Source organism: Arthrobacter ginsengisoli, assembly GCF_031456935.1.
GTDB classification, from domain to species: Bacteria; Actinomycetota; Actinomycetes; order Actinomycetales; family Micrococcaceae; genus Arthrobacter; species Arthrobacter ginsengisoli.
In genome coordinates, this window is record NZ_JAVDVQ010000008.1 from 57,293 (window position 1) to 113,749 (window position 56,457).

A 56,457-nucleotide genomic window follows, 5' to 3' on the forward strand; every position below is an offset into this window, starting at 1 on the left:
GCGTGCTGCTCCACCTGCTCCTTGCTGCCGTGCGCCACGATGGACCGCCCTTTTTTGTGGACCTCCAGCATGAGCTTGTTGGCTTTGGCCTCGGAATAGCCGAAGTAGCTGCGGAACACGTAGCTCACATAGCTCATCAGGTTCACCGGATCATTCCAGATCACGAGGTTCCACGGGATGTCCGGGGCGGTCAGGACATCGGTCGACGTCACTGTTCCGGTCTGGGTGCTCTCCTGGGTGTCAGGGCCGAGCGCAACGCTGAGGGTCATCTGTCCATTCTATGGGGATGCGCACTAGAGTGAATTTGTGAGTACCTCAGCCGGCTGGGACCGTCCGCGCACCTCCCTGTACACCGACCACTACGAACTGACCATGCTGCAGGCCGCGTTGCATTCCGGCGCAGCCCACCGCGAGTCAGTGTTCGAGGCCTTCGCCCGGCGCCTGCCGGACGGGCGCCGCTACGGCATTGTGGGTGGCACCGGCCGGCTGCTGGAGGGCATCGCTGACTTCCGCTTCGGCGACACCGAAATCGACTTCCTGCGCCGCACCAAGGTGGTCAACGAGGAGACCCTCGACTACCTGGCCGGGTTCTCCTTCTCCGGCGACATCTGGGGCTACGCGGAGGGTGAAGCCTACTTCCCCAATTCCCCCATCCTGATCGTCGAATCCACCTTCGCGGAGGCGTGCATCCTCGAGACCTACATCCTCTCGATCCTCAACCACGACAGCGCCATCGCCTCGGCGGCCTCGCGCATGATCACCGCGGCCGGCAACCGCCCGTGCGTGGAGATGGGCTCGCGCCGCACCCAGGAAGAATCCGCCGTCTCGGCCGCCCGGGCCGCCATCATCGCCGGATTCGACAGCACCTCCAACCTGGAGGCGGGGCTCCGCTACGGGCTGAAAACGGTCGGCACGGCAGCGCATTCGTTCACCCTGGTGCATGACACCGAGCAGGAGGCCTTCGAGGCCCAGATCGCCTCGATGGGCGCCGGAACCGCGCTGCTGGTGGACACCTACGACGTCGAGGCAGGGGTGCGTACCGCCGTCGAACTGGCCGGCGACAAACTCGGTGCGGTGCGCCTGGACTCCGGCGACCTCGTGGCCCAGGCGCAATGGGTCAGGCAGCTCCTGGACGATCTGGGCAACGAACGGACCCGCATCATCGTCACCTCCGACCTGGACGAGTTCGCCATCGCTGCCCTGCAGTCCGCCCCGGTGGACTCGTACGGCGTCGGCACGTCCCTGGTGACCGGTTCCGGTGCGCCGACGGCCAGCCTGGTCTACAAGCTGGTCAGCCGCACGGACGACGACGGCGACTTCGTTTCCGTCGCCAAGGCGGCCAAGAACAAGGCCAGCATGGGCGGACGCAAGTATGCACTGCGCAAGCTCAACGAGCGTGGCACGGCCACCCAGGAAATCGTGGGGATCGGGCACCGTCCCGACGACGACGGCAATGACCGGCCGCTGCTGCAGCAGTTTGTCAAGAACGGCGAACTGCTGCCCGGTTGGACCGGCGCGGAGGGTGTGCTGCGGGCACGCAAACGGCACGCGGAGACCATGAAGGAGCTTCCCGCTGTCGTGAACCGGCTGCAGCGCGGCGAAGCAGCCATCCCCACCATCTACGAGGAGAACTGATGTCCCGCGTCCTGATCATCGTCGACGTCCAGAACGATTTCTGTGAAGGGGGCTCGCTGCCCGTCGCAGGCGGGGCGGCACTCGCCGGCGCCATCAGCGAATACGTCGATGCCCACCACGGACAGTTTGACCACGTCGTGGCGACCCAGGACTGGCACATCGATCCGGGCGCGCACTTCTCGGAGGATCCGGACTTCGTCGAAAGCTGGCCGAAGCACTGCGTGGCCGGAACCCGCGGTGCCGAACTCCACCCGGACCTGGACACGGAATATATCCAGGCCTACTTCCGCAAGGGCCAGTTCTCGGCGGCCTACTCGGGCTTTGAAGGGCTCCTCGCCCCGGACGACGCCGTGCCCACCGGGGACCGGAAGCCCGGCGCCATGCCGGTATCCGGCAGCGCCACCGGCGCCGGGGCCGACGACGGCGGGTCCGGCGACTTCGCCGCTGTCGAGGATGCGATCGGACTCGATGACTGGCTGCAGAGCCACGACGTCGAAGACGTTGTGGTCGTCGGCATCGCCACCGATCATTGCGTCAAGGCGACGGCACTGGACGGGGTGCAGGCCGGATACTCCGTGACCGTCCTGCGTGAGCTGACCGTGGGGGTTGCCGAGGACCTCGACGATGCCGTTGCCGAGATGGAACTCGGCGGGGTCGACATCGCCTGAGCCCCCGCCGGCACCGGGTCCGTCTCAATGTGGCGGGCTCCGGCCGGACCGCTGACCGTAAAACCGTGCCCTCCCAGTAGACTCAAATCCCCGCCACGATCGTCTGGCCCGTAAGAACCCCGGAGTACATCATGAAAAAGACCCTGACCGTCCTGATCGCTGCCGGGGCCCTGCTCGGCGCCGCCGGCTGCTCGGCCCCGCAAGACACCACCGCGGAAACCTGCGCCCGGGTCCAGACTGTCGGCGCGGGACCCACCTCCAACGCGGACCAGGCCGGGATGATCCGTCTCGCCAACCGGCTCCGGCCCATCCAGGCCGCCGCGTCCGAGGAACTGAAGGCCCCGCTGCACTCCATCATCGATTTCCTGGACGAGTCGGCGAAGGAAACCCCGGATTCCGCCAAGCTGCAGGAGCTGCAGGGCTCGTACACCGAAGCAGGACAGGCTCTCAGCGCGGCCTGCAGCGGCGGCCAGTAGCGGCATAGCCTGCGGCTGCTATAGCCGCAACAGTTGCGAAAAGCTGCAGAAAGGGGACCGGATGACTCCGGTCCCTTTTTTGTCCCGGTGTTGTGCCGGTGGCGGCTACTTCCGGCCGATGAACCAGTCCTGGAGCTTCCGCAGCCGGGTCTGCAACTGCTGCTCGTTGGCCTGGGCCACGGCCGGGCCGCCGCAGACCGTCCTGAGCTTGGTGTGGACGACGCCGTGTGGTGTGCCCGTCCGGGCGGACCAGGCCGCGACGTTCTTGGCCAGTTCGGTGCGCAGGTCCATCAGCATGCGGTGGTCCGGCACGGCGGGTGCTGCCGAAGCAGGAACAGCGCCACCCTGGGGGGCGCGTGCGTTCTTGCGGTTGAGCTGCTCGTGCTGGCGCTGGCGCAGCAGCGTGCCGACCTGCTCGGCGTCGAGCAGTCCGGGAATCCCGAGGAAGTCGAGTTCGTCCTCCGAGCCCACCTCGCCGCCGGTGCCGAACTCGCCGCCGTCGAACAGCACGCGGTCGAAGGAGGCCTGCGAATCCAGCGCCTCAAACTTGCCCTTGGTGAGCGAATCGGAGGCCTTCTCCTCGCGGTTCGCCTCGTCCATCAGCGAGTCCTCCGGGTTGAAGAGGCCGTCGCCGTCCTCCTTCTCGGGGCGGTCCAGGGCGTGGTCCCGCTCGGCCTCCATGGAGTTGGCCAGTGCCATCAGCGGTGGCACGGAAGGCAGGAAGACCGACGCCGTCTCGCCGCGTTTCCGGGCGCGCACGAAACGCCCCACGGCCTGCGCGAAGAACAGCGGGGTGGAGGTTGAGGTCGCGTACACGCCGACCGAAAGCCGCGGGACGTCGACGCCTTCGGAGACCATCCGCACGGCCACCATCCAGCGCTTCTCGCTGGCGGTGAACTCCTCGATCTTGCTGGACGCCTTCGTGTCGTCGGATAGGATCACCGTCGGTGACTCCCCGGTGATCCTCTTCAACTGCCCGGCGTAGGCGCGCGCGTCCTCGTGGTCGGTCGCGATGACCAGCCCGCCGGCGTCGGGGACGGTCCGGCGCACCTCACTGAGGCGCTTGTCCGCCCCGGCAAGCACCGCCGGGATCCATTCCCCGGTGGGGTTCAGCGCGGTCCGCCAGGCATGGGCGGTGATGTCCTTGGTGACCGCCGCTTCGCCGAGCGAGGCCGCCATTTCCTCGCCGCCGCTGGTGCGCCAGCGCATCTGGCCGGAGTAGGCCATGAACATCACGGGACGGACCACGTGGTCCCGGAGCGCCTTGCCGTAGCCGTAGGTGTAGTCCGCTTTGGAACGCCGGATTCCGTCCCGGTCCTCGGCGTATTCCACAAACGGGATCGGCGAGGTGTCGGACCGGAACGGTGTGCCGGTCAGCGAGAGCCTGCGGGCCGCGGGCTCGAAGGCTTCGCGGAGCCCGTCGCCCCACGACAGCGCCTCGCCGCCGTGGTGGATTTCGTCAAGGATGACGAGCGTGCGGGCGGCCTCGGTCTTGGCCCGGTGCAGCATCGGCTTGCTGGCCACCTGCGCGTAGGTGACCGCGACGCCGATGAAGCCGCGGCCGTGCTGGCCGTCGGCGTTCTTGAAGTTCGGGTCGATGGCGATCCCCACCCGGGCGGCGGCGTCGGCCCACTGCCGCTTCAGGTGGTCTGTGGGCGCCACAATGGTGACGCGGTTGATGACGTTGGCCTCGATCAGCATCGAGGCCACCCGCAGCGCGAAGGTGGTTTTGCCGGCGCCGGGCGTGGCGACCGCGAGGAAATCCCTGGGATGCGTGCTGAAGTAGCTGTCGAGGGCTTCCTGCTGCCAGGCCCGGAGTTTCGGCGCGGTGCCCCAGGCGGCCCGCTCGGGATACGCGGGCGGCAGGACGGGTCCGCCAAAGAGTGTCTCTGTCACCTGGCTGCCCTCCATGCCGCGCACTGCTGCCCCTGCCGGAGAACCCACTTAAGCACAAAAACACCAATCTGTTTTGGATGAACCGGAAGCAATCACGGCCGGTCTGCGGCCGGGCATCATTCAGGGGGCGAAGAGTCCGCCCGTGCGCGGGAGGCGCGCCTAAGGACGGGACGCCGGGAGCTCCCGCGTCCCCTGCGGCGTGGCCGCGCTACTTGTCGCCGGAACCCTTGCCGCCGTCGCTGCCCGGGCGGAGGCCGTCGTAGACCTCTTTGCATTCCGGGCACACGGGGAACTTCTTCGGGTCGCGGCCCGGGGTCCAGACCTTGCCGCACAGGGCGATGACCGGTTCGCCGGACAGCGCGGATTCCATGATCTTTTCCTTGCGCACATAGTGCGAGAAGCGTTCCCGGTCACCGGGTTCCACTTCCTGGCGCAGTTCCTCGCGCTCGATCGTGGCCGTCGACGTCCCGGCTCCGGAGAGCTCGCGCATCGGGTCGTTTTCGAGGGGATCGGTCATGCTGTTCATGAGACCCATCTTAGCGGCTGGATCGGACGGGGTTGCGACCGGTCCGCCGGAACGGCCGCTACAGCCCCTGCCAGGAAGGCTTGTTCTCATAGCTGTGGCGGTAGTAGTCGGCGAGCCGCAGCGACGACGCCGCCGCCTCGTCGACCAGGATCGTGGCGTGCGGATGCAGCTGCAGGACGGATGCGGCGCAGATCGCGGCAACGGGTCCTTCCACGAGGTCGCGGACGACCTGGGCCTTCTGCGCCCCGGTGGCGATGAGAATCACGTGCCGGGCCTCCAGGATGGTTCCCAGCCCCTGGGTCACGACGTGGTGCGGGACCTCGGAAAGGCTGCCGAAAAACCGGGCATTGTCCCGGCGCGTCTGCTCTATCAGCGTCTTGACCCTGGTCCGCGAGGCCAGCGATGAACCGGGCTCGTTGAACCCGAGGTGGCCGTCGGTGCCGACCCCCAGCAGTTGCAGGTCCACTCCCCCGGCCGCCCGGATGGCGTCCTCGAAGGCCCGGCAGGATGCCGGGATGTCCGCGGCCAGGCCGTCGGGCCCGTGCACGTTCGCCGGGTCGAGGTTCACCCGTTCGGTGAATTCGCGCCGGATCACCGCACGGTAGGACTGCGGGTGGCCGGCCGGCAGACCCACATACTCGTCAAGGGCGAAGGCGCGCACCCGGCTGAAGTCCAGGCCGTCCCGTTCGTGCCGCAGCGCCAGTTCGGTGTAGACCGGCAGCGGTGACGAACCGGTGGCCAGTCCCAGGACGGCGTCGGGCTTGCGCCGGAGCAGCGCCTCAATCGCGTCCGCGGCGAGCGCCGCGATCGGCTTGTTGCCGGAGAGGATAACGACTTCCATGGCCTGCCTTTGCGCTTGCCGTGCCCTGGGCTGTGGTGCCCTAGTGGCAGGCTATCGCAGTCCCGGGCGCGGCGCGCGGGTCAGCGGTTGACGGCGAGCTGGGCCAGCAGTTCCGGCCCCCGGGCGTCGAGCCATTTCCCGCCCAGCCGGACCCCGGCGGCAAACAGCACGAGCCCCAGGACCGGGCCCACCACGAGGTTAATCCAGCCGGGCACGGCACTGCCGGTGACGAACTGTGCCACCATCAGCGCCATTTCAGGGACGAGCAGCAGCAGGAGCGCCCCCATGCCGCCGAACTGCACCGCCATGGTCTGCGCCACGTGGCCCGGCGGCTTCTTGAACGGGCTGTCGCCCGGGAGCGGCACCGCGACCGTGTAGCGTGCCGACACCACCGAGGACAGGCCCATCCCGCTGAACAGCACACCGAGGGAGAGTCCGAGCACGCCGGGCAGGAGCTGCCAGTCCGCGCCGAACAGGAACGGCAGGACGCTCAGCGCCAGCACCACCGGCAGGGCGAAGACCAGGCAGGCCACGGCACGACCGAGCCGGTCATGGACCCCCCGCACGCCGGTGGACAGGTGCAGCGCGAAGGCGGTGCTGTCGTAGGAGACGTCCGTTGAAATGGACCAGGCCAGCAGGAACGCGGTCAGCGGACCGATGAAGACGAGCAGCCCGTAGGATCCCGTCTGGGCGGCCTGGAAGAGGAACAGCACCGGCAGCAGCGGAATGACGACGAGGGCGCCCGCGTACCGGGGGTCCCGGAGCCAGTAGCTCAGCGACCGTGCCGCGACCGCGCCCGTTGGCGTCGCCGGGAACAGCCGGAAGAAGCCCAGTCCGCCGGCTGCTTTTTTGGAGCTGCCGGCGAACGGCGGCGTCACGAGGGCCCGCTGCAGCAGGAGTTTCCAGCACAGCGCCAGTCCGGCGAGGGTGGCGACCGCGATCAGGAACTTCAGCGCCGCGGCGCCGTAGTTCCCCGCGGCAAGCTCGCCGCCGAGGGACCAGGCGGCCCCCGCCGGAGTCCAGGACAGCGTTCGGGCCAGCCCGGCCAGGAAATCCCCGGACGCGGCAATCCCCGCGGTGACGCTCGCCACGATCGGCCCCATCAGGATGAGCGGAATCAGGAAGATCACCGCGCTGGCGTCCTTGAACCGGCGGGAACTCGCCAGCCCTGCGGTGGCGGTGGTGACCGACTTGGACAGCACAATGCAGCTCAGCACACCGAGGACCGCGCCGAGCAGGGCGCCGGCAGCGCCGGGAACGTTCCGGGACCAGGTCCCCACGGTGCCCAGGGCGAGCAGCAGGGTCGCCGTGCCCGGGATTCCGATCAGTCCGCCGAGGGCCAGTCCGGTCAGCAGCTGCGGCATCGGCACGGCGACCGTGGTGAACCGTGCCGGGTCCAGGGTCAGGTCCGCGGCCGAGGCAGCGACCGGGACCACCGCCCATCCCAGCAGCGCCGCGGCGCCGCCCAGCACAACGACCGTCTGCGCGAGGCCGGCGTCCGCGCCGCGGAGGACCAGCAGCCCTGCGACGCCGAGCCCGACGAGCCCCAGCGCGTACAGGGTGCCGATGCCAAGGCCCACCAGCTGCCATGGGCTGCGCCGGAGGCCGTTGCGCAGCAGGGTCAGCTTGAGCCTTAGAAGGTGCGCAACCATTCCAGTCCTTCCGTGTGGTTGCGGCCGCCGACCAGCTGGACGAAGCGGTCTTCCAGTGACTCGCCCGCACGCACCTCGTCCACCGTCCCGGCCGCGAGCAGCCGCCCGGCGGCGACGACGGCGACGTGGTCGCACATGCGCTGGACCAGATCCATAACGTGGCTGGAGACTATGACGGTGCCGCCGGAAGCCACATAACGGTCCAGGATGTCGCGGATGTTGGCGGCGGACACCGGATCGACGGATTCGAACGGCTCGTCCAGTACCAGCAGCCGCGGCGCGTGGATCAGGGCCGAGGCGAGGGCGATCTTCTTGGTCATGCCGGCGGAGTAATCCACCACCAGCGTTCCGGCGTCGGGGCCCAGGTCCAGGGCGGCGAGCAGTTCCTTGACCCGCCGGGCCACGACATCCTTGTCCATGCCGCGCAGCAGGCCTGCGTAGCTCACCAGCTGCTCGCCGGTCAGCCGGTCGAAGAGCCGGACGCCGTCCGGGAGGATGCCCATCAGCCTCTTGGCCTCCAGTGGGTGCTTCCAGACATCCACGCCGTGCACGAAGGCCGTGCCGAACTCGGGCCGCAGCAGCCCGGTGGCCATCGACAGGGTGGTGGTCTTGCCGGCGCCGTTCGGGCCGACGATCCCGTAGAAGGAACCGGCCGGAACGTCGAGGCTGAGACCGTCGACCGCGATTTTGTCACCAAAGCGCTTGGCGAGTCCCCGCAGGGACAGTGCGGGAACGGCCAGTCCCGGCCGGTCGTCAGGGGCAGGCGGACGCGGCTGCTGGAAAGTCATGTCGTTAGACTAACCGTCCCGGTGCGCCCACGGGATCATCCGCAAGGCGTAGCCGTGCCGCGACGGACCGGCAGGCGGACCGGTTGCGGCACGCATCCCGGCTAAAACGAGTGCCGCGGACGGGCGCGGTCATACTGCGGCGGCCACGCCAGCTCATGGCCCAGCTCGAAGGCGGCCCGCAGCCACCAGTGCGGATCGCGGAGGGCGGCACGGGCGATGAAGACCCCGTCGGCCTGCCCGGTTGCAACAGCGTGCTCGGCCTGGCCGGCCGAGGTCAGCAGCCCGACGGTGCCGGTCCGGACCCCGGTTTCACGCCGGATCCGGGCGGCAAAGCCGGTCTGGTAGCCCGGCCCGACCGGGATCTGCTGGTGTGCCACGGCGCCGCCGCTGGACACGTCCACGAGGTCCACACCATGGTCCGCTGCCGCCCTGGCCATCCGCACCGATGCCTCAACGTCAAGGCCGCCCTCGGCCCAGTCCGAGGCGGAGATCCGCAGCAGCAACGGCATGGAGTCGGGGATGACGCGCCGCACGGCATCGACGACGGCGAGGGTGAGCCGGTTCCGGCCTTCCTCGTCGCCGCCCCAGCGGTCTGTGCGGTCGTTGACGAGCGGACTCTGGAACTGGTGCAGGAGGTAGCCGTGGGCGCCGTGGATCTCGATCGTGTCGAAGCCGGCTCCCACGGCCCGGACCGCGCCGGCGGCGAAATCGGCGATTACACCGTCGATCTCCTCCTCCGTCATCGCGGAGGGGGCCTCGTAGCCGTCAAAGGCCGAGGTGCCGGGAGCCACGGTGGGCCAGCCGCCGTCGGCGGCTGCCACCGTGCCTTTCCGGCCGGAAAACGGCCAGTAGGAGGATGCCTTCCGCCCGGCGTGCGCCAGCTGGGTCCCGATCTTGGCCCCGGCAGTCCCGTGCCGGTGCACGAAGGATGTGATCCGTTCCCATGCCGCCGCCTGGTCGTCATTGTAGAGCCCGGCGTCCCGGGGGCTGATCCGGCCGGCGGCGTTCACGGCGGCCGCCTCGGTGAGGATCAGGGCCGCCCCGCCGGTGGCAAAGGAACCCAGATGCATCAGATGCCAGTCGTTCGGAACGCCCTCCCCGGTTTCCGGCTCGCAGCTGTACTGGCACATCGGCGATACCCAGCCGCGGTGTTGCAGGTGCAGGGAGCGCAGTTCCAGCGGCGTGAAAAGCGCCGACCCCATCAGAAGAGGACCCGGGCCAGGTTCTGGCGCGCTTTCGCGACGCGGTCATCGGTGGTGCCGACGACATCGAACAGTTCCAGCAGCCTGACGCGGGCCGTTTCCCGCTCCGGGCCGAAGTTCCTGCCGATGAACGCGACGATCCGGCCCAGTCCGTCCTCGACGTGTCCGCCGGCGACGTCCAGGTCGGCCACGCCGAGCTGGGCCTCGAGGTTGTCCGGCTCGTCGGCAGCGAGCTGGCGCAACGCGTCGGTGTCCGCGGCGGACAGCGGCTGGAGCCGGCCCATCAGCTCCACCTGTGCGAGCCCCGCCTTGGCTTCGGCATCGGCGGGCATCTCCAGCAGGGCCTGGCGGTAGGCGTCAGCGGCAGCGGCGTAGTCACCGGCTTCGATCGCATCAAACGCTTTCTGGTGCAGGGGCGGCAGCGGGGGCGGCTCGGCCTCGGCGGCGCCGGGTCCGCCCGCGCCGATCCGTCCGGTCACGCCGTTGGCGGCGGCGACCTTAAGCAGTTCATCCAGCAGGCTGCGGACCTGCGGTTCCTCGGCGCCGCCCTGGAAGAGGGGCACGGGCTGGCCCTTGACGAGGGCCACGGCGGTGGGAACGGCCTGCACCTGGAACGCCTGGGCCAGCTGCGGGAACACCTCGACGTCGGCGGCACCGAGGACCAGCCGGCCCTCGTAGCCGTCCACGATCCGTTCGAGGACGTCGACGACTTCGGCGGAGCCGGGAGAGTAGGCCGCCCAGAGCGCAACGACGACCGGAACCTGGGCCGACAGCTCCACGAGTTCCTGGAAATTCGCTTCGGTGATGTCCACCCGCAGCGGACGGCCGGAGGGCGCCGCCCCGCCGTCGTCCGCGGCAGGCGACCCGGGCGCGCCCGGCGTGCCGGCGCCCGGGGCGGGCCCGGCCGGCGGCGCAGCGGGACGCTGTTTCAGGGCGGACAGGTCGACGGCGCCCCGCAGGTTGAGCGGGTTGGCGGCAGCCGGCGGGACGGGGCGGGAAGCTGGCGAAGTCATGGCTCCACTCTAGCCACATCGGCCCCGTCCGGACCTACTTGAAGCTGGCTCCGACGAGGCCGCGGGTGGCGGCCACGAGTTTCATCGGGTCCGGCGACCCTGCCGGCGGGATGTAGACGGCCACGGACTCGGCGAAGTTCAGCAGCATGCCGGTGCTGGTTTCCTTGCCGCCGGCCAGGGCCGCGGCGTCGTCACCAATCGTCAGCTTGTCGCCGGCGGCCTTGGGGGTGCCATCGAACGCGAAGTCCAGGCGGCCGAGGGCGAGTGCCCCGCCGTCTGCGGTCCGGAACACCACGACGCTCTCCGGCACCATCTTGTGGGTGAACGAGAAGGTGCCGTTGACGCCCGAGTTCACCACATCGGTCTGGTAGGCCAGCGTGTCGGCAATGTACGGGGAGGACTCGCCTTCGGCGAGCTTGTCCTTGTACGCGGAATCGGCCGAGTTGAGCCGGTCGCCGAGCGCGCCCAGCGCTTCCTCGCCGCTGTTGGCGAGTCCCGATTTGTCCGCGGGGGCAAGTGTCTCGTTGCCGCCGCGTGCGATCCCCGGGAAAGTTGTTCCCGGCTGCAGCGGCGTGGTGAGGACCAGCTTGTAGTTCTCCCGCGGGCCGGCCTGGGTCAGAGTGAGCAGCTGCGGAACAACGTTGCCCTCGCCCTGGGTGACCGCCATGACCGTGCGCGGCCAGCTGCGCTTGTCGGTGACGACGGTCGTGAGGAGCTTGGTGGCGCGGACGGGCATCCGCGCCTCGTAGGAGCCGACCTGGGAGCGGATCTTGTAGTTCTGCGTGCGGACCTCAAGTTCGGGTCCGGCCACGCGCGGCTCCAGCGTGGCCGCGTCCTTGGCCGCATCACCGGCATCGACGGCACTGGCAACCTGCTCAAGAATGCGGCGGAACTGGGCGTCGACCAGCACCGGTGCGGCCGGGGCCTGCCCGGCGGCGGCGGAAGCGCTCGGCGACGGGGCAGGCGTCTGGCTTGCCTGCGCCGCCACACCGCTGCCGGCGACGGCAGTGGCTGTCAGCACTGCCACGACAACGCCGGAGCGGCGCGGGCGCCACGACACGGCGGCGCGTTCGACGGAGAGCTTTTCGGAGCCGGCCTGCTCGCGTGCCGCCGGCTTGGCCTGCGCCCGGCGGGCAAACATGCTGCCGCCGGCTGAGCCGTCGGCGCCGGAGCCGGGCTTGGGCTTGAGCAGCAACAGGGCGGCGCCGGCCAGAATCAGCAGGCCGCCGAGAACCATGAACGGAACGGCCCACGGCGTGGAGGTGTCATTCGGGAAGGTCATGGTGATCGATGTGGGGGCAGGCTTCGTGCCGTCCGTGGCAAGCAGCAGGGCCCAGTCACCGTCGGCCGGAGGGGTCCAGTTGTACTTCAACTCGCCGCTGGCGTTTTCCGTGGTCACCCACAGGTCCGAACCGGCCGGTGAGGGAGCGGTGGCTTCCCCGTCGGCATGCGTCAACTGCAGCGCCTTCCCGTCATCCGAGACACCGGAAACGGTGTTGTGCGCGGCTGTGCCGACCCAGGCCTCGACGTCGTCCGGGCGGCCGGCGGCCAGCATAAAGCTGCCTTCGCCCTTGACAGTGATTGTCACCGTGCCGTCGTGCAGCGTGCGGAGCTTCTCGTCAAAGACCGTCAGCGGCGCGGCAGTGGCACCGGCGGGTGCGGTGGCGGTCACGGTCTCGGGCGGAGCCCAAAATGTCTTCTGGCCGATTCCGGCCAGCAGTGTCAGGAGGCCCAGCAGCACTAATGCAACTGCAGTCTTGAAACGCAAAATATTACCCATCATCAGCGGACACTTAGCTTCAATAGTAACCGTTTTGTTACCACGGAGTCAGATCCGGCAGCGTGCGGGGCCCTTCCCCGGCGCCGCCGGGCGCTGCACAACCGCGCCAAAACAAGGCTGCTGATAGTGTTTGCGGTGATCATCACACTTGGGCAGCGGCAGCGGCTCCGCCGGGCATATTCAGAGGACAAAGGGCTTTCAACGCAGTGACTGGACACACGGATTCGTCCCCCTCAGGACCGGAAGAAAGCCAGGAATCCGGCAGCACGGTGGAGGGTCCGCAGCAGCACATTTCCCCCCGCCGGACGGCCCTGGCCGGGATGCTGAATACGATGGCCCACCGCCTGCGCCAGCCCCTCCCGGGAGCCCAGCCCCGGCTTCGGTTCGAGATGCCCCCGGTGCAGGAGGAAGACCAGACGGCACCGGAGAGCGAGACCAGCGCGCGCTTTGGCCACCCCGGCCCGCGGATGTCCTCCCAGCATCCCCTCTACGTCGGCTTCATGGGGACAGTCGGCGTCGGTGTGGCCCTGCTCGTCTACTGGATCGGCTCCAGCACGACGCAACTGCTGCTCTGGATCGTGGCGGCACTCTTCATCGCCCTGGGCCTGGACCCGGTGGTGCGCTGGCTCGAGTCGAAAAAGTTCCCCCGCGCGGCGGGCATTGTGGCTGCGGTTTCCACGCTGGGCCTGGCCATGGCCGCCTTTTTCGCCACGCTGATCCCCACGATTGTCCAGCAGGTCACCGAGATCGTCGAGGAGGCGCCGCGCTGGATCACCGACTTCATTAACTCCGACTTCTTCCGCAGCATCGACAACCAGTACGGGGTGCGCGAACGCATCACGCAGGAGCTGGAGAAATTCGTCAACAATCCCGAGGCGATTGGCGGCATCTTCGGCGGCGTCGTCGGTTTCGGCTCCACTGTGGCCAACGGCCTGTTCGGCGCCCTGATCGTGCTGGTGCTGAGCCTCTACTTCCTGGCGGCCCTGCCTGCCATGAAGAAATGGGGCTACCGCCTGGCCCCGCGGTCCCGCCGGGCCCGGGTCGAGGCCCTGTCCGAGGAAATCACCGGGTCGGTGGGAAACTACGTCATCGGCCAGGCCGTCGTCGCCCTTGTGAACGCAACCTATGCGTTCATCGTGATGTCGATCGTCGGTGTGCCGTTCGCCGTGCTGCTGGCCTTCGTGGTGGCCCTGCTGGCCTTCATCCCCCTGGTCGGCGGGGTCATTGCCGGCGTTATCGTGACCCTGATCGCACTCACGGCAGGCTGGCAGACCGCCGTGGTCTACGCCATCTGCTACTTCGCCTACCTGCAGTTCGAGGCCTACTTCATCTCCCCGCGCATCATGCAGAAGGCCGTGGCGGTGCCGGGCGCCGTCGCCGTCATCTCGGTGATCGCCGGCGGCAGCCTGCTCGGCGTCCTGGGCGCCCTGATCGCGATCCCCACCGCGGCCGCGATCATGCTGCTGGTCAAGGAAATCTTCATCGTGCGCCAGGACAAGCACTGACGGCTTTTCGCTGCGAAAAGGGACAGCCGCTGCGTGGATCCACGCAGCGGCTGTCCCTTTTCGTAGCCTTTTTTCGAGTTTCGGTCAGGCGTGCGCCGTGGCGACCGGACCGTTCCATTCCTGCGGCAGTTCCGTAGCCGTTCCGCCGGCGCCGAATCCGCCGGGCAACACCTCGTCGACAATCTCGTTGAGCACCCGGCCGGCGTACTTCTCCCCCACCCACAAGTGTTTGGCACCGTCCACGCCCACGAGGCGGGCCTGCGGCACGACGGCGAAGCGCTCCGCGGCCTCGGCCGGCTGAAGGTAGTCGTCGTGCTCGGGGACCAGCACCTTCAGCGGCTTGCCGGCAGCGGCCCATTCCTTCAGATGCACGTCCGTGGCCCGGTGCAGCGGCGGCGAGAGGAGGATGGCTCCCTCCACCTCGGAGGCCACCGGTTCCGCTGCCCCGTACATCAGCGCGAGCTCGGTGCCGAAGGACCAGCCCACCAGCCAGCGGTTCGGCAGGCCGCGGTCGACGGCGAACTGCACGGCCGCTTCGACGTCGAGGCGTTCGCCGATCCCCTCTTCGAACGCCCCTTCGCTGGTTCCCCTGGGCGATCCGGTGCCCCGGGTGTTGAACCTGAGCACGGCGATTCCGGCCAGGGCGGGCAGCCGGTAGGAGGCCTTCCGGTAGACGTGCGAGTCCATAAAACCGCCGTGGGTCGGCAGCGGATGGAGCGTGATCAGGGTGGCTTTTACCTCGCCGGACTCCGGCAGGGCCAGCTCGCCGACGAGCCGGTGGCCGTCGCTGGTGCGGAGCTCCACGTTTTCCCGGCGCGCCGGGAGAACAGTGGACGCGCGGATCGCGGTCGGTGCGGAAGGCTGGCTGAAGACGTACGACGCCGGGTCAAAACTCATGCGTCCAGCTTAGCGAAAGCAGCCGCGGAAGCAGTCCGTGCCGGCACTCAGCGGTACCGGTAGCTGCGGGAAGTCCAGCAGTTGGTGTGCCAGTGCCTGCGCTCCGCCAGCCCCGCGGCCGCCCCAAAGAGATGGTCCTCGGACCACACAACGAGATGTGCGACGCCGGGCAGCACCGCCGTCGAACAGCCCGGGCAGATGTAGGTCTTCTCGGCCCGGCCCGCGGTGATTGGCCGGACCGACCACTCGCCGTCCGGCGCACTCTCCCGGCGCGCAAAGCCGGAGCGCGCGCGCTCCAGATCCAGCTCCGGCACCGGGCCGCCCTTCGCTCCGGGCTTGGCGGATTTGCCGGATCCTGCCCGTCCTGGGACGGGTCGGCGGGGGCGGTTGGAACGGGGCATGGTTCCATTCTGCCCCAGTCCGGGTGCCCCTCCTCCCCGCAGACGGTAGGGTAGACCGGGTGCGTTTAGTCATAGCCCGTTGCTCCGTTGATTATGTCGGCCGGCTCAAAGCCCATCTCCCGCTCGCCACCCGGCTCCTGCTGGTCAAGGCCGATGGCTCCGTTTTGGTCCATTCGGACGGCGGATCCTACAAGCCGCTGAACTGGATGAGTCCTCCGGCGTCCCTGCGGGTCTCCACCCCGGACGAGGTCGACGTCGAAATCGGCGTGGTTGAGCAGTGGACCGTCCAGTCGGCCAAAACCGACGACCGGCTGATCATCAACATCCATGAGCAGCTGCATGACACCTCCCATGAGCTCGGCCTCGACCCCGGGCTGATCAAGGACGGTGTCGAGGCGGACCTGCAGCGTCTGCTGGCGGACCAGATTGAACTCCTGGGCACCGGTTTCTCGCTCATCCGCCGCGAATACTTCACGGCCATCGGCCCGGTGGACATCCTGGCCAGGGACGCCAAGGGCGGCACCGTGGCCATCGAGCTCAAACGCCGCGGGGACATCGACGGCGTCGAACAGCTCACGCGCTACCTCGAACTGCTCAACCGCGACCCCCTCCTGGCCCCGGTCCGCGGGATCTTCGCCGCCCAGCAGATCAAGCCGCAGGCCAAGGTGCTGGCAAACGACCGCGGCATCGACTGCGTCACACTCGACTATGACGCCATGCGCGGTGTCGACGACGTCGAATCGCGGCTCTTCTAGCGGCACCGCCCGCGCGGCAGATCGGCAGGGAAGCCGGTGCCGTTCATCGACGCTTTGGACAAATTTTACGGAATTGTGTGCCGTGAGCGTTGACCTGCGGCAATGGGCGTGAAATTCTTATACGAGTCTTTGTGTAGGTGTTTTTTCATGCTCGCAAGACATGTTGCGAGCGTGAAGCTCCGGCCGCCGAAGCCCGGTCCATCCGGTCCCACAGCCAAAGGTTCTTCTCGCGGAGTGACCAAGACCGGCACGAAGTGTGCCGGTCTTAATCAGGATCCATAATGAGGAGAAATACATGGCACAGGGAACTGTCAAGTGGTTCAACGCTGAAAAGGGCTTCGGCTTCATCACCCCGGACGACGCCGATGGCGATGTCTTCGTTCACTACTCGGAGATCCAGACCGGCGGCTTCAAGACCCTCGACGAGAACGCCCGCGTTCAGTTCGAAATCGGCCAGGGCGCCAAGGGCCCCCAGGCCACCGGCGTGACGCTGGTCTAGTCCCCGCAGCGGAACTGCCCGCGGCAGGCTCCGCAACAAATGGTCCCCGGCACTGATGCCGGGGACCATTTTGCTTTAGCGCACGAGGGTCCGGAGCAGCCGCGCACTTTGCCGCACGGACAGGCCGGGAAGATAGGCCCGGCTCAGCGCCCTGCCCATCGCGGGAAGCTGCAGCGGGTCCTGGTAGTAGAGGTACAGGGTCCGGTAGTCCGGCTTGAATCGGGACTTGAAGGTGGCCAGCGAGCGGAACCCGTATACGGGCTCCAGCGCTTTACCGACGACGTCGAGGATTCCCGCCAGCCCTTCGGATCCGGCCCCGCCGGCATCGCCCGCCGCTTCCGCGGTGTCTTTCGCCAGCGGTGACCCGGACAGCGAGATCACTTCCACCGAGCTCCGCAGCTCCTGTACCGCCGAGGCGATCAGGAATTCCATCACGCCGGGGAAGGCGTCCCCCCGCCGGCGCATGAAATCCAGCGTCCAGCTCACCAGGCGCCCGTCGGCATACACCGGCAGCCAGCTCGTGACGCCCTGGACCAGCCCCTCGGCGTCCACCGCAAGGCAGCAGAGCACTTCCTCGTCCTGAAGCTCATCAATGCCGCCGAGGGTGAAACCCATTTCCGGAACGGACTTCTGGGCGGCCCATTCCTCGGAGACCTCGATCAGCTGGGCACGGAGCGCAGGCGCGAAATCGGCGTAGCGTCCCCACACCGCGTGCACCCCGGACTTTCCGGCCCGGTTCAGGGCCGTCCGGACGTTTTGCCAGTCCTTGCCCTTGAACTCGAGTGAGCGTACGGCCAGCCTGGTTTCCTGAGCCACCGCCACGCGCCGAAAGCCGCGGCGCTGCAGCATCGGCCACAGCTCGTCAGTGCAGGAATAGAAGCTCGGAATGAGGGCATGTTCAGCGCAGTACCGGATGAAGCCCGCGGCGGTCTCCTCCCGGAATCCCGCCGGGCCGAACGGTCCCGCCAGGGTCAGGGCGACGTTGCCGTGCTGCTGGTAGGCCACTCCCCCGCGGCCGCCCGGCGCGAACCAGTACTTGTTGGGTTCCCACAGGGCCATCCAGGACAGCGAGTCGCCGCCCTGGCGGATCAGGCCGCGGGCCACGTCCCGGTCCTCCGCTCCGGCGTCGGTGCGGTGCAGCCGGCGCTGCAGGACCAGCCAGACCGCAGCGAGGGCTACCGTCCAGAAGATAATGCCCGAGGTGGCGAAAAGGACGGCTTCGGCCGCGTCGCGGCCTTCGAAGATGCGGCTGTAGACCCCGGGGATGGGGAGCGGCAGGTACTGGCGGGAGAGTTCGGCGGCCAGTCCCAGCAGCCCGCCGTCGCGGTCCATCCCGCCGGCGGCGAACCAGACACCGGTGTAGCACGAGGCCAGCAGGAGCCAGGTTCCGCCGACGGCGGCGGCGAGGGCCCCCCGGGCCCGCGGGTTTGTTTCGACCCGGAACTGCCGGCGGTTGGCCACGAGCAGCACCACGAGCACCAGGGGAACCACCACCAGCGGCAGCACGTGGACCACACCCGATCCCATCACGCCGGTGCGCGGCCGGTTGGGGTACTGCGGGATCCTGGCGATCAGGGACAGATAGACGGCGGCCAGGGCCGTCACGGCGAGCTGGAGGGTGACCGCGATCCGCAGGGCGAGCCGGCGCCCGTGCCGCATGCCGTCCGCGCAGATGAGCAGCAGCACCACCGGCACGACCGCCAGCGCGAGGCCCAGCGGCCCGGCAAAGCCGGCGCGGCCGGCCTCGAGGCAGGTGACATCGATGCTGCCGCCGCAGTTCTGTTCCAGCTGGTTCAGCGTGGGCAGCGGGTTCAGGACGACATCCCGCAGCAGGGCCAGCGGACCCGTGGGAGTCCGGACGGTGGCCGTCAGGATGGGTCCGACCGCGAAGATGGCCACGGTCAGGGCGAGCAGGTTGCGGGTTTCGCGCCCGGTGGAGCGGTGGCGGTGCAGCGTGCCCTGGTCCCCCTGGATCCACCAGCCGGCTGCCAGCCCCGCCAGCGCCCCGGCGAACCCGACCACCGTCTCCGGGTGCCCCACGTAGAGCACGAGCATCAGGGACAGGGAGACCACGGCGGTGCGCAGCCGCCGCTGCCACAGCGTGGGCAGCAGCCCGCTGGAGGCCAGCGAGACGGCCAGGACCGCGGCGTACGGGCCCATCAGGCCCGCATCCACCATCCGGCTCAACCAGCCGTCGTCGACATGGCCGGCGAGCTGCGTCAGCAGCAGGAACACCGTGACCGCGGCGAACTGCGCGGCGAAGTAGAACACGGCCGTGCGCAGCGTGCCCAGCTGCCGCTCCGCGAGGCCGAGCAGGACCAGGATCATCAGCGCGGCCGAGGCGTAGGCCAGCAGGTTGGTGGCAAAGAACATCGAAGTGAACAGCGACCACCAGTGCCCGGCCTTCAGTGCCGGGGCACTGACGGACGCCACGTCCAGCAGGGATTCCGGCGGCCCGGTGAGGTAGCTTCCGGTGGCCGCGCCGGTGGCCAGGAAGGCCACAAGGACCGCGAGGGTGAAGGGGATGGCGCGCAGATGGCCCAGCGACTGCCGCAGGCCCACATGGGCGAGGCCCCGAAGGGAGCCGCCGCCGGCCCCCCGCTGCCGTGCCGCTGCTGCCCCGCTCACTGCTGGACACCCCAGCGGGCCGCCAGGAAGTCGAGCCCGGAGGGCAGCCCCTTGGACCCGGTTTCCCAGGAGTGCCCGGCACCGGGGACCAGCCGGGCCTCCACCGTGAACCCGGCGGCCCGCGCGGCCCCGGACAGTTGTTCCATGTTGGCGATGAATTCGGGGTCCCGCTCGCCGGCGCCGAAGTAGATGCCATGCCCCTGGAAACGTCGGTCCGTCATGAGCCGCAGCGGTGTCTGGCTTTCGAAGGCCTCGGTATCGCCGCCGAAGGCGGCCGCGATGGTCTTCTCACGTTCCTTGGCGAGGGCGGGTTCCCGCTCGCTGGAGAACGCCAGGGCGGAGCCGTAGATCTCCGGATGCCGGGTCACCATCTGCATCGCGCAGGTCGCGCCGAAGGAAAAGCCCCCGGCCGCCCACCGCGTGGGGTCCGGATCCACGTCCAGTGTCTGCTTGATCCAGGCTGGCACGTCCGCGGCGAGGAAGGTGTCCGCCCGGGCGATCATGCTGTCCATGCAGAGCGTGTTGCCGGTGGCGGAACCGTTCGGGTCAACCACCACCACCACCGGGGCCACACCGTGGTGCGCTGCCGCGTACCGGTCCATCCGGCTGCGCAGCGCCCCTCCGGTAAGCCAGTCGGCCGGAGAGCCCGGCTGGCCGGCGAAGAGGACCAGCACGGGAAGGGCGGGCCGGGGCGTTGCGAAGTAGGCGGGCGGAAGATAGATATAGGCCTCGCGGCTTTCGAATCCCGAGCTGGTGCCGGGGATCCCGGCGCGCCGCAGCACACCGCCGTCGGGCAGATCCGCCGGCGGCCGCCAGCCGGACAGTCTGACGCCGGAAGCGGCCCCGGGGGTGCGCTTGAGCCCGTCTTCGAGCGGCTGGATCCGCGCCACGGCGGTGCCCGTCAGGTCGCTCACGGTGTGGTTCAGGCCAAAGTAGCCGTTGATCTGGACGGCGGAGAGCAGGACGACGCCGAGCAGGGCGCCCGTCGACGCGGCGGACTTCCGCACGGCCGCCGTCCGCACGGCGTGCCGGGTCCCGGCTCCGGTCCTCCGGAGGTCCGTTCGCCGCCAGGTCCGCCACAGCTGCACGATGCAGAGCAGCAGGGCCGTCAGCGCGGCAAGGGACCAGGCAAGCACTTCGCCCGGCAGCTCACCGGGGACGACGGGGACGGCGTAGATCAGCAGCCAGTGCCCTGCGGCGAGAAGCGCGGAGGCAGCCAGGACTGCAGCGGCGAAGGCAAGCAGGACGGCCAGCCAGCGGGGGGCGGCGGTCTCCCGGGCGCGGAAGTGACTGCACTGCCAGAGGAAGTAGAGCAGGCCCGCCGTGCCGGCCGCCCAGGCAATCCACAGCACCGGCCCGTCGACGAGCCGCAGCTCTTCGATGAAGTCCACCGGATCTAGCGCCAGGTGCCGACGCCGATGACGGGCCCGGCCTCCAGCCAGGAGGACAGCCCGGTGTAGGCGTCGAACCGCATCGCGAGCAGGACGTCCTGCCCTTCATAGCGGAGTTCGACGATCACGGCGTCGGGCTGGACCCGGACAAGTTCAGCTTCGGTGGGCTTGCGCCGGCCGAGCAGCTCAAGCGAGCTGCGGCGGAAGGTGTGCTTCGGCCGCATGCTCAGCGAGGCAAGGCGGAACCACTCCAGGTCGTTGTCCTGATAACGACAAACCCCCATCTGCCAGCTGTTTCCAGCCGTGCAAATGGAGGCGTCCACTGTGCCCAGGGCGCGCCGCAGGTTGAAGCGGCGCACCCCGGAAAGGCACAGTGCAAATACCAGCAACGCGAAGAGCGTTGCCAGGGCGATGAACGGAATAACTGTATCGTTCATCAAGGTCGTGCTAGCGGATCCCCGCAGTAGCCGCGTCGCCCAGTTGGGCGTTGTCAGCGACAATGACGACCCGGTTGTTGTCCACGGAGAAGAATCCGCCGTCGACAACTACCGCAATACGGTCACCGGATACCGGCTCGATTGCCAGCTCCCCTTCGGCCAGAATCGCCAGCAGGGGCGAGTGGCCGGGCAGGATTCCGATTTCACCATCGCTGGTGCGGGCCTTGACCATCTTGGCCGCTCCGGACCACACGAAGTGGTCCGCTGCGACAATCTCAACCTCAAGCTCAGCCATATTACTTGGTCTGTTCCTGGATCTTGGCCCACTGGCGCTCAACGTCATCCAGGTCGCCGACGTTGAAGAACGCCTGCTCTGCGATGTGGTCAAGGTCGCCGTCGCAAATCGCCGTGAAGCCTTCAACGGTGTCCTTGATGGACACGGTTGAGCCTTCGACGCCGGTGAACTGCTTGGCGGTGTAGGTGTTCTGCGAGAGGAACTGCTGGATGCGGCGTGCACGCGACACGACGATCTTGTCCTCTTCAGAGAGCTCGTCAACGCCGAGGATGGCGATGATGTCCTGGAGCTCCTTGTTCTTCTGCAGGATCTGCTTGACGCGGACGGCCGTGTTGTAGTGGTCGTTGCCGATGTACTGCGGATCCAGGATGCGGGACGTCGACGTCAGCGGGTCAACGGCCGGGTACAGACCACGGGAAGCGATTTCACGGGAAAGTTCCGTGGTCGCGTCGAGGTGTGCGAAGGTCGTGGCCGGGGCCGGGTCGGTGTAGTCATCTGCGGGGACGTAGATGGCCTGCATCGAGGTGATCGAGTGGCCCTTGGTGGACGTGATGCGCTCCTGCAGGAGGCCCATCTCGTCAGCCAGGTTGGGCTGGTAGCCCACGGCCGACGGCATGCGGCCGAGGAGGGTGGAAACCTCGGAGCCTGCCTGGGTGAAGCGGAAGATGTTGTCGATGAAGAGCAGCACGTCCTGGTTCTGCACATCGCGGAAGTACTCCGCCATGGTCAGCGCCGACAGGGCCACGCGCAAACGCGTTCCCGGCGGCTCATCCATCTGGCCGAACACAAGGGCGGTGTCCTTGAGGACGCCTGCCTCTTCCATTTCAACCCAGAGGTCGTTACCTTCACGGGTACGCTCGCCGACACCGGCGAACACCGAAGTGCCGCCGAAGTTGCGGGCAACACGGGTGATCATTTCCTGGATCAGCACGGTCTTGCCGACACCGGCACCACCGAACAGACCGATCTTGCCACCCTTGATGTACGGGGTGAGAAGGTCGATGACCTTGATGCCGGTTTCCATCATCTCGGTGGAACCCTCGAGCGTCGCGAAGGCCGGGGCCTTGCGGTGGATGGGCCAGCGCTCGGTGATCTCGAGTTCGGACTCAGTCACATCCAGCGGCTGCCCGAGGACGTTGAAGATGTGCCCCTTGACGACGTCGCCGACGGGAACGGAGATGGGGGCTCCCGTGTCCACAACAGCGGTGCCGCGGACGAGGCCGTCGGTTGCCTGCAGGGAGATGGCGCGAATGACGTTGTCGCCGAGGTGCAGGGCAACCTCGAACGTGATGGTCTTGGTCTCACCGTTGAGAGTAATCTCGGTGGTGAGTGCGTTGTAAATCGAGGGGATTGCGTCAGCCGGGAATTCGACGTCGACAACCGGGCCAATAACACGTGCAATACGGCCGGTCGCACCGGTCGTCGCGGCTACGTGTTCGGTAGCTGTGGCAGTCATCTCTCTCACTTCACTCAGTAGATGGCGTTGGGTTCTGTTTACTTTGGTGCAGGTACAGCTGGATCCGAGTCCGGGGCGGCTAGGACGCGTTCAACGCGTCGGCACCGGCCACGATTTCGGAAAGCTCCTGCGTAATCTCAGCCTGGCGGGCAGTGTTGCGCAGACGCGTGAACTTCTTGATGAGCTCCGTGGCATTGTCGCCGGCGGACTTCATGGCCCGCTGGCGGGCAGCGAGCTCCGAAGCCGCTGCCTGCAGCATCGCGGCGAAAATGCGTGATTCGATGTAGCGCGGCAGCAGAGCATCAAGAACCTGCTCCGTTTCCGGCTCGAATTCGTAGAGCGGCAGGAGGTCCGACTCGGACGCCGCCTGCTCTTCGACAACCTCAAGCGGGAGAAGACGGACAACCGTCGGCTCCTGCGTGACCATGGACTTGAAGCGGGTGTAGACGACATGGATCTCGTCGACGCCGCCCTCTGCATAGTCCGTCGCAAAGTCAGCCAGCAACGCGTCGCCGATTTCCTGTGCGGTGGCAAACTCCGGTGCATCCGTGCCGCCGGTCCAGACGCGGCCGTAAGGACGGTTCCGGAAGTCGAAGTACGCCTGCGCCTTGCGGCCGACCAGGTACATCTTGACTTCCTTGCCCTCCCCGACGAGCAGCTCGTTAAGGCCTTCCGCCTGCTTGAGCACGCTCGCGGAGTACGAACCTGCGAGGCCACGGTCCGAGGTGATTACCAGGACGGCGGCCCGGCGGATCTGCTCCGGCTCGGTGGTCAGCGGGTGGTCGATTTCGCTCTGGCTTGCGACAGCAGAAACGGCACGCGTGATGGCGTTTGCGTAAGGCAGTGAAGCTGCTACGCGTGCTCGGGCCTTGCCGATGCGCGAGGTAGCGATCAGTTCCATCGCCTTGAAGATCTTGCGCATCGACGTCGTCGAGCTGATCTTCTGGCGGTAGACCCGAATCTGGGCTCCCATACTTATCCTTTCCTAAGATCCCGATGGCCGGGACTGCCGGAACCCCGCGGGGTCCCGGCAGTCCCTGCCAGCGAAACTAGCGCTTCTGCTTGACGATTTTTTCCTGGTCGACCTGTGCCTCGTCGATCGGGGCGTGCTCCTCGTGCCCCGCACCAACAAGGAGGTTGTCTCCCTCGCCGAAGAAGCCCTTCTTGAAGTCCACGATCGCGGTCTTCAGTGCTTCTGCAGTGTCATCGCTCATGACGTTGGTCTGGGCCAGCGTCGTCAGGATGGAGGACTTGTGCTTGAGGTGCTCCAGGAACTCGGTCTCAAAGCGCCTGATGTCCTCAACCGGAACCTCGTCGAGGTGCCCGTTGGTGCCGGCCCAGATGGAGACGACCTGGTTCTCAACCGGGAAGGGTGAGTACTGGCCCTGCTTGAGCAGTTCCATCAGTCGGGCACCGCGGGTCAGCTGCTGGCGCGATGCGGCGTCGAGGTCCGACGCGAACATTGCGAACGCCTGCATGTCGCGGTACTGGGCCAGTTCCAGCTTCAAGGTACCGGAGACCTTCTTCATGGACTTGACCTGGGCGGCGCCACCCACGCGGGAAACGGAGACACCCACGTCGACAGCAGGACGCTGGTTGGCGTTGAAGAGGTCCGACTGCAGGAAGATCTGGCCATCGGTAATGGAGATCACGTTGGTCGGGATGTAGGCGGAGACGTCATTTGCCTTGGTCTCGATGAGCGGCAGGCCGGTCATCGAACCCGCACCGAGCTCGTCGGAGAGCTTGGCACAACGCTCCAGCAGGCGGGAGTGCAAGTAGAAAACGTCGCCCGGGTAGGCTTCGCGTCCCGGCGGGCGGCGGAGCAGCAGCGATACCGCACGGTAGGCCTCTGCCTGCTTGGAGAGGTCATCGAACACGATGAGGACGTGCTTGCCGCCGTACATCCAGTGCTGGCCGATCGCCGAACCGGCGTACGGTGCCAGGTACTTGAAGCCGGCGGGGTCGGACGCGGGGGAAGCCACGATCGTCGTGTATTCCAGTGCGCCGTTGTCCTCCAGGGTCTGACGGACAGCCGCGATCGTGGATGCCTTCTGGCCGATGGCTACATAGATGCAGCGCACCTGCTTGTTGACATCCCCGGAAGCCCAGTTGGCCTTCTGGTTGATGATCGTGTCGATGGCGATGGCCGACTTGCCGGTCTGACGGTCACCGATGATCAGCTGACGCTGGCCGCGGCCGATCGGGATCATGGCGTCGATAGCCTTGAGGCCGGTCTGCATCGGTTCGTGGACCGACTTACGCTGCGTCACGCCGGGCGCCTGGAGTTCCAGTGCACGGGTGGTCTCGGCCTTGATCTCGCCGAGGTCATCGATGGGCTCGCCCAGCGGGTCGACAACGCGGCCGAGGAAGGCGTCGCCCACCGGCACGGACAGAACCTGTCCGGTGCGGTGAACTTCCTGGCCTTCTTCGATCCCGGTGAAGTCACCGAGGATAATGACACCGATTTCGCGGACGTCGAGGTTCTGGGCCAGGCCCAGCGTGCCGTCTTCGAAGCGAAGCAGCTCGTTCGCCATGACCGAGGGAAGGCCCTCAACACGGGCGATGCCGTCACCTGCGGTTGTTACACGGCCGACCTCTACGCGCTCTGCGTTTCCGGGTTCGTAGGACGCCGCGAACTCGTTCAACGCATTACGGACGTCGTCGGCGTTGATGGTCAATTCGGCCATCTGCAGTCCCTGCTCTCCTGTTTTCGTGATCATCGTTGCTCACGATGACCGGGGTTTCGTTTCGTTAAGTTGTGCTGGTCCGGCTGGCTAAGCAAGCTGACGCTGGAGCTGGCCCAGGCGGGCGAGGACCGAAGCGTCAACCACTTCGTCACCAACCTGGATCCGGATGCCACCGATCAGTGCCGGGTCAACGTTCATGTTGATCTTGAGCTCGCGCCCGTAGAGGGCATTCAGCCCCGCCTGCAGACGGCTGGTCTGCGTTTCCGTCAGCGCACGGGTGACGCTGACTGTTGCAATCCAGCGCTGCTGGCGCTTGGCTGCAAGCTCGGCGAAACGACGGACGAGCCGGGTCACCTTGAGGCCACGGGGTTGCGAAACGGCCTGTCCGATGAGGACTTTCGCTTCCTCGCTTGCACCGGGTACAAGCTTTTCGGCGAAGGCCACCTTGGCAGCCGGGCTCGCCTGCGGTTCGGACACAGCACGCTGCACCTCGTGGTTGGACTCGACGACCTGGTTGAAGGAGAACAGATCGTTCTCCAGCGCTTCCAGCCCGCTGATCCCTGAGGCAGAGACGGCAGACTTGTTCTCAGCAACGGCGATGACCACCGAAGCAGCAAGAGTCTCGAGGGCATCGCCGATATCCCGAGCCGATGCCCAGCGTGAGCCGGCCAGTCCGCTCGCGATGTCCACAGCGTCCGCGGAGACTTTCCCGCCGAAGAGCTGCTTGATCAGCGCTGACTTTTCGTCACCGCTGCGGGACGGATCGGTCAGGGCACGGCGCAAGCCAGCCGAGCTGTCCACCGTTCCCAGGATTCCGAAGAGTTCCTTGGCCAACTGCAGCGATGCGAAAGGAAGCTTTGCTTCCAGTGCCACCAGTGCCGCGGTCAGCGATTCGCTCGATACACCTGCCATTACTTAGCTGCACCTGCGTTCTGGTTCTCCAGATCTGCCAGGAAGCGGTCGACCACACGTGCCGCACGCGCGTCATCGTCAAGAGACTCGCCTACGATGCGGCCTGCCAGCGTTGTGGCCAGCGTGCCAACCTCCGCGCGCAGCGATATAACGGCCGCCTGGCGCTCGGACTGGATCGCCGCGTGCGCCTGGGCCGTGATACGGGCAGACTCTGCAGCTGCCTTCTCCTTCAGGTCCGCGAGGATCTGGGCGCCTTCGGCACGTGCTTCCTCACGGATGCGGTTGGCCTCGGCACGGGCATCAGTGAGCTGCTGCTTGTACTCTTCGAGTGCAGCAGAAGCCTCTGCCTGGGCCTTTTCAGCCTTGGCGATGCCGCCTTCAATGGCCTCGGCACGCTCTGCAAAGGTCTTCTCGAACATCGGGACAACGTACTTGACCACGATGAACATGAGGACAGCAAAGCCGGCGAAGACGACAAGCATTTCCCAAGGATTGGGAACGAGAGGGTTAACGCCCTCTGTGGCGGCTGAGATGATCAGCTGATTCATAATTCACCCGTCCTTATCTACTCGGTTCTGGATGTTCGCTTAGTCTGAAACTCAGACTAGAGAACGAACGCGAAGACCAGGCCGAGGATGGCAAGGGCTTCAGTCAGCGCGAGGCCGAGGAATGCGATCGGCTGGAGCACACGCTGTGCCTCCGGCTGACGTGCAACGCCATTGATGTAAGCGGCGAACACGAGACCAACACCGATACCACCGCCGATTGCGGACAGACCGTAACCTACGAGGTTGAGATTGCCTTCCATTTTATTCCTTTCAAGATGCCATCTATGTGGCAGGTTGTTTGGTGTGCTTCATCCCCCGTGAGGGGAAGATTTTGGGTGCCTAGTGGCTATCCGCGTGCAGGGCGCCTTCGATGTAGATGGCGGTCAGCAGGGTGAACACGTAGGCCTGCAGCGCCATGATCAGCGCTTCCAGCATGTACATGGCAATCGCGCCGACAAGGACCAGGACCGAGGAGCCCTTCAGCAGGAGGTTCTCCTGCATAACGAGGAACTCGATGCCGGAACCGGCGATCATCACGATCAGGTGGCCGGCCAGCATGGTCGCGAACAGACGGAGGCTGTGCGTGACAGGGCGGACCAGGAAGTTGGAGATGATCTCGATCGGGATGATGAGCGGAAGGATGTAGACCGGGACTCCGGACGGCACGGTGGCCAGTTTGAAGTACCTCAGGCCGTTCTTCTTGACGCCGATGCCGATCCAGGTGAAGTACACGATGCCGGCGAGCACGTAGGCGCCGCCGACGTGCGAGAAGCTCGGGAGCTGGATCAGCGGAATGGCGCCGTAGATGTTGTTCACCAGGATGAAGAAGAACAGGCTGAACAGCAGCGGGACGTACTTCATGAAGTCTTTGCCGCCGATGATGTCCTTGGCAATGCCGTTGCGGACGAAGCCATAGGCGGCCTCGCCGGCGAACTGCATTTTGCCGGGAACAAGCTGCCCCTTGCGGGCAGCTAGCAGAAAGAATGTGGCGATAATAACAACCGAAAGGATTACCAGCAGCATCTGCTTGGTGAGTCCCTCGGCCGCCCCCCACGGCAGGATGGCCGGAAGGTGCATTTCTTCAATTCCAGGAGGCGTAAAAGTTCCTGAATCTTGGGCCGGGAGCGCAAGCGCGATCAACGCGTTTCCTCTCTGCAGTGTCCATCATTGGGCGTTGGTCGGGGAAAATCGACGTAGCTGTCAGATTCCCCCCGTGTGAAATTATTTGGCATTACTGATCCTCGTCCTGGGACGGGCCACGTGCAGCAGTGTCCCCACCAGCTGCATTAGACGAACTGGTGAGGCCGTGCATATGAGAAAGATAGAACCCTCCTGCGGCTCCAAGCAGAGCGCCTGCGAGCACAATCCAGCGGGTTCCCCACAGATTATCCAGACCCCACCCTATCAAACTCCAGACCATGATTCCGCCAACAATGTAGCTGAAGACGGCGATGCCGGCGTTGTATCCGGCGTCGCGTCCGTTGTCCGAAACACCGGGGGTGCCCGCAGCCTTTTTGGGGGTGCCGGGCTCGTTCATGTGTCGCTCTTTGCGGCTAAACATCGGTGCCGCCTTCCGGGGTCTCGGGGTCGTTATAGAGCTGGAGCCGCGCCTTGCTGAAACCGAAAATCTCGGCGGCCTGCCACACCACGACAGTCACGACGGCGCCGGCCAGGAACCAGCGCCCGTTCAGCCACACGGGGCTGCCAATGGCGAACAGCACCACGGCAAAGCCGACGACCTTGATGAAATAGGTGGCCGCGAACAGGCCGATGGCCCCGGAGGAGTGATTGCGGCCGCCGAAGTGGCCGACCAGGAGGCTGATCGCGAAGAAGGCGATCACCAGTGCCCCGCCGAAGAGTGACGATAGCGCCGCCGCCGCGCCGCCGAGCAGCAGCGCCGCCAGGCCGGTGAGCAGCAGGGCGCCGCCGCCAACGGCCGAACTGATAATCAGCAGCCGCAGCCACAATGATTTTGTGGGACCTGAGACACCAACGGGTCCGGCGCCGGACGTTCGTCCGGGTTCGGCGTTGGAGGTCATGAGATCCCAATCGTCGAGGGTGGTTTGCTGCTCACAGCGGCGGCGAAGGACCGCACATGAATTCTACATGAGATAGAAATTATTCGGAAAAGTCGGGCACCGCCGGTTCCCGGTCGGTGTCATTCTTCCTCGGCCGAAGAACGCGGCCCCAGTCCCGGAGCCTTGTGGCGCAGGTACGGCCAGGCCGTGACGCCGGCCATGACGGTCATTGCGGCCAGGTTAACTGCCATGACGACCTGCCACTGGAAAACGGCGAGGGCGAGGCCTCCGAACGCCAGCACGCAGGTCCACAGGTACATCAGGATGACGGCACTGCGGTGCGAATACCCGATATCCAGGAGCTTGTGGTGCAGGTGGCCACGGTCCGCCGACCACGGCGAACGCCCGAGCGCTGTGCGGCGCACGACGGCCAGTCCGAGGTCCAGCAACGGCAGGAACAGCACCGCAAAGGGAAGCAGGATCGGGATGATGGTGGGGATGCCGTTGGCCCGGTCGTACAGCCCCGACGTGATCTGGCCGGTGGACACGATGCCTGCCGAGGCCATGATCAGGCCGATCAGCATGGCGCCGGAGTCCCCCATGAAGATCTTGGCGGGGAACCAGTTGTGCGGCAGGAAGCCGATGCAGGCGCCGACAAGCACGGCGGTCAGCAGGGTGGCCAGGTCCGAGCGGTCCAGCAGAATGGCTGTCCGGTGCACCCAGTACGCCGTCAGGAAGAACGCCGTCCCCCCGATGATGGCCACGCCGGCAGCCAGCCCGTCCAGGCCGTCGATGAAGTTGAACGCGTTCATCGTCGTCACAATGAGTCCGGCAGTCAGCGCGATGCTCACGGCATCGCTGTCGATCACATACGGCTCCGGGATGAACGGAATGATGGTCATCCGGACGCCCCAGACCGCCACCACCAGGGCCGCGGCACTTTGGCCGATGAGCTTGATCCACCAGCGCAGGTCCAGCAGGTCATCTGCCACGCCGACGGCCACGATGACGGCAGCGCCCGCGAGGATCCCCCAGGGTGCGTCGTTGTTCCGGAAAATGTCCTTGACGAAGAAGGACTGGCTGGCGATCAGCAGTGCCACGGCGAACCCGGCAAAGATTCCCAGGCCGCCCAGCCTCGACACGGGGGTCGAGTGCATGTCGCGGCTGCGGATCGGGGAGAACAGCTCCATCCGGTTGCCGACATAGCGGGCACCCCAGGTGGCCGTGTAGCTCACGACTGCCGCTGAGAGCATCATGAGCAGGTACATAATCACTGCGAAGACACCCGCTTGAAGCCGTCGGCACAGGGCACACCGCGTTTCACAGCCCGGAGCCACGGTGATCCGTGGCTCCGGGGATGGGGTGAACTCAGTTGCTGTGGGTTTGTCTTGCGATAAATGAAACTTCTCCGTCGCCGCGCGCAGGGCAGGCAGTGCGTAGTGCCTGACAGGGCTGTATTACAGTGGACTCTAGTCAAGATACTAACGCCAACGGCCACTTGTCTTCGCGTCACACGGCCCACTGCCGGCGGGAAAACCACCGGCGGCCGTGCTGAAAGGAACACCGGATGACCCTGTCGGTTGCAGTTGCCGCCGTGACATTTGACCGTCCCCGGGAGCTGGCAGTTCTGCTGGACGCCATCAACAACCAGACGGCATCAGTTCGTTCGATCTGCCTTGTCGATTCCGGCACGGTTCCCGCCCAGGATGTCGCACGGGCGCACGAAAACGTGGATTACGTCCGGTCCGAGGCCAACCTTGGCGGGGCCGGAGGCTTCTCCCTCGCGATCCTCAAGGCGGTTGCCACCGGGGCCGACTGGATCTGGATGATGGATGACGACGCCGAGCCCGCCGACCCGGACTGCCTGGCCACCCTCGTCCGCGAGGCGGAGGCCCGCAGCCTGGAGGCGGTCGTCCCCCTGGTGGTTGCCCCGGGCCAGCCCGACCGGTTGTCCTTCTTCTTCCGCCTGGACGGCAAGGTCACCCACGACCGGGCCGAAGTGGAGAAGATCGGTTTCCTGCCGGACGACGGACACTTCTTCAACGGTGCGCTGATCCGCTCGGATGTCTTTTTCAAGGTTGGCCTGCCGGACATGCGCCTGTTCATCCGCGGAGACGAAGTGGACTTCACCATCAGGCTCCGCAAGGCCGGCATTAAATTCGGCACCGTCACAACGACGGCGATCACCCACCCGCACGCCTTCGCCGAGACGAAGCACGTCTACGGCGCCCGCTGGCACGTGATCGTGCCGGAGTCGGCGTTTAAGCGCTACTTCTATTACCGGAACCGCGGCTACCTGATCCGCCGCCACTTCCGGATCAAGTCCCTCGTCGCGGATGTGGGCGGCTACCTCGGCTACTTCCTGCGCCGCGGGGATCTCCGGGGCCTGGCGGACTGGTTCGGGGCATTTTCCGCCGGCCTGCGCGGCAAGGGCTTCGGTCCGCTGGAGGACCAGAAGTTCTAGCGCCTGGGCTGCAGCCGGCGCCGGATCAGCAGCGCGGTGAGCAGCCACGGCTCGCCGAAGACGCGGTAGGCGACACGCCGCGGGTGGAGCACAAGCCGCCAGGCCCACTCCAGGCCCAGGCGCCCGAGCCACCGCGGTGCGAGTTTCTGGATTCCGGCGATCTGCTCGATCGCCCCGCCCACGGCACAGTAGACGGCCGGAGGCAGCGTCGCCAGCCTGCGGGTGAGTACTTGTTCCTGCAGCGGCATGCCCAGTCCGAGCAGCACCAGCTGCGGCCGGAAATCTGAGAGCCACTGGACGGCGGACTCTTCGAGTTCCCCGTTCCAGCCCTCCCCCGGCATCCCGGCGACCCGCGCGCGCGGGACCAGCGTCCCCAGCCGCTCCACGGCCTGTGAGTTTGCCGCGCAACCGGCTCCGATCACGGCAATCCGCTCGAGCCCGTCGACGTCCGCCAGCGCGGGAATCCAGTCCGTGGATCCCAGCCGGTAGTCCATCACCGGAACGTCGCCCTGCCGGGCCCCGCTGCCGCGGGCCCAGAGCAGCAGCACCGGGGCGCCGTCGATCAGCACCACATCGCTTTGCTCGTAGAACGCACGGAATCCCGGGTCCGCGTGGCACAGCGTGACGCTGTGGAGGTTGTGGCCCACCACCGTGCGGGTCGTTCCCTCGGCCACGAAGCGGGTGAGGACTGCTGTCAGTTCGGGGACGGTCAGGGGTGTCGCGTCCACGTCAAGGACGGGGACACGTTGGCGCCGAAGGGTCATGCGGGTCCGGTCCCCGGGGCCGGGGCTTCCGCGGACGCGGCGGGCGCTTCGCTCAGCGGCCCGGCCGCCGGCTCCCCTGCCGCTGTCTCCCCGGCTGCCGGCTCCTCGCCGAGGCCCAGCACTCCCGGGACAACCTCGCGGAGCCGTGCCAGGCTGATGGCGCCCTGGCGGACCACGCGCAGCGGCACGGCGGTGGCATCAACGATCGTGGACGGGAGCGCGTCGGCACCCTCGGCCGGACGCGGCCCGCCTTCAAGGTAGACCTCAACGGACTCTGCCAGCTGCGCTTCGGCGGCGGCGGCGGTCTGGGCGGCGGCCTGGCCGGTGCGGTTGGCCGAGGAGACTGCCAGCGGCCCGGTCAGCGTCAGCAGGTCCTGGGCGACATCGTCGGCCGGGATCCGCAATGCGACGGTGCCCTTGGTTTCGCCGAGATCCCAATCGAGAGAGGGCTGGGCGTGCAGGATGAGCGTGAGCCCGCCGGGCCAGAAGGCCTCGGCCAGGCGCCGGGCCTCGGCCGGGACATCCGTGGCAAGGCCGTCGAGGGCGTTGAGCCTGGGGATCAGGACGGGCGGCGGCATCTTTCGGCTGCGGCCTTTCGACGCCAGCAGCAAGGTCACCGCGAGGGGGGAGAACGCGTCGGCGGCGATCCCGTACACGGTGTCTGTCGGGAAGACCACGCATTTGTGGTCCCGGATGGCCCGCTGGGCATGTTCAAGTCCGGCAGCGCGTTGCTCAGCTGCCGTGCAATCGTAGCTAGTCGTCACTGGCCCATTCTTTCATCACTTCGTGCGTTGCCCGGTTCACCGCGGCGCAGCCGGGCCGGCGAGGACGGCGCTGGTGGCCCGGTCCCTGCCGTTGAGGTCGCGGTGGGTTGCCACCGCGGTCCACAGCCCGGAGCGCTCCAGCAGCGCGGCGATGGCTCCGGCCTGGACTTCTGCGTGTTCCATCACGAAGTAGCCGCCGGGCAGCAGCAGCCTGGCTGCGGAGGCAGCGGCCGCCGTCGGAAGCACCATGCCGTCCGCTCCCCCGCCGTACAGTGCCTCGGGGGGATCGTGCAGTGCCACTTCGGGTTCGTTGGGGACCGCTTCGGCGGGAATGTACGGCGGATTGGACACAACGACGTCGAACGTCCCGTTGTGTTCCGGCAGGGCATCGCGCAGGTCACCGCGGATGAGGTGGACACCGAGGGGCAGCAGGTTCCTGGCGGCCCAGGCGTGGGCAAACTCGCTGAACTCGACGGCGTGCACCTCCGCACCGGGGACCTCGTGCGCGATCGAACCGGCGATGGCCCCGGAACCGGTGCCCAGGTCCACGACTTTGGGATGCGCCATGCCCTGCAGCCGGTCTATCACCAGCTGCACGACGGATTCAGTTTCGGGCCGGGGAATGAACACCCCCGGTCCGACTGCCAGCCCGAGATAGCGGAAATGCGCGACGCCGGTAAGGTGCTGCAGCGGTATGCGCTCGGCCCGCTCGGCGACGAGTTCCTGGTACCCGTCCGGGGCGGCGGTGTCACCCAGCATCAGGGCGCGGAGCCGGCCGAGCCCGACGCCGAGCAGGTGCTCGGCAAGGAGTTCGGCGTCGACCCGTGGGCTCGGGACGCCGGCGGCGGCCAGCACGGCCGTGGCCTCGCGGACGGCGTCCGCGAGGCTGGGCCGGGTTCGTTCTGTCATCACAACGCGGCGGTCAGTCGCCGATGGCGTCGAGGCGGGCCTGTTCGTCCATCTCGATGGCCGACTGGATCACCGGCTCCAGGTCGCCGTTCATGACCTGGTCCAGGTTGTAGGCCTTGTAGCCGGTGCGGTGGTCCGCGATCCGGTTTTCCGGGTAGTTGTAGGTCCGGATCCGCTCCGAGCGGTCCATGGTGCGGATCTGCGACTTCCGCTGGGCCGAGTTCTCGGCGTCGATCTGTTCCTGCTGGTGAGCCAGGATGCGGGCGCGGAGGACGCGCATGCCGGCCTCGCGGTTCTGCAGCTGGGACTTCTCGTTCTGCATGGCCACCACGATTCCGGTGGGAAGGTGGGTGATCCGGACGGCCGAGTCGGTGGTGTTCACGGACTGGCCGCCGGGGCCTGAGGAACGGTAGACGTCGATTTTGAGGTCGTTCTGGTTGATCTCGAGTTCCTCGGGCTCATCCACCTCCGGAAGCACCAAAACGCCGGCGGCCGAGGTGTGGATCCGGCCCTGGGATTCCGTCACGGGGACGCGCTGCACACGGTGCACGCCGCCTTCGAACTTGAGCCGCGCATAGACACCCTCGGCGGGGTCGTTGGAGTTGCCCTTGATGGCAACCTGGACATCCTTGTAGCCGCCCAGGTCGGATTCATTGGCGGAAATCATCTCGGTCTTCCAGCCGCGGGTTTCCGCGTACCGGGTGTACATCCGGAGCAGGTCGGCCGCGAACAGGGCGGCCTCGTCGCCGCCCTCGCCGCCCTTGACCTCGAGAATCACGTTGCGGGCATCGTCCGGGTCGCGCGGGATCAGCAGCCGGCGCAGCTTGGCCGCCGCCGTCTCCAGCGCAGCCTCCAGCTCCGGCACCTCGGCCGCGAACTCCGGGTCCTCGTCCGCCATTTCCCTGGCTGCCGCGAGGTCATCCTCGATGCCGTGCCAGGCATGGTACGCCTCGACAATGCCGTTCAGCTGGGCCGACCGCCGCCCCAGCTTCCGGGCCAGCTTCTGGTCGGCGTAAACAGCAGGATCCCCAAGCTGCGCCTGGATGGCGTCATGCTCATCCAACAGGCCCTGTACGGACTCAAACATTTTCAAAACCTCTTTCGACTTGATACCAAGTCTAGTGACGCACGCAGCGGTGGGTGACCTGGCGGCCGCCGTCGCATATTTTTGCCGGCCCGGGAGTGGCATCGGGCCTGTCGGAGCGTTGCTGCTGGCGTACGCAGTACGTCAGCAGCAACGCGAAGGGGCGGGGCCGGCAAAAATATGCGACGGCCCCACCCCCTACTCAGCTACTTGTCGTTATCGGACTTCGCACCAAGCGTTGTCTTCTGCACCTGCATGAGGAACTCGACGTTGCTCTGGGTCTCCCGGATCTTGTTGGTCAGCAGCTCAAGGCTCTGCTGCGTTTCGAGTCCGGAGAGGACGCGGCGCAGCTTCCACATGATCTTGACTTCCTCGGGGGAAAGCAGGTTCTCCTCGCGGCGGGTGCCGGACGCGTTGACGTCCACGGCCGGGAAGATGCGCTTGTCCGCGAGCTGGCGGGACAGGCGGAGTTCCATGTTGCCGGTGCCCTTGAACTCTTCGAAGATGACCTCGTCCATCTTGGAGCCGGTCTCGACAAGAGCGGTGGCCAGGATGGTGAGCGAGCCACCGTTTTCGATGTTGCGGGCTGCACCGAAGAAGCGCTTCGGCGGGTACAGCGCGGCGGAGTCGACACCACCGGAGAGGATACGGCCGGAAGCCGGTGCCGCCAGGTTGTAGGCGCGGCCCAGTCGGGTCATGGAGTCCAGCAGGACCACGACGTCCATGCCCATTTCCACGAGGCGCTTGGCGCGCTCGATGGAAAGTTCGGCCACGGTGGTGTGGTCGTCGGCCGGACGGTCGAAGGTGGAGGCGATGACCTCACCCTTGACGGTGCGCTGCATGTCCGTGACTTCTTCGGGGCGTTCATCAACAAGCACCATCATGAGGTGGACCTCAGGATTGTTGGTGGTGATGGCGTTGGCGATCGACTGCAGGATGAGCGTCTTGCCGGCCTTCGGCGGCGAAACGATCAGGCCGCGCTGGCCCTTGCCGATCGGGGCAACCAGGTCGATGACCCGGGGGCCGATCTTCTTAGGGTCCGTCTCGAGGCGCAGGCGCTCGGAGGGGTACAGCGGGACGAGCTTCGCGAATTCGACGCGGTCCTTGAGTTCCTCGGGCGTCTTGCCGTTGACCGAGGTGACCCGGACCAGGGCGTTGAACTTCTGCCGGGTGCTCTGCTGCTGACCCCCTTGCTGGGCCTCGCCTTCGCGCGGTGCACGGATGGCACCGACGCAGGCGTCGCCCTTGCGCAGGTTGTACTTCTTGACCTGGGCGAGGGACACGTAGACGTCGTTCGGGCCCGGCAGGTAACCGGAGGTGCGGATGAACGCGTAGTTCTCCAGCACGTCCAGGATGCCGGCGACCGGCAGCAGGACGTCGTCCTCGGTGACCTCGACGTCGTCGACGTCCGGTCCCTGGGCGCGTCCGCGGCGGCGGTCGTTGCGGTCGCGGAAGCGGTCGTTGCGCGAGGTATTGTCGCGGCTGTCCTGCCCGCCGGAGCGCTCGGGACGGTCATTGCGGTCGTTGCGGTCGCGCCGGTTGCGGCGGTTCCGGCGGCTGCCGCCGTCGCTGTCGTCCAGATCGCGGCTGTTGTCGCGGCTGCCGGTGTTATCGCGGTTGTCGCGGGTCCCTGCAGTCTCGTCGCGGCCGCCGCGGGTGCGGGTGCTTTCACGGCGCTGGCCGTCGTCGCTGCCCTGTTCGGCCTGGCGCTGTTCTGCGCGCTGTTCCGTGCGTTCGGCCTGGCGCTGCTCGGCGGAAGCCTGCTCGGCCGGGGCCTCGACAGCCTGGGCTGCGGCCTGCACTGAGCCTTGTCCTCCGGACTGCTCGGCTGCTTCGCCGCGGCGGCGGTTGCGGGTCCGTGGCTGGCGGGCGCGTTCGCCGCCTTCCGTCCCGGCAGCGCCGGAATCGGCAGCGCCGGTCTCGGCGGGAGCCACCGGCGCCTCCACGGCAGGAGCGGCTGCGGCCGGGGCCTCGGTGGCGGGGGCCGTGATGACACCGTCGCTGCCGGCGCGGCGGCTGCGGCCGCGTCCACGGGCACGCGGGCTTTCCTGGGCCGCAGCGTCGGATTCGCTGGCGGCGGCAGGCAGGGCGGCCGGAGCAGCGGCCTGGGAAACGGTACCGTTGTCGGTCGCCTTTTCAGCAGCGCGGGCCGGGGCCTTGCTCACGGGAGTAGCGCGGGCCGGGGCCTTGCTCACGGGAGTACCGGCGCGGTGGGCGGAAATGGCAGACACAAGATCGCCCTTCCGCATCCGGGAACCGCCGGAAATCCCCAGCTGGCTGGCAAGAGCCTGGAGCTGGGCGAGCTTGAGGCCGGCAAGGCCACTGCTCTTGGCGGGTGCGGCCGTTGACGATCCGGCAGCAGAAGATGATGTTTCCACAGCTGAAGACAGCTCAGTGGTTTCGGTCACGAAGGATCCTTCCCCCTCGACGGCGTCCAGACTAGGAGCTGGACGCGATGATTTGATCTGGGCTGCAGTTCAGATCTGCAGCCGGGATTTCGGCCTTGCCGGATGGATGTTGGCCAGCACGGCCGGATAGTGCAACACCAGCCGCGTTCCGGAAGATAAGGAACGGCGGACTGACTGTTCAGGGGTGCAGAGATTGTTCTGCAGATTCCTGCGTCAGACCGAAAGCAGGTGGCACCGGAAAATATTGCGCAGTGAAGAATGAGAGAGGCAACTAGGCCAACATCGCGGTCTTTTGAACAGTAACTGAATTACCGCCTGCGTGATTACCGCCGGTGCACTTCCACTTTAGCACCTTCAACGTCCACAGCCAGCTTCATCACACGCCAGCCGACGTCGGGCGTGTTGCCCGCGGTGAAGGCGCCGATGAACTCGACGGCGGCCGCGGCCTGGTCTTCTCCGTTGGCGAGGACCAGCACGGTGGGGCCGGCCCCGGAGACGACGGCGGCGAAGCCTGCCCGCCGCAGGGCCGCGATGAGGTCCGCGCTGGGCCGCATCGCCTCGGCGCGGTAGCTCTGGTGCAGGTAGTCCTCGGTGCCGGCCAGCAGGAATTCCGGCTTCTGCGTCAGCGCATGGATCAGCAGTGCCGCCCGCCCCGAATTCATCGCCGCGGCGTGGTGGCCGACCGAGGCGGGCAGCAGCGCCCGTGCGGCTTCGGTGGACAGTTCAAAGTCCGGCACGGCGACCACCGGTATGACCGCGGAAGCGACCGCGGCGCAGGTGCTGCTGTACCGGTCACTGTCCTGCCACGACAGCGCCAGTCCGCCGAAAATCGCGGGTGCGACGTTGTCCGGGTGGCCTTCCATCTCACTCGTGAGCTGCAGAACCCAGTCCCTGTCCTGGCGTGACCCCGCCGGAACCAGGGCATTGGCTGCCGTCACCGCGGCAACCACGGCGCAGGCCGAGGAGCCCAGGCCGCGGCCGTGCGGATTAATATTGTCGGCCGTGATGCGCAGGCCCGCGTGCCGGAAGCCCAGCCGGTGCAGGGCCTCCGTGATGGCTTTCACCACCAGGTGGCTGGCATCGCGGGGCAGGGATTCCGCCCCTTCCCCGCTGAGTTCGAATTCGAGCTCCCCGCTGTCCAGGGTTTCCACCGTCAGGGTGTCGAACAGCGTCAGCGCCAGGCCGAGGCTGTCGTACCCGGGGCCGAGGTTCGCGCTCGTGGCCGGCACGCGGACCGTCACAAGCTGCCCGGCCGGAACCGCCGGCGTGCCGGCGGCGGACTCGGCCGGGATGGTGAGGGTGGTTTCCACGGCTATTTTTCTTCCAGTCCCAGGGCGGTGGCCACGGTGACCACGTCGTTCGCGACCTTGACGGGCTGCACCTCGCTGCCGTCCTCGGTGCGGAGCGCCCACTGCGGATCCTTGAGGCCATGGCCGGTGACCGTGATGACGATGGTCTTGCCGGCCGGCACCTCGCCGGCCGCGTGCTTCTTGATCAGGCCCGCGACACCGGCGGCGGAGCCCGGTTCGACGAAAACGCCTTCGCGGGCGGACAGCCAGCGGTGGGCGGCGAGGATTTCCTCGTCGGTCACGGCTTCAATCACACCGCCGGACTCGTCGCGCGCTGCGATGGCGGTGTCCCAGGACGCGGGGTTGCCGATCCGGATGGCGGTGGCGATCGTGTCGGGTTCCGTGATCGGGTGGCCGGCGACGAAGGGTGCCGCGCCGGCGGCCTGGAAGCCCCACATGACCGGGGTTCGGGTGGAGACTGCCGCCAGCGTGCCGGCCGTGGCGGACTCGAACGGCGCACAGTACTCCTTGTAGCCTTTCCAGTACGCGGTGATGTTGCCGGCGTTGCCGACCGGGAGCACGTGGAAGTCAGGAGCGTCTCCGAGCGTGTCGACCACTTCGAAGGCGCCGGTCTTCTGGCCCTCGATCCGGGCCGGGTTGACGGAGTTGACCAGGAACACCGGGTAGGACTCCCCCAGCTTGCGGGCGATGTCGAGGCAGTCGTCGAAGTTGCCGTCAACCTGCAGCAGGGTTGCGCCGTGGGCGATCGCCTGGCTCAGCTTGCCCATCGAGATCTTCCCTTCGGGCACCAGCACAACGCACTTCAGCCCGGCCGCAGTGGCATACGCCGCTGCGGAGGCGGAGGTGTTGCCTGTGGAGGCACACACCACGGCCTTGGCGCCGGCCGCAACCGCGGCCGTCATGGCCATGGTCATGCCGCGGTCCTTGAAGGAACCGGTCGGGTTCATGCCCTCGACCTTGAGGTAGACCTCACTGCCGGTGAGCGCGGAGAGCTGCTGCGCGTGAACGAGCGGGGTGCCGCCCTCCCCCAGGGTGATGACCTTCGTCGCCTCGGTGACCGGCAGTCGTTCAGCGTATTCGCGGATGACGCCGCGCCATTGGTGAGCCACTTAGACTCCTTCTACCCGCAGTACGGATGTAACGGAATTGATGACGTCCAGGCCCTTGACGGCCTCGACGGTGGCTGCCAGTGCAGCCTCGCTTGCGCGGTGCGTAACGATCCGGAGCTCGGCAGATTCGATCTTGGAATCCGCATCGCGGTGGATGGTCTGCCGCATGATTTCAATGGAGACGCCGTGCTCGGCGAAGAGCCGGGCAATCTTTGCCAGCACACCGGGCTGGTCGGCGACGTCGAGGCCGATGTAGTAGCTCGTGACGGCGGCGGTGACGGGCAGTGCCACGACCTTGCCCGTTGTGGTCTCGGCCCGGCCCGGGCCGCCGAGGACGATGCTGCGGGCCGCGGAGACGAGGTCGCCCATGATGGCGGACGCGGTCGGTTTGCCGCCGGCGCCCTGGCCGTAGAACATCAGCTCCCCGGCGTTTTCGGCCTCGATGAAGACGGCGTTGAAGGCGCCGTGGACGGCAGCCAGCGGGTGTTCGCGCGGCAGCAGCGTGGGGTGCACCCGCACGGAGACACCGGTGTCACCGGCGGCTGTTTCCGTGCCTGTTTCCCTGCTTGTTTCCGTGCCTGTTTCCCTGCCTCCGGCCCCCAGCTTCTCTGCGATTGCCAGCAGCTTGATGACAAAACCGGCGTCCTTCGCCGCGGCGATGTCCGCGGCGGTGACGGCGCTGATGCCTTCGCAGTACACATCGGCCAGCGAGAAACGGGTGTGGAAGGACAACGAGGCCAGGATCGCGGCCTTGGACGCGGCATCATAACCCTCGACGTCGGCCGTGGGGTCGGCTTCCGCGTAGCCCAGCCGCTGCGCTTCGGCCAGCGCGTCGGCGAACTGCGCCCCGGTCGAGTCCATCTGGTCCAGGATGAAGTTAGTGGTTCCGTTGACGATTCCGAGCACACGGGTGATCCGGTCGCCCGAGAGGCTGTCCCGGATGGGCCGCAGGATGGGGATCGCGCCGGCGACGGCGGCCTCGTAGGACAGCTGCACGCCGGCCCGGTCCGCTTCCTCGTGCAGGGTCGGGCCGTCCTTGGCCACGAGTGCCTTGTTGCCGGTGACCACACAGGCGCCGTTCTGCATGGCGGTGAGGATCAGGGTCCGGGCAGGTTCGATCCCGCCCATCAGTTCGATCACCAGGTCGGCGTCCTTGACCAGGGTCTCGGCGTCGGTGGTGAACAGCGCGCGGGGCAGTTCGACCTCACGGGGGGCGTCGAGGTTGCGCACGGCAATACCCGCCAGCTCCAGCCTGGCGCCGGCCCGCGAGGCCAGCATGTCGGCGTCGTCAAGGAGGATCCGCGCAACCTGGGCCCCGACGTTTCCACAGCCCAGCAGGGCAACTTTCAGGGTTCGCAATTCGGTCATTCAGACTCCCATGTCGCGGTTGAGCAGATCTTCTTCGGTTTCCCCGCGGACAATGAGCCGGACGGCTCCGTCGCGCACAGCGACAACGCCCGGCCGGGCCAGATAGTTGTAGTTGCTTGACAGGGCCCAGCAGTAGGCGCCGGTCCCCGGTACAGCGAGCAGATCACCGGCTGCCACGTCCTCGGGCAGATATACATCTCTAACAACTATGTCGCCGCTCTCGCAATGTTTGCCCACTACGCGGGACAACTGCGGGGCCGCGTCCGACGTTCGGGAGGCCAGAATCGCCGAGTAATCCGCGTCGTACAGCACCGGGCGCGGGTTATCGCTCATCCCGCCGTCCACCGACACATACCGGCGCGGGTACGTAACGTTTTTCCCGGGTTCGCCGGGTTCTCCACCGCCGGCCGCGGGGGCATCGACCCGGACCGTCTTCAGCGTGCCCACCTCGTAGAGCGTGAAGGTTGTGCTTCCAACGATCGCGCGGCCCGGTTCAATCGAGATCCGCGGGGCGGAAATGCCCAGCGCGGCGCACTTGGAACGGACGACGGCGGCCATCGCCTGCGCGATCTCGGCGGCCGGGCGCGGCGTGTCAACAGGGGTGTAGGCGATGCCGTAGCCGCCGCCGAGGTCCAGCTCAGGCAGCACGATTTCGTACTTCGCCTGCATCGCGGCCAGGAAGTCCAGCAGCCTCTCGGCGGCGAGGGCGAAGCCGTCCGGCTCGAAGATCTGCGAGCCAATGTGGCAGTGCAGGCCCAGCAGCTCGATGCTCTCATGCCCGCTGGCCGCGGCCACGGCTTCCTCGGCGGCGGAGAGCCCGGCCTGGTCGGTGGAGTCCCCGGCCATGGAGAGGCCGAATTTCTGGTCCTCGTGGGCGGTGGCGATGAACTCGTGCGTGTGGGCGTGCACCCCGGGGGTCAGCCGGAGCATGACCCTGGCGGTGTCGCCCCGGTTGGCGGCAATCGCCGCGACGCGTTCGAGCTCGTCGAGGCTGTCCACCACGATCCGGCCCAGCTGCATGTCCAGCGCCCGGTGGATTTCGCCGTCGGACTTGTTGTTCCCGTGCAGCGCGACATCGGCGCCGGGGATGCCGGCGCGGGCGGCAACGGCGAGTTCGCCGCCGGACGCGGTGTCCAGCCGCAGTCCCTCTTCCTCGACCCACCGGACCACCGTGGTGCACAGGAACGACTTGCCTGCGTAGTAGACGTCCACTCCCCCGCAGATGTCAGCGAAGGCGTCGTTGAAGGCATCACTGAAAGCGCGCGCCCGGGCCCGGAAATCGTTCTCGCTCATCACAAACAGGGGCGTGCCGAACTGGCGCTGGAGCTCGCTGACGGGGATGCCGTCAATGGCGAGTTCACCGGCGTCGTTCCTAGCTACCCCGGCGGCCCACAGCGGCTCGTGCAGGGCGTTGAGCTCCGCGGGGACCTGCAGCCATTCCGGCGCGAGAGCGGAGGCGGTGGACGGGTTGGTGGTCATGGCGGTTACATCCGTTCCGGCGCCGAGACGCCCAGCAGTTCCAGTCCGTTGGCCAGCACCTGGCTCGTGGCGTCGTTGAGCCACAGCCGGGTGCGGTTGAGATCGGTAATCGGCTCGTCGCCCAGCGGTGCCACGCGGCAGGCGTCGTACCAGCGATGGTAGGCACCGGCGATGACCTCAAGGTGGCGGGCCACGCGGTGCGGCTCACGCAGTTCGGCGGCCTTGGCCACAATCGAGGGGTAGCTGCCGAGGTAGGAGAGCAGCTCGTTTTCGGTCGGGTGCTCCAGCAGGGACGCCTCGAAGCAGTCTTTGCCGTCCACACGGCGGTCCACGCCGGCGGCAATGGCATTGCGGGCAGTGCCGCGGGACCGGGCGTGCGCGTACTGGACGTAGAACACCGGGTTCTCGTTGCTGTGCTTCTTCAGCAGGTCCGGGTCCAGGGTCAGCGGCGAATCCGCCGGGAACCGTGCCAGCGAGTAGCGGACGGCGTCCTTGCCCAGCCAGGAGATGAGGTCTTTGAGCTCGATGATGTTGCCGGCGCGCTTGGAGAGCTTGGCGCCGTTGACGGAGACCAGCTGCCCGATCAGGACCTCGATGTTGACCTCGGGGTCGTCCCCGGCGGCGGCCGCGATGGCCTTGAGCCGGTTGATGTAGCCGTGGTGGTCCGCGCCGAGCAGGTAGATCTTCTCGGTGTAGCCGCGGTCCTTCTTGGAGAGGTAGTAGGCGGCATCGGCGGCGAAATAGGTCGGCTCGCCGTTGGCGCGGATCATCACGCGGTCCTTGTCGTCGCCGAAGTCGGTGGTGCGCAGCCAGACCGCACCGCCGTCGTCGTACACGTGGCCCTGTTCCCGGAGCCGCGCGACGGCGTCCTCGATTGCACCGGCATCGTGGAGCTCCTGCTCCGAGAAGTAGACATCGAACTCGACGCCGAACTCGGCCAGGGTGCGCTTGATGTCGTGCAGCTGGGCCTTGTAGGCCGCGCCGCGGATCACCGGCAGCGCGGCGACGTCGGTCAGTTCGCGGATGTCCGGGTGCCGGGTCAGCACCTCGTGGCCAAGATCCGCGATGTATTCGCCGGGGTACCCGCCTTCGGGCACACCGCGGCCATGCAGCCGGGAGAGCACCGAGTGGGCGAAGACGTTCATCTGTGAACCGGCGTCATTGATGTAGTACTCGGCCGTGACGTTGGCCCCGGAGGCCCGAAGAACCCGGGCGATCGCATCGCCCAGGGCCGCCCAGCGGGTGTGGCCGATGTGCAGCGGGCCGGTGGGGTTGGCGGAGACGAACTCCATGTTGACCGTGTGGCCGGCGAGCGCGGTGTTGGTGCCGTAATCCGGCCCCGCCTCGACGATGGCCTTGGCCAGGGCCCCGGCGGCGGCAGCGTCAACGGTGATGTTCAGGAACCCCGGCCCGGCGATGTCGACGGCGGAGACCCCGTCGATGGTCTTCAGCCGGGCGCTCAGGACCGAGGCGAACTCCCGCGGGTTGGTGCCTGCCGGCTTGGCCAGCTGAAGGGCGATGTTGGTGGCCCAGTCACCGTGGTCCCGGTTCTTCGGACGCTCAACACGCACCTCGTCCGGGATGTCGGCTGCGGAGAGGGAGATTTCACCGGCGGCAACCGCGTCCCTAAGGCAGGCGGATATGGCGAGGGAGAGTTCTTCAGGGGTCACGGTTCCAGCCTACCGGTGGCCCGCAGTGCGGCGGAATTTGGCGTCCGACATGACAGCCGGGCCCGCTGCGCGGCGGGCTGCGGGGGTGCCGGTCCGGGCCGGCCGGAAATCCACAGCCCGTGGCGGCCGGATCACAGGATGAACCACTACGCTGATTTGAACGTCGTCATTGGAGTACCGCGGCGGACCGCCTCCCGCGGATCACGGGCTTCCGTCACTCCCCATCCGAACGTCGCGAGAGAAACGAGCCGCTCTATGAACACCTCTTTCCGGAAAAGCGTTTTCGTCGGCATCGCCGGACTGACCCTGGCCGTCTCCGCGGCCGGTTGCGCGCCCGGGCAGGCTTCGGGCAACCAGGCGGCCAGCAACGCACCATCTTCAGCCGCCGGCACCAGCTACAAGGACGGCACCTACAGCGCGGACGGCAACTACGTCTCACCGAATGGCAACGAGACGGTGGGGGTGAGCCTCACCGTTGCCGGCGGCGCCGTGTCCGACGTCCAGATCACCCCGCATCCGTCCAATCCCAACACCAAGAAGTTCCAGGGCGAGTTCGCCGGCGGCATCAAGTCCCAGATTGTCGGCAAGAAGCTCGACGAGATTAAAGTCTCCAAGGTGGCCGGCTCATCGCTGACGAGCGGCGGCTTCAACCAGGCCGTGGAAAAGATTAAGTCCGAGGCACGGGCCTAACGCCCACGTCATAACCGGCCGCGCAGCCACCAGGAGGAACCGTGCCGCATCCGGGCTGGACGGATTTCAGCTTCGACGGGATCGGAACCCGTTGGGAGATTTCAACACCGTCCCCGCTCTCCGTCGCGCTCCGCGGCCGGCTGCTGGATGCCGTGGCGGAGTACGACGCCGCCTGGTCCCGCTTCCGGCCGGACTCCGTGATAGCGGGAGCCGCACGGACGCCGGGACGCTACGTCTTGCCGGCCGGGGCAGCTGCCCTGGGGCCGCTCTACGAAACCCTGTACCGGCTCAGCGGCGGGGCCATGACGCCGCTGATCGGCGGCAGCCTGGAACAGCTCGGCTATGACGCCAGCTACTCGCTCCGCCCGGGCGGACCGCCGCTGCCGGCCCCGCCCTGGGACGAAGTGCTGGACTGGCAGGGCACGGTCCTGACCACCCGTGCTCCCGTCGTGATCGACGTCGGGGCGGCCGGAAAGGGCCAACTGGCGGATCTGCTGTCCACCGAACTGCGTGCGGGCGGGGTCGGCGAGCACTTCATCGACGCGAGCGGCGATCTGCTCAACGCGGGATCCGTGCCGGTCGAGGTGGGCCTTGAACATCCCTATGACCGGACCCGGGCCATTGGAATCGTCAGCCTCGGGGCCGGTGCACTTTGTGCCTCCGCTGCCAACCGGCGCACCTGGGGCGACGGGCTGCACCACGTGCTGGACGGCACCACCGGAGCGCCGGTGCGCACCGTCGTCGCCAGCTGGGCGATGGCGGCGACCGCCATGGTGGCCGACGCGCTGGCAACGGCGCTGTTTTTCGTTGCGGGGTCCCGCCTGCGGGAGGAGTTCGAGTGTTCGTGGCTCACCGTCCACTCGGACGGCCACGCGGAGTATTCCGCCGATTTTGAAGGGGTGCTGTTTTCATGACGGCCACAATCTCCACTCCGGCCAGTTCGCGGCTGGACACCGCGCTGGGCCGGTTCACGATGTACCGTCTGGTGCTCTGGGTCCTGGCCGCGCTGGCCGGCTACAGCCTGCTGCTTGAGCTGCTCGGCTGGCTGACGTTCGGGCTCCCGGCGATGCTCGCGCACCTGGCGCTTTGCCTCGGCCTGACGTATGCCTCCAACCGGGCGATCGCGGCGGTCTTCCACGTGCGTCCGCACTCTGAATCGTCCCTGATTACCGGCCTGCTGCTCTATTTCCTCTTCTGGCCGACGCAGTTCTCTTCCGGGTTGCAGTACCTGGACCTGGCCGGCGTTGCCCTCGCCTGCGTGCTCGCGTCGGCGTCCAAGTATGCCCTGGCCTGGCGGGGCCGGCACATCTTCAATCCCGCGGCGGCCGGCGCGTTCATCACCGGGCTGACCGGGCTCAACATTGCCACCTGGTGGGCCGCCACCCCCGCGATGCTCTGGCTCGTGCTGCCGGGCGTCCTGCTGGTGCTCTACCGGGTCCGGAAGCTGCTGATGGCGTCCGTGTTCACAGTTGTGGCGGTGTCCATTGTGGCCGTGGAACTGCTGCGCACCGGCATGGGACTGGGCGAAGCGCTGTGGCAGCCCCTGGCCCAGCGTCCTGTCCTGTTCTTCGTCGGCTTTATGCTGACCGAGCCGCTCACCCTGCCGCCGCGCCGTTGGCAGCAGCTGGCCCTGGCCGCCGTCGTCGGGCTGTTGTTCGCCATTCCCTACAATCTGGGTTTCGTGGCGAACTCCCCCGAGCTGGCACTGCTCGTGGGGAACGCCCTCGCCTTCACCGCCGGCCAGCGCGGCCGCATCCTGCTCCGCTTCCGGGGCTCCCGCCCGTTGACCCCGACGACGACGGAATTCAGCTTCCGGCCCGGGCGCCCACTCCGTTTCACCCCGGGACAGTACATCGAGCTGAACCTGCCGCACGGGAAGGCGGACCACAAAGGCCGCCGGAGGGTGTTCAGCCTGACCAGCCCGCCGGACGCCCGGGAGCTCACCATCGGCGTGGGAACGGCCGAGCCGCGCTCCACGGCCAAACTGTCGCTCCTGGCCCTCAACCCCGGCGACGAGCTGACGGCGACCACCGTGGGCGGCGACTTTGTCCTGCCGCGGACTCCGGAAGTGCCGGTACTGCTGATAGCTGCCGGCATCGGCATTACCCCGTATCTGGCCCAGCTGTCCGGGCCCCCGGCCCGGGACCGGGATGTGGTCCTGCTCTACCTGGCCAGGAATGCCGCCGAGCTCGCCTACGCCGAGGAACTCGAACACTCCGGGGTCCGGGTCATCGCCAGGCTTGCCGACGGCTCCGCGCCGCCGGCGTTTATGCAGAATGCGGGCCCTGCCCGGATCGACGGCGCCGCACTGAAGGCCCTCGTGCCCGACATCGCGCGCCGGCGTGTCTATGTGTCGGGTTCACCGGCAAGTGTCCGTTCGCTCCGCGCCGCCGCCCGCAGGGCCGGGGCGCGCCGGATCCGGGTGGACTCCTTTTCGGGCTACTGAGTACGCCGATTTTCCCTTCGGGCCCACCTTCCTGCTAAGCTCTAGGACGTCCCGCCGGTAACGGCAGGAACCCTGACTGCCCTCGTAGCTCAGGGGATAGAGCGTCTGCCTCCGGAGCAGAAGGTCGTTGGTTCGATTCCAATCGAGGGCACAGACAAGAACCCCTAGGATCCACTGGATTCTGGGGGTTCTTTCGTGTTGGCTGGCAACGTGCAGGTTCAGCTTCACAGGCCGCGCAGCGGCCCAACGAATGGGGGCATCCAATGGACTTCGGTGCAGCGCTGCTGTTTCCGTTCCAGTGGCTGGTGTCGGCCATTATGGTGGGGCTCCATAACGGCCTGAGCGCCCTCGGCATGCCCGCTGCCAGCGGCTGGACGTGGACTCTGTCCATCATCGGGCTGGTGCTCGTCATCCGCGCGGCCCTGATTCCCGTAGCCCTGCAGCAGGTCAAGACCCAGCGCCGCATGCGGCTGCTGCAGCCGGAGTTGAAGAAGCTGCAGGACAAGTACAAGGGCCAGACAGACCCGCTCTCACGGCAGGCCATGGCGCAGGAGCAGATGGCCCTCTACAAGGCGCACGGCACCAACCCGTTCGCGGCGTGCCTTCCCCTGCTGATCCAGGTGCCGTTTTTCTTCGCACTCTTCACGGTCTTGTCAGGCATTTCGACGTCGGCCAACAGCGGCGAGGGCATCGGCGCCATGAGCCACGAGCAAGTGGTTCAGTTCGACGAGTCCAGCTTCTTCGGCGCCCCGCTGTCCGCGTCCCTGCTCCACGGCACGCCCGAGGGCGGCAACGTGGTGGCGGTGTGGATCCTCTCGATTGTGATGATCCTGGCCATGACGGCGGCGCAGTTCGTCACCCAGAAGCACATCATGGCCAGGTCTGTGTCCGCGGAATCCATGGCGGGCCCGTTCATGCGGCAACAGAAGATGATGCTCTACATCCTGCCGATCGTCTTCGGCGCGGGCGGCATCATCTTCCCCATAGGTGTCCTGATCTACTGGACCACCACGAATGTGTGGACCATGGTGCAACAATTCGTGCTTGACCCGCGGTCCCCCTGGGAGGCCGGGCCGGAGATTTCGCCCGGCTCAGCCCCGTGACTCCACGATGTCCTTGAGCTTCGCCAGGGCCAGCGGCCAGGCGTCGTCGAACATGGCGACGAACTCCTCCTCGCTGTCGAGTTCCACGTTCACCGTCGTCACCGCGCCGGCACCACTGAAGGCGTACTTTTCGTGGGTCCCGATAAATGCCCTGGCCGCCTCGCTGGTGGTGTCGTCCTCGCCGTTGACGATCTGCCCGATGTAGCGCAGCGAGATCAGCTTATTGGGCCTGTTCTCCTCGACCGTGGCGATCATCCCGGCCAGCGAGCCGTCGCCGTCGGGGCCGAGGAAACGGATTTCGCTGCCCTGGTTCCAGTCGCCCTCGTAGTAGGAGTCGCTGTTGAAAACACTGGTCCACTCCCGGTAGGTGGCATCGTCGAGCATCGTGGTCCACACGTCCTGAACGGGGGCGTTGATCGTCACGGAATACCTTAACTTCTCCATGTGTGATTTTACGTCCGGACGGAACCGCGGCACAGCACGGGTGCAGATCGCGGAATGATGATTGCGCGGCACACTGCCAATTGTCAGTGCCCGCTCGTAGGCTGTCTGCATCGGCAGCGGGGTTCCGGCGGCCGGGTGGCTGGACTGGGTGCCGGCCTCCGCACCACGTCGGGATCCCGCCGAAGCACAAAGGGGTCTCACATGTACTGTTCCATCATCCCGCCGTACCTGCTCCGGCGCCTGGCAGCCCAACGCGAACCGGAGCTCTCCGACGCCGCCCGCGCGGCGAAGGAAGCCCTCCGTCATGTCCCGAGCATCCAGGCGTCCCGTGCCTTGCCCGGGCCAGGCAGCCATCCCGGCATGCGGGAACTCAAACCGTCGCCGCCGGAGCGGACGGTGTATGACGCCAAGTTCGCCGAGCAGCTCCCCGGCAGCGTGGTCCGCAAGGAGGGGGAACCTCCCACCGGCGATCCCGCCGCCGACGAGGCCTATGACGGGCTGGGACACACCCACCGCCTCTACGCCGAAGCCTTTGGCCGGAACTCGATCGACGGCAACGGCCTCCACCTGCTCGCCACGGTCCACTACGGCCGCCTGTACGACAACGCGTTCTGGGACGGCCAGCAGATGGTCTTCGGCGACGGCGACGGCCAGGTCTTCCAGCGGTTCACGAAGTCGCTGAGCGTGATCGGCCACGAGCTCGCCCACGGCGTCACCCAGTATTCGGCGGGGCTCGTCTACCGCAATCAGGCCGGTGCCCTCAACGAATCGATGTCCGATGTCTTTGGGGCGCTCGTGGAGCAGTTTGTCCGGCAGCAGTCGGCGGCGGAGGCGAGCTGGCTGATCGGCGAAGGCCTCTTCACGGACCAGGTCCAGGGGACAGCATTGCGTTCCATGAAGTCACCGGGGACGGCGTACGACGACGACGTACTCGGCAAGGATCCGCAACCGGACTCCATGGACGGCTATGTGCGCACCAGCGCCGACAACGGCGGAGTGCACATCAACTCCGGGATCCCCAACCGGGCGTTCTGCCTGGTTGCCACGGCTCTCGGCGGCCAGGCGTGGGATGTGCCGGGCCGGATCTGGTACGAGACGCTGACGGGCGGCAGCCTGGCCCCGACCGCCACGTTCGGGGCGTTCGCCAAGGCCACCGTGGCGTCCGCCAGGGAGCTTTTTGGGGCGGATTCCGCGGAACATGACGCAGTGCGGTCCGCGTGGGAAACTGTGAAGGTAAGGCTCCCCGGAGCCAGACGATCAGCAAGCTCATGAAGATCCGAGACCCCTGAAAGTCGCCGTCTCATGAAAATCCGAGTCCCATGAAGATCACCGTCCCATGAAGATCACAGTCCAGCGCAGCGGCGGCATTGCCGGCATGAAGCGGACGTGGACCGTCCAGCCCACGCCACCGGAGGATACCGACCTCTGGCAGCCCCTCATTGAGGCCTGCCCGTGGGACGCCGTGCCGACGTCGGGCCGGGCCGCGGCCACCGGGCAGCCAGACCGGTTTCTGTACAACATCCGGGCCGGACAACACCGCGCGACCCTGCCCGAGCAGGCCGTCACCGGACCGTGGCGGGATCTGGTCGAGACGGCAAAGGCGGCGGCAGAGCCCGGGCCGCCGCCGGACGGACTGCCGGGACCGTTCCGCTGACTTCCGCCGGGCGGCCCTTCCAGGCCGGCTTCCGGGCAGGCCGTCCAGGCTGACCTGGACCGGGGCCCGGTTCGCCTACACGGCGGCGGCCAGGTGTCCGCGGAAGGTGCGCCGGTAGGACTGCGGGCTGGTGTCCAGCACCTTCGCGAAGTGGTGCCGCAGCAGCACCGAGTGGCCAAACCCGGATTCGCGGGCAATTTCGTCGATGTTGAGGTCGGTCGTCTCGAGCAGTTCCTGGGCCCGCAGCACCCGCTGGGAGTTGAGCCAGGCCGCCGGCGTCGCTCCCGTCTCGGAGCGGAAACGCCGGGCGAAGGTCCGGGGCGACATGTGGACGCGCGCGGCCAGTTCGTTGACCGAATGGTCCTGGCCCAGGTGCAGGACCATCCACTGCAGCAGTTCCTTCATGGGCTCAGAGCCGCAGGCCGGGATCGGCCGGTCGATGAACTGGGCCTGGCCGCCGTCGCGGTGCGGCGGGACCACCATGTCTCGGGCGATGGCAGCCGCCACGCTCGCGCCGAATTCCACCCGGACCAGGTGCAGGCACGCATCGATGCCCGCGGCTGTGCCCGCGCTTGTGATGATCCGGCTGTCCTCGACATAGAGGACGTTCTCATCCACACGCGCAGCGGGATACCGGCTCGCGAGCTCCTGGGAGTAATGCCAGTGCGTGGTGCAGCGACGGCCGTCGAGCAGCCCGGCCCGGGCCAGCGCAAAGGCTCCGGAACAGATGGACATGACCCACGCCCCGCGGGCGTGCGCGGCCCGCAGCGCCTCGAGAACGGATTCCGGAACGTCCTCGTCCCGGCCGTACGGAGTCATGATGACCAGGTCCGCGTCCGCGGCGGCGTCGAGTCCGAGCCCTACATGCAGGGAGAGACCGGACTTCATCGGGACCTCTCCCGGCGCCGGGGTGCACACCCGGAAATCGAAGGCGGGCACGCCGGTCCCCCGGTCGGACCGGTCCACGCCAAAGACCTCAAAAGCGGTCCCGAACTCGAAGATCGAGAAGTTGGGCACCACGATCATTGCCACTGATTTGATCATGCTTCCATTGTGGCAGAAATTATAGCTTTTTGGGCATTTCTGCCACTTCTTTTGGCCCCGCTCCAAGAGAACCATGGAGGTATGGAACTCATCGGAATTGCAGTCATCGTCCTCATCGTCGTCGGCCTCGCCGCCACCGTCGCAGCCCTCCGCAAGGACGGGCTGGGCCATAACCCGCCGGTCCGCTCGGAAGAATACTGGTCCGCCCTGGACCTGCCCAGCGTCAACTACACGTTCCGGATCTTCTGAGCCCCCTGCAAGCGGTCACCCCACACCACCCGTTGCCCGGCCCCGCAAGGGACCGGGCACTTCACTGCCACCGAACCGCCGCCCGGACAGTTCCCAGTAGACTGAGTGCAGCCATGACACTGCATATCTCCTACCCCGCCGAGCTGCCGGTCTCCGAGCGCCGCGAGGACCTGATGGCCGCCATTGCGGCCAACCAGGTGACCATCATCGCCGGCGAGACCGGTTCCGGTAAGACGACCCAGATTCCCAAGATGTGCCTGGAGCTTGGGCTGGGCGACAACGGACTGATCGGCCATACCCAGCCGCGCCGGCTTGCCGCCCGCACCGTGGCCGAGCGCATCGCGGAGGAACTTGGCGTCGAGATCGGACAAGAGGTCGGCTTCCAGGTCCGCTTCACCGGGCAGGTCGGCCGCGACACCAAGGTCAAGCTGATGACCGACGGCATCCTGCTGGCCGAGATCCAGCGCGACAGGCTGTTGCGCAAATACAACGCGATCATTATCGACGAGGCGCATGAGCGCAGCCTCAACATCGACTTCATTCTGGGATACCTCAAACGGATCCTGCCGCAGCGGCCCGACCTGAAGATCATCATCACCTCGGCCACCATCGATCCGCAGCGATTCGCCAAGCACTTCGGCAGCGAGGACGAGCCCTCGCCGATCATCGAGGTCTCCGGGCGCACCTATCCGGTCGAGATCCGCTACCGGCCGCTGTCCCAGCCGGCCGGCGGCCCCGCCGGCGACGACGCCGTCGACGCCTCCGACGACGAGCTGGAAGAGGACCGCGATCCGCTGGATGCCGTCTGCGATGCCGTCGACGAACTCGCGCAGGAAGCGCCCGGCGACATCCTGATCTTCTTCTCCGGCGAGCGCGAAATCCGTGACGCCGCCGAGGCCCTCCACGGCAGGATCCAGTCCAACCGGAAGCTCGCCGGCACCGAGGTGCTCCCCCTCTTCGCCCGGCTGAGCCTGCAGGAACAGCACAAGGTCTTCCACCCGGGCAGCAAGCGCCGGATCGTGCTCGCCACCAACGTCGCCGAGACATCCCTGACGGTCCCCGGCATCAAGTACGTCATTGACACCGGCACCGCACGCATCTCCCGCTACTCGCACCGCACCAAGGTCCAGCGGCTGCCGATCGAGCGGGTCTCGCAGGCGTCGGCCAACCAGCGCTCGGGCCGTTGCGGCCGGGTCTCCGACGGCATCGCGATCCGGCTGTATTCGGCGGAGGACTTCGAGTCCCGGCCGCTGTTCACCGACCCCGAAATCCTGCGCACCAACCTTGCCGCAGTCATCCTGCAGATGACGGCCATGGGCGTCGCCCGCGGCCCGAAGGACGTGGAAAACTTCCCGTTTGTTGAACCGCCGGACTCCCGGGCCATCAACGACGGCGTCTCCCTCCTCCGCGAGCTGGGCGCCTTGAGTGCCCCGCGCCCGCCGGAGCAGCCGGGCGGGGCCGACGGCGGCGGACGCCCCGGACGGCAGGCTGCGGGCGCGGCTGCCGGACGCAACGGCGGCGGGCTGACCGCCGTCGGGCAGCAGCTGGCGCAGCTGCCCGTGGACCCGAGGCTGGGCCGGATGATCGTCGAGTCCGGCCAGCGCGGCTGTGTCCGCGAGGTGATGATCCTCGCGGCGGCGCTGACCATCCAGGACCCGCGCGAGCGCCCCACGGACAAGCAGCAGCTCGCCGCGGAGAAGCACGCGCGCTTCCGGGACGAGAACTCGGACTTCACCGGCTTCCTGAATCTCTGGAACTACCTCCAGGAGAAGCAGCAGGAGCTCTCCTCCACGGCGTTCCGCCGGCTCTGCCGGGCCGAGTTCATCAACTACCTGCGCGTCCGCGAGTGGCAGGACCTGTTTGCCCAGCTGCGCCAGCTCGCCCGGCCGCTCGGCATCAGCCTGGACAACAAGCGCCTGGCCGATCCCGTGGGCAACCATGAGGGCATCCACATCAGCCTGCTCGCGGGCCTGCTGAGCCACGTGGGCATCCTCGATGAGCGCAAGCGCGAGTACGCCGGCGCCCGAGGCAGCCGCTTCGCGATCTTCCCGGGGTCAGCCCTGTTCAAGAAGTCCCCCACCTTCGTCATGGCCGCTGAACTCGTGGAGACGAGCCGGCTGTGGGCCCGGGTGGCCGCGAAGTTCGATCCGCTCTGGGTCGAACAGGTGGCGCCGGACCTGGTCAAGCGCAGTTACAGCGAACCGCACTGGTCCAAGAAGATGGGCTCGGTGATGGCGCATGAGAAGGTCACCCTCTACGGCGTGCCCATCATCCCGAGCCGCCGGATCAACTACGGCAAGGTGGATCCGGAACTCTGCCGGGAGCTGTTCATCCGGCATGCCCTCGTCGAGGGCGACTGGCAGACGCACCACAAGTTCTTCCACCGCAACCGTGCCCTGCTCCACGAAGTCGAGGAACTCGAGGCGCGGATGCGGCGGCGGGACATCCTCGTGGACGACGAGACGCTCTTCGAGTTCTATGACGCCCGGATCGGCCGGGAGGTTGTGTCCGAGCGGCACTTCGACAAGTGGTGGAAGGATGCGCGGCATCACGATCCCGCGCTGCTCGATTTCGACCAGGCGCTGCTGATCAGCGACGACGCCGATGCCCTGGATGACTCGGCCTACCCGAAGACCCTGCTGCACAAGGGTTTTGAGCTGCCGCTGAGCTACGAATTCCACCCCGTCGCGCCCGGCTCGCCGCCCAACCCGTCCGACGGCGTCACGGCAGAAGTGCCCGTGCTGTTCCTGAACCAGCTCGACGACGCCGCGTTCCGCTGGCTGATCCCCGGGCAGCGGGTGGAGTTGGTCACGGCCCTGATCAAGTCGCTGCCCAAACAGGTGCGCAAGAACTTCGTGCCGGCCCCGGACGTTGCCCGGCAGGCCGTCGCAGCCCTCGAGGCGGACTTCGATCCGGCCACGGACGAGCTGGAGGCTTCACTGGAGCTGGTTCTGCGCCGGCTCCGCGGCCAGGTCATCCCGCCGAATTCCTGGCACTGGGACGCGGTTCCGCCGCACCTGCGGGTCAGCTTCCGCGTCGTTAATGCCCAGGGGAAGGTATTGGACGAGGGCAAGGACCTCGGAGTGCTGCAGGAGCGGCTGGCGCCCGCCACCCGCCGGGCGATTGCCGAGTCACTGGGCGCCACGCCCGCGACGACGGCACCGCAGACCGGCGGCAGGTCCGGCGGCAAATCCAGCGGCAGGTCCAGCGGGCCAGCCAACGGCAGCTCCAACGGCCAGGCGGCAGCGGGCGCGGTTTCCCCCGACGGCGCTTCGGCCGGTTTCGCCGAGAAGGCAGGGCTGACCGCCTGGACCTTCGGAACAGTGCAGCGCCAGGTCCAGGGCACGGTGAAGGGGCACACTGTCACCGGCTACCCCGCACTCGTGGATGAGGGCAGCTCCGTGGCCCTGCGGCTCTTCCAGACCGGCTCCGAACAGGAACAGGCCATGCGCGGCGGCGTCATCCGCCTGCTGGCCCTGAAGGTGCCGCCGCCGGACCGCTACGTCCTGGAGCACCTGAACAATACCGAGAAGCTGACGTTCAGCCAGAACCCCCATGGCTTGGTCACGGCGCTGATTGCCGACTGCGCCCTCGCCGCCATCGACAAGCTCACCCCGGCCGAGCTGCCGTGGGACGAGGCCTCCTTCAGTGCACTTTACGAAAAGGTCAGGGCGGAGCTGATCGACACGGTCTTCACCGTCACCGCCGTGGTGGAGCGGATCCTGGCCAGCACCCGGCGGATCGAGAAAGCGCTCAAGGGCACCACCAGCCTGGCCCTGATCAGCGCGCTCAACGACATCAAGAGCCAGCTGGAGCAACTCGTATTCCCCGGTTTTGTGGCACGCACGGGCTATGCCCAGCTCAGTCAGCTCCCGCGGTACCTCGCGGCGATCGAGAAGCGGCTCGAGAAACTCCCCGGCAACGTCCAGCGGGACGCCCAGAACATGGCCGCAGTCCAGGCACTGGAAGACGATTACGACGACGCCGTGTCGGCCCTGCTCTCGGGCCGGCGGGCCGGAGCCGAGTTAACCCAGGTCCGCTGGATGATCGAGGAGCTCCGGGTGAGCCTCTTCGCCGTCGAACTCGGTACGGCCTATTCGGTCTCCGAGAAGCGGATCCGCGCGGTGCTTAATAAGGCGCTGGCGCCGGCCTGACACGCGGGGGCGGCCGGGCCGGCGCCAGCGGTTGAGTGCGGCGCGCCCCTAAGCCTCCGGAACGTATGCCGCGTGGCCGGCTTTCCGGAGCCCGGCGCGGAGCTTCTCGGCGTTGGCGTCCAGCTGCGCCGGATCGGGATGGTGGTCCACCGAGCCAAAGTCGAAGTCCGCCATGGTGTTGGAGGGCCAGACGTGGACGTGCAGGTGGTTGATCTCGTAGCCGGCGACAATGAGTCCGGCGCGTGCCGCGTCGAACACGTCGACCTGAACGGCTCCGATCTTCTGCGCCACCTGCATCACGCGGCCCAGCAGCTCGGGTGGCGCATCGGTCCAGCGGTCGACTTCCTCGGTTGGGACCACGAGGGTGTGTCCATCGGCGAGCGGACCCGCCGTCAGGAACGCCACGACGTCGTCCTCGCGCCAGACGAAGCGGCCGGG

The 56,457-nt window shown here is 67.3% G+C and carries 53 protein-coding genes and 1 tRNA gene (2 of these 54 only partly in view); 16 read left to right on the plus strand and 38 right to left on the minus strand.

Annotation, left to right across the window (positions count from 1 at the left end; all coding sequences use genetic code 11):
* Positions 1 to 269: the 5' portion of an ATP-dependent Clp protease adapter ClpS gene (gene clpS / locus J2X01_RS11105; protein ID WP_310056851.1), read on the minus strand. It extends 97 nt beyond the left edge of the window; only the first 269 of its 366 coding nucleotides appear in the window; it begins with the start codon at positions 267 to 269; its stop codon lies off the left edge, out of view.
* A 37-nt stretch (positions 270 to 306) separates the two neighbouring features.
* On the opposite strand from clpS, the gene J2X01_RS11110 reads away from it, so the two are divergent.
* The 3 genes from J2X01_RS11110 (at position 307) to J2X01_RS11120 (ending at position 2,779) form a co-directional block, all read left to right on the plus strand.
* On the plus strand, positions 307 to 1,635 hold the full coding sequence (locus J2X01_RS11110; protein WP_310056852.1) for a nicotinate phosphoribosyltransferase: 1,329 nt from the start codon (positions 307 to 309) through the stop codon (positions 1,633 to 1,635).
* Positions 1,635 to 2,303: an isochorismatase family protein gene (locus J2X01_RS11115; RefSeq protein WP_310056856.1), complete on the plus strand. Its 669-nt coding sequence runs from the start codon at positions 1,635 to 1,637 to the stop codon at positions 2,301 to 2,303. Before J2X01_RS11110 ends, J2X01_RS11115 begins: the two co-directional genes overlap by 1 nt.
* 131 nt (positions 2,304 to 2,434) lie before the next feature.
* Positions 2,435 to 2,779, plus strand: coding sequence for a hypothetical protein (locus tag J2X01_RS11120; RefSeq protein ID WP_310056859.1), 345 nt, complete (start codon positions 2,435 to 2,437; stop codon positions 2,777 to 2,779).
* Positions 2,780 to 2,884: 105 nt separating this feature from the next.
* On the opposite strand, the gene J2X01_RS11125 is transcribed toward J2X01_RS11120, so the two are convergent.
* The 8 genes from J2X01_RS11125 to J2X01_RS11160 form a co-directional block, all read right to left on the minus strand.
* On the minus strand, positions 2,885 to 4,675 hold the full coding sequence (locus J2X01_RS11125; RefSeq protein ID WP_310056862.1) for a DEAD/DEAH box helicase: 1,791 nt from the start codon (positions 4,673 to 4,675) through the stop codon (positions 2,885 to 2,887).
* 208 nt (positions 4,676 to 4,883) lie between these two features.
* Positions 4,884 to 5,192, minus strand: a complete 309-nt coding sequence (locus J2X01_RS11130; protein WP_374724962.1) for a DUF3039 domain-containing protein — start codon at positions 5,190 to 5,192, stop codon at positions 4,884 to 4,886.
* A 67-nt stretch (positions 5,193 to 5,259) separates the two neighbouring features.
* The gene (gene nagB / locus J2X01_RS11135; RefSeq protein WP_310056869.1) at positions 5,260 to 6,042 is read right to left on the minus strand and encodes a glucosamine-6-phosphate deaminase; all 783 of its coding nucleotides are present in this window, start codon (positions 6,040 to 6,042) and stop codon (positions 5,260 to 5,262) included.
* 80 nt (positions 6,043 to 6,122) lie between these two features.
* Positions 6,123 to 7,694, minus strand: coding sequence for a transporter (locus tag J2X01_RS11140; RefSeq protein ID WP_310056872.1), 1,572 nt, complete (start codon positions 7,692 to 7,694; stop codon positions 6,123 to 6,125).
* The gene (locus J2X01_RS11145) at positions 7,676 to 8,482 is read right to left on the minus strand and encodes an ABC transporter ATP-binding protein (RefSeq protein WP_310056875.1); all 807 of its coding nucleotides are present in this window, start codon (positions 8,480 to 8,482) and stop codon (positions 7,676 to 7,678) included. Before J2X01_RS11145 ends, J2X01_RS11140 begins: the two co-directional genes overlap by 19 nt.
* A gap of 101 nt (positions 8,483 to 8,583) precedes the next feature.
* Entirely contained in the window at positions 8,584 to 9,684 is a 1,101-nt protein-coding gene (locus J2X01_RS11150) for an NADH:flavin oxidoreductase/NADH oxidase (RefSeq protein ID WP_310056878.1), read from the minus strand.
* Positions 9,684 to 10,697 carry a tetratricopeptide repeat protein gene (locus J2X01_RS11155; RefSeq protein WP_310056881.1) on the minus strand — a complete coding sequence of 338 codons (1,014 nt, stop codon included), beginning with the start codon at positions 10,695 to 10,697 and terminating at the stop codon, positions 9,684 to 9,686. Before J2X01_RS11155 ends, J2X01_RS11150 begins: the two co-directional genes overlap by 1 nt.
* A 34-nt stretch (positions 10,698 to 10,731) precedes the next feature.
* Complete coding sequence (locus J2X01_RS11160) at positions 10,732 to 12,480, minus strand: DUF8094 domain-containing protein (RefSeq protein ID WP_310056883.1); 1,749 nt, start codon at positions 12,478 to 12,480, stop codon at positions 10,732 to 10,734.
* A gap of 317 nt (positions 12,481 to 12,797) precedes the next feature.
* Here J2X01_RS11160 and J2X01_RS11165 point away from each other — a divergent pair, with 317 nt between their 5' ends.
* Positions 12,798 to 13,982 (plus strand): AI-2E family transporter, encoded by a 1,185-nt coding sequence (locus J2X01_RS11165; RefSeq protein WP_310057197.1) that lies wholly within the window; start codon positions 12,798 to 12,800, stop codon positions 13,980 to 13,982.
* Positions 13,983 to 14,066: 84 nt separating this feature from the next.
* Here J2X01_RS11165 and J2X01_RS11170 read toward each other — a convergent pair whose 3' ends face one another.
* Together J2X01_RS11170 and J2X01_RS11175 are read right to left on the minus strand one after the other, a co-directional pair.
* Entirely contained in the window at positions 14,067 to 14,879 is an 813-nt protein-coding gene (locus J2X01_RS11170) for an alpha/beta hydrolase (protein ID WP_310056886.1), read from the minus strand.
* A 47-nt stretch (positions 14,880 to 14,926) separates the two neighbouring features.
* Entirely contained in the window at positions 14,927 to 15,280 is a 354-nt protein-coding gene (locus tag J2X01_RS11175) for an Rv1322 family protein (protein WP_310056889.1), read from the minus strand.
* Positions 15,281 to 15,339: 59 nt separating this feature from the next.
* On the opposite strand from J2X01_RS11175, the gene nucS reads away from it, so the two are divergent.
* A complete protein-coding gene (nucS, locus tag J2X01_RS11180; RefSeq protein ID WP_310056891.1) occupies positions 15,340 to 16,035 on the plus strand; it encodes an endonuclease NucS in 696 nt (231 codons plus the stop codon).
* Positions 16,036 to 16,330: 295 nt separating this feature from the next.
* Positions 16,331 to 16,534, plus strand: a complete 204-nt coding sequence (locus J2X01_RS11185; protein WP_069952225.1) for a cold-shock protein — start codon at positions 16,331 to 16,333, stop codon at positions 16,532 to 16,534.
* Between the two features lie 75 nt (positions 16,535 to 16,609).
* Here J2X01_RS11185 and J2X01_RS11190 read toward each other — a convergent pair whose 3' ends face one another.
* The 14 genes from J2X01_RS11190 to J2X01_RS11255 all read right to left on the minus strand — a co-directional run bounded on the left by J2X01_RS11190 (position 16,610) and on the right by J2X01_RS11255 (position 30,180).
* Entirely contained in the window at positions 16,610 to 19,162 is a 2,553-nt protein-coding gene (locus J2X01_RS11190) for a rhomboid family intramembrane serine protease (protein ID WP_374724959.1), read from the minus strand.
* Positions 19,159 to 20,553 carry an alpha/beta hydrolase gene (locus J2X01_RS11195; protein WP_310056894.1) on the minus strand — a complete coding sequence of 465 codons (1,395 nt, stop codon included), beginning with the start codon at positions 20,551 to 20,553 and terminating at the stop codon, positions 19,159 to 19,161. The genes J2X01_RS11190 and J2X01_RS11195 overlap by 4 nt, the downstream gene beginning before the upstream one ends.
* Before the next feature lie 5 nt (positions 20,554 to 20,558).
* A complete protein-coding gene (locus J2X01_RS11200; protein ID WP_310056897.1) occupies positions 20,559 to 20,990 on the minus strand; it encodes a DUF2550 domain-containing protein in 432 nt (143 codons plus the stop codon).
* Positions 20,991 to 21,000: 10 nt separating this feature from the next.
* A complete protein-coding gene (locus J2X01_RS11205; protein WP_190989724.1) occupies positions 21,001 to 21,285 on the minus strand; it encodes a F0F1 ATP synthase subunit epsilon in 285 nt (94 codons plus the stop codon).
* Position 21,286: 1 nt separating this feature from the next.
* Entirely contained in the window at positions 21,287 to 22,741 is a 1,455-nt protein-coding gene (atpD, locus tag J2X01_RS11210) for a F0F1 ATP synthase subunit beta (protein WP_310056901.1), read from the minus strand.
* A 79-nt stretch (positions 22,742 to 22,820) separates the two neighbouring features.
* Positions 22,821 to 23,714: a F0F1 ATP synthase subunit gamma gene (locus J2X01_RS11215; protein ID WP_310056904.1), complete on the minus strand. Its 894-nt coding sequence runs from the start codon at positions 23,712 to 23,714 to the stop codon at positions 22,821 to 22,823.
* A gap of 76 nt (positions 23,715 to 23,790) precedes the next feature.
* Positions 23,791 to 25,428 (minus strand): F0F1 ATP synthase subunit alpha, encoded by a 1,638-nt coding sequence (gene atpA / locus J2X01_RS11220; RefSeq protein ID WP_310057203.1) that lies wholly within the window; start codon positions 25,426 to 25,428, stop codon positions 23,791 to 23,793.
* 87 nt (positions 25,429 to 25,515) lie between these two features.
* Positions 25,516 to 26,340, minus strand: coding sequence for a F0F1 ATP synthase subunit delta (locus J2X01_RS11225; protein WP_310056907.1), 825 nt, complete (start codon positions 26,338 to 26,340; stop codon positions 25,516 to 25,518).
* On the minus strand, positions 26,340 to 26,888 hold the full coding sequence (locus tag J2X01_RS11230; protein WP_310056910.1) for a F0F1 ATP synthase subunit B: 549 nt from the start codon (positions 26,886 to 26,888) through the stop codon (positions 26,340 to 26,342). The genes J2X01_RS11225 and J2X01_RS11230 overlap by 1 nt, the downstream gene beginning before the upstream one ends.
* Positions 26,889 to 26,944: 56 nt before the next feature.
* Entirely contained in the window at positions 26,945 to 27,148 is a 204-nt protein-coding gene (atpE, locus tag J2X01_RS11235) for an ATP synthase F0 subunit C (protein WP_009356484.1), read from the minus strand.
* 79 nt (positions 27,149 to 27,227) lie between these two features.
* On the minus strand, positions 27,228 to 28,028 hold the full coding sequence (atpB, locus tag J2X01_RS11240) for a F0F1 ATP synthase subunit A (RefSeq protein WP_310056913.1): 801 nt from the start codon (positions 28,026 to 28,028) through the stop codon (positions 27,228 to 27,230).
* Between the two features lie 91 nt (positions 28,029 to 28,119).
* Positions 28,120 to 28,425, minus strand: coding sequence for a hypothetical protein (locus J2X01_RS11245; RefSeq protein ID WP_310056916.1), 306 nt, complete (start codon positions 28,423 to 28,425; stop codon positions 28,120 to 28,122).
* Between the two features lie 16 nt (positions 28,426 to 28,441).
* On the minus strand, positions 28,442 to 28,927 hold the full coding sequence (locus tag J2X01_RS11250) for a hypothetical protein (protein WP_310056919.1): 486 nt from the start codon (positions 28,925 to 28,927) through the stop codon (positions 28,442 to 28,444).
* A gap of 119 nt (positions 28,928 to 29,046) precedes the next feature.
* Positions 29,047 to 30,180, minus strand: a complete 1,134-nt coding sequence (locus tag J2X01_RS11255) for an MraY family glycosyltransferase (RefSeq protein WP_310056921.1) — start codon at positions 30,178 to 30,180, stop codon at positions 29,047 to 29,049.
* A 293-nt stretch (positions 30,181 to 30,473) separates the two neighbouring features.
* Between J2X01_RS11255 and J2X01_RS11260 the strand changes: the two genes are divergently transcribed.
* Entirely contained in the window at positions 30,474 to 31,370 is an 897-nt protein-coding gene (locus J2X01_RS11260; protein ID WP_310056924.1) for a glycosyltransferase, read from the plus strand.
* Here J2X01_RS11260 and J2X01_RS11265 read toward each other — a convergent pair.
* The 10 genes from J2X01_RS11265 to argS form a co-directional block, all read right to left on the minus strand.
* Positions 31,367 to 32,134, minus strand: a complete 768-nt coding sequence (locus J2X01_RS11265; RefSeq protein ID WP_310056927.1) for a WecB/TagA/CpsF family glycosyltransferase — start codon at positions 32,132 to 32,134, stop codon at positions 31,367 to 31,369. The two genes, J2X01_RS11260 and J2X01_RS11265, sit on opposite strands and share 4 nt — an antisense overlap.
* Positions 32,131 to 32,898, minus strand: a complete 768-nt coding sequence (locus J2X01_RS11270; protein WP_310056930.1) for an L-threonylcarbamoyladenylate synthase — start codon at positions 32,896 to 32,898, stop codon at positions 32,131 to 32,133. Before J2X01_RS11270 ends, J2X01_RS11265 begins: the two co-directional genes overlap by 4 nt.
* A gap of 36 nt (positions 32,899 to 32,934) precedes the next feature.
* The gene (prmC, locus tag J2X01_RS11275; RefSeq protein WP_310056933.1) at positions 32,935 to 33,807 is read right to left on the minus strand and encodes a peptide chain release factor N(5)-glutamine methyltransferase; all 873 of its coding nucleotides are present in this window, start codon (positions 33,805 to 33,807) and stop codon (positions 32,935 to 32,937) included.
* A 13-nt stretch (positions 33,808 to 33,820) separates the two neighbouring features.
* Positions 33,821 to 34,894: a peptide chain release factor 1 gene (gene prfA / locus J2X01_RS11280; RefSeq protein WP_310056936.1), complete on the minus strand. Its 1,074-nt coding sequence runs from the start codon at positions 34,892 to 34,894 to the stop codon at positions 33,821 to 33,823.
* Between the two features lie 203 nt (positions 34,895 to 35,097).
* A complete protein-coding gene (rho, locus tag J2X01_RS11285; RefSeq protein WP_310056939.1) occupies positions 35,098 to 37,299 on the minus strand; it encodes a transcription termination factor Rho in 2,202 nt (733 codons plus the stop codon).
* Positions 37,300 to 37,622: 323 nt separating this feature from the next.
* Positions 37,623 to 38,609 carry a homoserine kinase gene (gene thrB / locus J2X01_RS11290; RefSeq protein ID WP_310056942.1) on the minus strand — a complete coding sequence of 329 codons (987 nt, stop codon included), beginning with the start codon at positions 38,607 to 38,609 and terminating at the stop codon, positions 37,623 to 37,625.
* Between the two features lie 2 nt (positions 38,610 to 38,611).
* Complete coding sequence (gene thrC, locus J2X01_RS11295) at positions 38,612 to 39,718, minus strand: threonine synthase (RefSeq protein WP_310056945.1); 1,107 nt, start codon at positions 39,716 to 39,718, stop codon at positions 38,612 to 38,614.
* On the minus strand, positions 39,719 to 41,086 hold the full coding sequence (locus J2X01_RS11300) for a homoserine dehydrogenase (protein ID WP_310056948.1): 1,368 nt from the start codon (positions 41,084 to 41,086) through the stop codon (positions 39,719 to 39,721).
* Positions 41,087 to 42,565 (minus strand): diaminopimelate decarboxylase, encoded by a 1,479-nt coding sequence (lysA, locus tag J2X01_RS11305; RefSeq protein ID WP_310056951.1) that lies wholly within the window; start codon positions 42,563 to 42,565, stop codon positions 41,087 to 41,089.
* Between the two features lie 5 nt (positions 42,566 to 42,570).
* Positions 42,571 to 44,235 (minus strand): arginine--tRNA ligase, encoded by a 1,665-nt coding sequence (argS, locus tag J2X01_RS11310; RefSeq protein ID WP_310056953.1) that lies wholly within the window; start codon positions 44,233 to 44,235, stop codon positions 42,571 to 42,573.
* Between the two features lie 255 nt (positions 44,236 to 44,490).
* Between argS and J2X01_RS11315 the strand changes: the two genes are divergently transcribed.
* The 5 genes from J2X01_RS11315 to yidC all read left to right on the plus strand — a co-directional run bounded on the left by J2X01_RS11315 (position 44,491) and on the right by yidC (position 48,474).
* A complete protein-coding gene (locus tag J2X01_RS11315) occupies positions 44,491 to 44,925 on the plus strand; it encodes an FMN-binding protein (RefSeq protein ID WP_310056956.1) in 435 nt (144 codons plus the stop codon).
* Positions 44,926 to 44,966: 41 nt separating this feature from the next.
* Positions 44,967 to 45,839 (plus strand): FAD:protein FMN transferase, encoded by an 873-nt coding sequence (locus tag J2X01_RS11320; protein ID WP_310056959.1) that lies wholly within the window; start codon positions 44,967 to 44,969, stop codon positions 45,837 to 45,839.
* Positions 45,836 to 47,371 carry an FAD-dependent oxidoreductase gene (locus J2X01_RS11325; RefSeq protein ID WP_310056962.1) on the plus strand — a complete coding sequence of 512 codons (1,536 nt, stop codon included), beginning with the start codon at positions 45,836 to 45,838 and terminating at the stop codon, positions 47,369 to 47,371. Before J2X01_RS11320 ends, J2X01_RS11325 begins: the two co-directional genes overlap by 4 nt.
* A 78-nt stretch (positions 47,372 to 47,449) precedes the next feature.
* Positions 47,450 to 47,522: transfer RNA gene (locus J2X01_RS11330), tRNA-Arg, on the plus strand.
* A gap of 112 nt (positions 47,523 to 47,634) precedes the next feature.
* A complete protein-coding gene (gene yidC, locus J2X01_RS11335) occupies positions 47,635 to 48,474 on the plus strand; it encodes a membrane protein insertase YidC (protein ID WP_310056965.1) in 840 nt (279 codons plus the stop codon).
* Here the strand turns inward: yidC and J2X01_RS11340 are convergent.
* Positions 48,463 to 48,897 carry an SRPBCC domain-containing protein gene (locus tag J2X01_RS11340; protein WP_310056968.1) on the minus strand — a complete coding sequence of 145 codons (435 nt, stop codon included), beginning with the start codon at positions 48,895 to 48,897 and terminating at the stop codon, positions 48,463 to 48,465. The two genes, yidC and J2X01_RS11340, sit on opposite strands and share 12 nt — an antisense overlap.
* Positions 48,898 to 49,119: 222 nt before the next feature.
* Between J2X01_RS11340 and J2X01_RS11345 the strand changes: the two genes are divergently transcribed.
* Together J2X01_RS11345 and J2X01_RS11350 are read left to right on the plus strand one after the other, a co-directional pair.
* Entirely contained in the window at positions 49,120 to 50,190 is a 1,071-nt protein-coding gene (locus J2X01_RS11345; RefSeq protein ID WP_310056971.1) for a M4 family metallopeptidase, read from the plus strand.
* 64 nt (positions 50,191 to 50,254) lie between these two features.
* Positions 50,255 to 50,572 carry a protealysin inhibitor emfourin gene (locus tag J2X01_RS11350; protein WP_310056974.1) on the plus strand — a complete coding sequence of 106 codons (318 nt, stop codon included), beginning with the start codon at positions 50,255 to 50,257 and terminating at the stop codon, positions 50,570 to 50,572.
* Positions 50,573 to 50,647: 75 nt separating this feature from the next.
* Here J2X01_RS11350 and J2X01_RS11355 read toward each other — a convergent pair whose 3' ends face one another.
* A complete protein-coding gene (locus tag J2X01_RS11355) occupies positions 50,648 to 51,616 on the minus strand; it encodes a GlxA family transcriptional regulator (RefSeq protein ID WP_310056977.1) in 969 nt (322 codons plus the stop codon).
* 81 nt (positions 51,617 to 51,697) lie between these two features.
* On the opposite strand from J2X01_RS11355, the gene J2X01_RS11360 reads away from it, so the two are divergent.
* The gene (locus J2X01_RS11360) at positions 51,698 to 51,865 is read left to right on the plus strand and encodes a hypothetical protein (RefSeq protein WP_310056979.1); all 168 of its coding nucleotides are present in this window, start codon (positions 51,698 to 51,700) and stop codon (positions 51,863 to 51,865) included.
* A gap of 113 nt (positions 51,866 to 51,978) precedes the next feature.
* Positions 51,979 to 56,019, plus strand: coding sequence for an ATP-dependent RNA helicase HrpA (hrpA, locus tag J2X01_RS11365; protein WP_310056982.1), 4,041 nt, complete (start codon positions 51,979 to 51,981; stop codon positions 56,017 to 56,019).
* A gap of 48 nt (positions 56,020 to 56,067) precedes the next feature.
* On the opposite strand, the gene J2X01_RS11370 is transcribed toward hrpA, so the two are convergent.
* Positions 56,068 to 56,457, minus strand: partial view of an HIT family protein gene (locus tag J2X01_RS11370; RefSeq protein WP_310056984.1) — the 3' portion only. It continues 39 nt past the right edge of the window; the window shows 390 of its 429 coding nt (coding positions 40-429); its start codon lies off the right edge, out of view; its stop codon occupies positions 56,068 to 56,070.

Bases quoted from the DNA above. Each gene is read 5' to 3' on its own strand.
- J2X01_RS11115 (WP_310056856.1), top strand. From the start codon at position 1,635: ATGTCCCGCGTCCTGATCATCGTCGACGTCCAGAACGATTTCTGTGAA.
- J2X01_RS11120 (WP_310056859.1), top strand. From the start codon at position 2,435: ATGAAAAAGACCCTGACCGTCCTGATCGCTGCCGGGGCCCTGCTCGGC.
- J2X01_RS11130 (WP_374724962.1), bottom strand. From the start codon at position 5,192: ATGACCGATCCCCTCGAAAACGACCCGATGCGCGAGCTCTCCGGAGCC.
- nagB (WP_310056869.1), bottom strand. From the start codon at position 6,042: ATGGAAGTCGTTATCCTCTCCGGCAACAAGCCGATCGCGGCGCTCGCC.
- J2X01_RS11140 (WP_310056872.1), bottom strand. From the start codon at position 7,694: ATGGTTGCGCACCTTCTAAGGCTCAAGCTGACCCTGCTGCGCAACGGC.
- J2X01_RS11145 (WP_310056875.1), bottom strand. From the start codon at position 8,482: ATGACTTTCCAGCAGCCGCGTCCGCCTGCCCCTGACGACCGGCCGGGA.
- J2X01_RS11150 (WP_310056878.1), bottom strand. From the start codon at position 9,684: ATGGGGTCGGCGCTTTTCACGCCGCTGGAACTGCGCTCCCTGCACCTG.
- J2X01_RS11155 (WP_310056881.1), bottom strand. From the start codon at position 10,697: ATGACTTCGCCAGCTTCCCGCCCCGTCCCGCCGGCTGCCGCCAACCCG.
- J2X01_RS11160 (WP_310056883.1), bottom strand. From the start codon at position 12,480: ATGATGGGTAATATTTTGCGTTTCAAGACTGCAGTTGCATTAGTGCTG.
- J2X01_RS11165 (WP_310057197.1), top strand. From the start codon at position 12,798: ATGCTGAATACGATGGCCCACCGCCTGCGCCAGCCCCTCCCGGGAGCC.
- J2X01_RS11170 (WP_310056886.1), bottom strand. From the start codon at position 14,879: ATGAGTTTTGACCCGGCGTCGTACGTCTTCAGCCAGCCTTCCGCACCG.
- J2X01_RS11175 (WP_310056889.1), bottom strand. From the start codon at position 15,280: ATGCCCCGTTCCAACCGCCCCCGCCGACCCGTCCCAGGACGGGCAGGA.
- J2X01_RS11185 (WP_069952225.1), top strand. From the start codon at position 16,331: ATGGCACAGGGAACTGTCAAGTGGTTCAACGCTGAAAAGGGCTTCGGC.
- J2X01_RS11200 (WP_310056897.1), bottom strand. From the start codon at position 20,990: ATGAACGATACAGTTATTCCGTTCATCGCCCTGGCAACGCTCTTCGCG.
- J2X01_RS11205 (WP_190989724.1), bottom strand. From the start codon at position 21,285: ATGGCTGAGCTTGAGGTTGAGATTGTCGCAGCGGACCACTTCGTGTGG.
- atpD (WP_310056901.1), bottom strand. From the start codon at position 22,741: ATGACTGCCACAGCTACCGAACACGTAGCCGCGACGACCGGTGCGACC.
- J2X01_RS11215 (WP_310056904.1), bottom strand. From the start codon at position 23,714: ATGGGAGCCCAGATTCGGGTCTACCGCCAGAAGATCAGCTCGACGACG.
- atpA (WP_310057203.1), bottom strand. From the start codon at position 25,428: ATGGCCGAATTGACCATCAACGCCGACGACGTCCGTAATGCGTTGAAC.
- J2X01_RS11225 (WP_310056907.1), bottom strand. From the start codon at position 26,340: ATGGCAGGTGTATCGAGCGAATCGCTGACCGCGGCACTGGTGGCACTG.
- J2X01_RS11230 (WP_310056910.1), bottom strand. From the start codon at position 26,888: ATGAATCAGCTGATCATCTCAGCCGCCACAGAGGGCGTTAACCCTCTC.
- atpE (WP_009356484.1), bottom strand. From the start codon at position 27,148: ATGGAAGGCAATCTCAACCTCGTAGGTTACGGTCTGTCCGCAATCGGC.
- J2X01_RS11245 (WP_310056916.1), bottom strand. From the start codon at position 28,425: ATGAACGAGCCCGGCACCCCCAAAAAGGCTGCGGGCACCCCCGGTGTT.
- J2X01_RS11250 (WP_310056919.1), bottom strand. From the start codon at position 28,927: ATGACCTCCAACGCCGAACCCGGACGAACGTCCGGCGCCGGACCCGTT.
- J2X01_RS11260 (WP_310056924.1), top strand. From the start codon at position 30,474: ATGACCCTGTCGGTTGCAGTTGCCGCCGTGACATTTGACCGTCCCCGG.
- J2X01_RS11265 (WP_310056927.1), bottom strand. From the start codon at position 32,134: ATGACCCTTCGGCGCCAACGTGTCCCCGTCCTTGACGTGGACGCGACA.
- prmC (WP_310056933.1), bottom strand. From the start codon at position 33,807: ATGACAGAACGAACCCGGCCCAGCCTCGCGGACGCCGTCCGCGAGGCC.
- prfA (WP_310056936.1), bottom strand. From the start codon at position 34,894: ATGTTTGAGTCCGTACAGGGCCTGTTGGATGAGCATGACGCCATCCAG.
- J2X01_RS11300 (WP_310056948.1), bottom strand. From the start codon at position 41,086: ATGACCGAATTGCGAACCCTGAAAGTTGCCCTGCTGGGCTGTGGAAAC.
- lysA (WP_310056951.1), bottom strand. From the start codon at position 42,565: ATGACCACCAACCCGTCCACCGCCTCCGCTCTCGCGCCGGAATGGCTG.
- J2X01_RS11315 (WP_310056956.1), top strand. From the start codon at position 44,491: ATGAACACCTCTTTCCGGAAAAGCGTTTTCGTCGGCATCGCCGGACTG.
- J2X01_RS11325 (WP_310056962.1), top strand. From the start codon at position 45,836: ATGACGGCCACAATCTCCACTCCGGCCAGTTCGCGGCTGGACACCGCG.
- yidC (WP_310056965.1), top strand. From the start codon at position 47,635: ATGGACTTCGGTGCAGCGCTGCTGTTTCCGTTCCAGTGGCTGGTGTCG.
- J2X01_RS11345 (WP_310056971.1), top strand. From the start codon at position 49,120: ATGTACTGTTCCATCATCCCGCCGTACCTGCTCCGGCGCCTGGCAGCC.
- J2X01_RS11350 (WP_310056974.1), top strand. From the start codon at position 50,255: ATGAAGATCACAGTCCAGCGCAGCGGCGGCATTGCCGGCATGAAGCGG.
- J2X01_RS11355 (WP_310056977.1), bottom strand. From the start codon at position 51,616: ATGATCAAATCAGTGGCAATGATCGTGGTGCCCAACTTCTCGATCTTC.
- J2X01_RS11360 (WP_310056979.1), top strand. From the start codon at position 51,698: ATGGAACTCATCGGAATTGCAGTCATCGTCCTCATCGTCGTCGGCCTC.
- hrpA (WP_310056982.1), top strand. From the start codon at position 51,979: ATGACACTGCATATCTCCTACCCCGCCGAGCTGCCGGTCTCCGAGCGC.